Here is a 57,039-nt window from a genome sequence, read left to right on the forward strand (position 1 = left end):
ATCTGGTCGGCGAGCGGCCCGGGGAGGGACGAGAGCCCCCACACCGCGCGGCCTGGCGCGGCCACGGCGATGGGGCCGTGCCGGTACTCCATCACGGAGTACGACTCGGTCCACCAGGCGGCCGCTTCCCTCACCTTGAGCGCCGCCTCCGCGGCGATACCGACGCTCCAGCCCGCGCCGAGGAAGGAGATCTGCTCGGCCCGGAGCAACTCGGGCTCGATTTCGGTGGTGAGGGCCGTTTCGACATCGGCGAGCGCGCGGACGGTGCTGTGGCCCAAGTGGGCACGGAGCAGCAGGAGTTGAGTGGTGGGAAAGCGGGTCTGGACAACGGACCGCTCGTCCGCGTAATCGAGGCAGACCACGTCATGGGCGGCGGCCGCCGCGGGGGAGTCGCCGACGGCGGTGATGACGGTCGTGCGCACGCCGGGCGCGAACCGGTCGAGCGCGGCGAGGACTTCGGTGGTCGTACCGGAACGGGTCAGGGCGAGCACCCGGTCGTAGGCGCGGTGCGGCTTCACCTCCGAGGCCGGGTACGCGTCCGTGAGCCCGAGCCCGGCCTCCTCCCGGAGGTGCGCGTACGCCTGCGCCATGAACAGCGAGGTTCCGCAGCCGATGACCGCCACGCGCTCGCCCGGTGCGGGCAGAGCCGCGGCGTGGTCGGGAAGTTCCTTGAGGACGCGCTCCCAGCAGGCCGGCTGGGAAGCGATCTCTTGGCTGGTGTGGTGCTGGGACATGGTTCTCCGAGGAAGGGTGAGAGTGATGTACGTGGGGTGCGGTGGCGAGGGAGGGGAACGAGGAGTGCTCAGTGGCCGAGCGTCGTACGCAGCGACGGCTGGAGCAGATCCGCGTGCGCGCGCACCAAGTCGTCGCACAGGTCCCAGATACGTTCGACGGGCAGGGCCGCCGCGGTGGCCGGGTCGGCCATGGCCGCCTGCCGGACGGAGCGGGGGTCGTCCTCCAGAGCGGCCCGGACGACCAACTCGTTCATGCTCAGATAGCCGCGGTTGAGCGCGGCGCACTGGGCGGGCAACGAGCCGATACGGGTGGGCTGCACGCCCAGGGCGTCCACCAGACAGGGCACTTCGACGGTACCGGTCGACGGAAGATTGTCGATCAGCCCATGGTTCGGGACGTTGCCGTAGACCGTGCGGGGCGTGCCCGTGGTGATGCTGTGGATGATCTGCGGGGCGTACTCCATGGTGCCCTCGACGGTCAGTGGGGCTCCGCAGGCAAGCGCCTCACGGGTCCGCTCGTACTCGGCGATGTTCTCGTCGACGATGTCGAGATAGGCGCCTACGGGCAGGCGCAGCCGCTCGATCTCGCTGTCGTGGTGCAGATACCACGGGACGTATTCTGAGGAGTGCTCGCTGGTCTCGGTCGGGTAGTAGCCGAGGCGCCGGTACATGTCGACGCGTACCCGGCGCCGTAGCTCGGGGTTCTCGGCGACGAGGGCGTCCAGCCGCGGGTAGAGGTCGCTTCCCCGGTGCTCAAGACGCAGCACCCACGCCTGATGGTTGACCCCGGCGGCCCGGTAGGTGACCTCCTCGTGCGGGACGCCCAGGAGATCCGAGAGATCGCGGATGGTCCAGTACACCGAGTGGCACAGGCCGACGACGCGGGTCAGCCCGGTGGCCCGTGTGAGGTACTGGACGTTCATCGCCATGGGGTTGGTGTAGTTCAGCAGCCAGGCGTCGGGGCAGACCTCGGCGATGTCCTCGCCGAGCGACTTGAGCAGCGGGAAGGTGCGCAGCGCGCGGAAGATCCCGCCCACGCCGAGGGTGTCCGCGATGGTCTGGCGCACGCCGTAGCGGGCGGGGATGTCGAAGTCGGTACGGGTCGACTCGCGCATGCCGACCTGGACGATGTTGATGACGAAGTCGGCGCCTTCGAGGGCCGCGCGCCGCTCGGCGTGGGCGGTGATCCGTGGCGTGGCGCCACTCGGCTCCATCAGCCGGTCCGCGATGTGGCGGGCGGCTCCGTGGGCCGTGGCGAGCCGTTCGGCGTCGATGTCGTGCAGGGCGATATGGGCGCCCTTGAGCTCCGGGAACGCGAAGAGGTCCGCCAGCAGGCCCTGGGTGAATACGACGCTTCCCGCGCCGATGAATGCGATCTTCGGGGTGGTGATGGTCATCAGAGGTTCTTTCCGTTGCGGGCGAGGGCCGTTCTGGCCTCGTCCCAGGTGGGCTGGGCGGCGGTGCCGCCGTGCGCCCGGGTGGACAGAGCGCCGCAGGCGGCGGCGAATTCGAGTGCCTCGGCGGTGGGCAGGCCGCGCAGGAACGCGGCGATGAAGCCCGCGTCGAAACTGTCTCCCGCGCCCACGGTGTCCAGCGGCCGGGCGGGTATGCCGGGGGTGTGCAGCAGGGTGCGGCCGTCGTGTACGAGGGCGCCGTCGGCCCCGTTCTTGACCACCACCCGCGGCCCGCGCGCCGCGAGTGCGCCGGCCGCCGCCTCCAGGGAGCCTGGGGCGGCGAGCGAGACGGTCGCGTCGGTCGAGCCGGTCGCTTTGGTCGCTTCGGTCGAGTCGGGAGGAGCGGTGGCGGCCGCGAGAGCCAGCGCCTCCTGTGCGTTGGGCAGCAGGAAGTCGGTGACCGCGAGCGCCGCGTCGATACGGCCGGGCGCCCATGTGCCGGAGGGGTCGTCATTGGTGTCGAGCGAGGTGGTGGCGGAGTGCGCCCGTGCCATGGCCAGTAGTTCGGGCAGCGCGTCGGCCAGTTTGGGCAGCAGGAAGTAGGAGGCGGCGTGCACATGCCGGCTGCTGGTGAGCAGCGCCTCCGGGATGTCGTCGGCTCCGGTGGCGGAGAGGGTGCCGGGGGAGGTGAGGATCGTACGGTCGCCGTCCCCGCGCGTCACGACCACCGTGAGCGGTGTCGGCAGGACGGGGTCGACGCGCAGCGCGTCGGTGTCCACGCCCCGGTCGTCCAGCGCCGTACGGATGAAACGCCCCGCGTCGTCGTCCCCGACGCGTCCGGCGAAGGCGACCTTCAGTCCGAGCCGGGCGGCTCCGCACGCCATGATCGCGGCGGAGCCGCCGAGCGTGAGCAGACCGGTGTCGACGAGCTGTTCGCGCTGTCCGAAGGCGAGCGGCGCGTCGAGCGGTCCCAGAACGATGTCGGGATTGGCGTCCCCGATGACCAGCAGGTCGAAGGTGTGCGGCATGCGGCTTCCTGTGATTGCGGCCCTGGCCACGCAGGTGTGGTGTGGGCGATGGTGTGGTGAATGGTGTGTGGTGTGTACGTGGGGCGGGACTCAGCCCTTGAGACCGCTGGACGTGATGGACTGGATGAAGGACTTCTGCGCGAAGAGGAAGGCGAGCAGCACCGGGAGCACGGTGATCACATTGCCCGCCATGACCGCGGACCACTGGGTGTGGTGCTGTCCCTGGAAGGTGGTCAAGCCGAGCTGGAGTGTGTACTGGGTGTCGTGGTTGATGGCGATCAACGGCCAGGTCAGGTCGTTCCAGGTGGTCAGGAAGGTCAGGACCGCCACGGTACTCAGGGCCGGTCGTGACAGCGGCAGCACGATCTGGAACAGCACCCGTAGCCGTGAACAGCCGTCGATCCAGGCCGCTTCCTCCAGCTCCCTGGGCAGGGAAAGGAAGAACTGCCGAAGGAGGAACACGGCGAACGGTGTGACCAGCGACGGTACGATCAACGCGCCCAGTGTGTCGATGAGTCCGAGCCGCTTCATGACCAGGAACGTGGGGATCATCGTCAGCTGGAACGGGATCGCCATCGTGGCCAGCATCAGGCCCAGCAGGACACGGGAGCCGGCGAACCGCATCCGGGCGAACGCGTAGCCGCCGAGGGAGCCGAGCAGCAGATTGGACGCCACCGCGACCACGGACACGATCAGCGAGTTGGCGAACCAGCGCGGGAACATCGCGTTGCCGAGCACATACCGGTAGCCGCCCAGGTCGATCCCCGACGGCCACAGGGCCGGCGGGAAGCGGTTGATCTCCGCGTTGCTCATCACGGAGCTGAGCAGCAGCCAGATCAACGGGATCGCGAAGACCAGCGTGAGAGGAGCGAGCAGCAGATGCCAGGGGCTGAACGGCAGCCACCGACGGCCTCGCGGAGGTCCGGCGGCCGGCCGGGTGGAAACGGAAGAGGAGGGGGAGGCGGAAGCGGAAGCGGATGTGGCCGTCATCGTGCGGCTCCTTCGGGGCGGTGGTTCTCGCGTCGGCTCCGTACGGCCCGGGTCACCCGCGGGACCGCGGCGATCAGGAGCAGCGCGAGCGCCAGCGCGTAGGCGGCCGCCGCGCCGTAACCGGCGGTGAAGTTCTTGAACGCCTGCTCCCAGATGAAGTAGACGATCACGGTGGTGGAGCCGAGCGGTCCGCCCTTGGTCGTCACATACACCAGGTCGAAGACCTGAAGCGCGTTGATGGTCTGCCACAGCAGCAGGAACACCATGACCGGTGTGAGCGCGGGAAGGATGACATGCCGCAGCAGGTGCCGGCGCCCGGCGCCGTCCAGCCGCGCAGCCTCGATGAGGGACGGCGATACGTCCTGCAGCGCGGCGAGAGTGACCACCACGCAGAAGCCGGTGCCGCTCCACAGCGAGATCGCCACCAGAATGAGCAGGGCCTGTCCGGGGTCGCTGAGGAAGCCCTGGGCGGAGATGCCGAGCTTGTGCAGTACGGAGTTGGCCGCCCCGAACTCCGGATCGAGGATGAAGGAGAACAGCACCCCCTGCGCCGTCGCCGAGATGACGAACGGCACGAACATCAGCGTGCGGTACACACTCACCAGCCGGATCCGCTGGTTCAGTACGAGGGCGAGCAGCAGCCCCAGGCCGATGCTCAGCGGCACGTACAGCGCCGTGTACAGCAGTGTGTTGCGCACCGCCTGGCCGAAGTGCGGGTCCTGCACCAGCGCGCGGTAGTTGCCGAGGCCGACCCAGCGGCTGGGCGTGACCAGATCGTCTGCCTGGAAGGACAGCAGCAGCGACCAGGCCACGGGGATGACGCTCAGACCGAGAATGATCAGGACCGAGGGCGAGACGAACGCCCAGGCCGTCGCGGTCTCGCCGCGCAGCCGGCCCCGTGGAGCGCCCGGTCGTGGTCGCTTCCCAGGGGCGCTCGACGCCGCGCCGCGGGTGTTGTCAACGCCGCGGGCGCCGTTGTCATTGGCTGTGTGTTCGTTGGGTTCGTTGTGTTCGGGGCCGTGGTCCGGAAGCGTGAGCGGAGTGGGCAGGCGCGGCATCGTATTCCTCTCAACGCGGGATGAGCAGAGCGGCGTTGGCCTCGTCAGCGCACGCGCGCAGGGCCTTGACGGGGGTACTCCTGCCGAGGAGTACGGCGGCGATGGCCTGTCCGAGCGCCTGCGAGATCTGTGGATACGCCGGGTGCACGGGACGTACGCGCGCCGTGTCCAGCGCCTGGGTGAACACCGGCAGCCCTTCGGTTCTGGCCTCCTGCGCCTGCCACGCGGGCAGGGCTTCGGTACTCCTGCTCAGCGGGAGGCTGCCGGCCATGACGTCCCAGCGCACGTCCTGCGCGGGCTGCGACAGCCAGGTGACGAAGGTACGTGCCGCCTGTACGCGCGCCGGACCGTTGTCGAACACGGTCCAGGTGTCGGGTCCCGATATGGTTATCGGCTTGCCGCTGTAGCTGGGCAGCGGCACCACGTGATAGTCGATCTTCGCCTGTTCGATGTCGGGCAGCTGCCACGGTCCGGTGACGGCCATGCCCATCCGGCCGGAGAGAAAGACCTGGTACATCTGCTCGCTGCCGGGCTTGGGGTCGATGTAGACGCTCTTGTCCTTCGCGAGCGCCGCCACCGTCTCCAGGGCCTGCACGCCGACGTCCGCGAATCCGATCCGCTTCCCGTCCTTGCTGACGACATCGCCTCCCAGGTCCCACACCATCGGCCACAGCCGCCAGACCGTGTCCTCGTCGCCCACGCCGGGCCAGCCGGTGCCGAAGGTGCCACGTCCTCCGTCGGTCAGCTTCCTGGCCGTCGCCACGAACTCCGCCCAGGTCCAGCCCGGTTCGGGAAGGGGCAGGCCGGCGTCGTGGAAGAGCTTCTTGTTGCAGACCACGGCGAGTGAGTCGAGCAGGGCGGGGGCCGCCCGTACCTGCCCGTTGAGCGTGACGGCCTCACGGGCGGGGGCCCAGAAGTCGTTCCATGGGAGGGGGCCGGAACGGACCGTGTCGGTCAGATCCACCACGGACGGGCTGCGCGCGACGCTGGCCAGGTCGGAGCCGAAGACATAGGCGACGTCAGGGAAGGAGCCCGACGCGATCGCCGCGGTGATCTTCTGCAGCATCGCGTCGGCCAGCACGCCCCCGCCGGGATCGACGCGGATGCCGGGATGGGTGCGGTTGAACTCCGTGATCAGCTTCTCGATCGCCTCGCGGCCGGTGTCCGTCTGCCCGTGCCAGAGTTCGACCGTGACCCGTCCGTCGGCTCCGACGCCGTCGCTCGTGTCCGTACCGCATCCGGGCAGGGCCGCGGTGGCGACGGCGCCGAGCGCCAGACCGGTGCCACGGCGCAGGACCGTACGGCGCGAGAGCCCGGCGGGAGCGCCGGGAAGACGGTGTGCTGCGGCCATGTGAACCCCCAGGGGAAGCGCGGCACGGGACGTCGTGTGGGGAGCGTCCCGGCATGGTGGGTGGTGTGCTGTGCGGTGGTGTCGAAGAGTGCGCCGCGTGCGGGCGGGGAGCGGTGGATTGGTGCACCCCATCTGAAGCCGGGGTGTACCAAGCCGGTCAGGACCTCTCGGCGGGCTGATCGGATGGGCGGTTCAGCAGGTTCAGCAGGTTCAGCAGGTCTTGCGGACGTACGCGTTGTTGCCGGGGGCGGTGACATCGACGTCGCGCAGCACGACACTCAATCCCTCGGTGTGGTCACCGCACTCGTCCCACACACCGCACTCCTCCGCGACGGCGAAGTCAAGGCCCGTCTCCGCGTGAGCGGTGGAGAAGTTCGCGGTGTTCTGCCGGTCACGGCCGGGGCCGCCGAGCTCGCGGTGGAAGAGGTGAGTAACGGGGTGATCACCGTCGTCGCCACGGCCACGACGGCGGCAACGCGACGACGAGACCGGACACGGTGGATGAGGGGCATCTTGAGCTCCAGAAGATGGGGGGTACGTCCCCGCCTCGGACTCCGCGATCTCCACGGGGATCCTGGCGACTCAGTCCGGGCTGGCGGCGCGTGGACCGCGTTACCGGCTGGGCGTACCTCTGGCGCCGGGTGCTCAATTCTGGCGTTGCATGGAGTAAAGCGAGCAAGTTTCGGCATGTCAACAGATCGAAGCTGCGCACCTTGCGCAAATGGGCAGCGATTTAGGCCGTCGACGGGCCCTGGGTGATCTCCGAGCTGCGCATTCCCGTGCGGGGCTATGCTCATTGCATGCTGAAAACTGAGCGCCATGCGCGGATACTTGAGCATGTCTCCGCGCGAGGCGGCTCCGATGTCAACGAGCTCTCCCGTCTGCTGAACGTCTCGGGAGCCACGGTCCGGCGCGATCTGCAACATCTGAGCCGGCTGAATCTGCTGCGCCGTACGCACGGCGGAGCGGTGGTCGGCAGCGTCGTGGCCGAGCTTCCGGTCCAGCACCGCACGGAGCGCTTCCGGCCCGAGAAGCAGGCCATCGCCCGTGCCGCGGCCGAGCTGGTGCCGGAGGGCGCGGTCGTCGGCCTGACCGGTGGGACGACCGCCACCGAGATCGCGCGCGTGCTCGCGACGCGCGGACCCGTCACCATCGTGACCAACGCGGTGAACATCGCCGCCGAACTGGTGCTGCACAGGGATGTCACACTGGTCGTCGTCGGCGGTTACGCCCGTACCGCGAGCTATGAGCTCGTCGGTCCCATCGCCGAGAAGACACTGGCCGACCATCACACCGACATGACATTCCTGGGGGTGGACGGGATCAGCGCGGCCCATGGGTGTACGACCCACGACCAGCTCGAAGCGGCGACGGACCGCGCCTTCGCCGACAACAGCGGCAGGACCGTCGTCGTGGCGGACCATTCGAAGATCGGGAAGGTCACCTTCGCGAAGATCTGCCCGCTGACGGACATCGACCACCTCGTCACCGACAGGGCAGCCCCGGCCGACCCTCTGGCGCGCATCGCCGACGCGGGCGTCGCGGTGACGGCAGTCTGAGCCGCCGGACCGTATCCGAGGATCGCGCGTCCATGCGTATCGTGTGACCCGGTGCGATTATGAGGATTATAGGTGCATAGGGGATGATGAGGTGCATGTCATCGGCGCGCAGGCAGTCGAGCCCGAGGCCCGGCGCTTCGTCGCCCGCGCGTTCGGAGGTTCCTTTGGACGCATCCAATGACGCCACCGTGGTGGTGGACGCGGCGGGAAAGGTCGTCGCCTGGACCCGGGGGGCCGAAGAGGTCCTCGGCTACCCCTCCGCGGAGGTGGTGGGCCGGTCCGGCGCGCTGTTTCTGGTCGATCAGGACGATCGCGTGCGTGCGGCGGCGATCGCCGAGCGCTGTCGCGCGGGGGCCGGGTGGAGCGGGGTCGTTCCGGCGCGGCACCGCGACGGCCGACGCCTCGAACTGAACCTGCGCGTCTCCACCTCGTTCCGCATCGGTGGCGATGAGTGCTTTCTGATCTCGGCATGGGAGCAGAGGCCCCAGTGGGCGATGGGCCAGTCCGTACTGGACGGGTTCCTGACCCGGTCGCCCGTCGGTATGGCGGTCATGGATGTGGACCTGCGCTACAGCTGGATAAACGACACCCTGGAACGTTTCGGCGGTGTGCCGCGTGAGCAGCGCGTGGGCCGTCGGCTGAGCGAACTGCTCCCGGGCCTCGAGGCCGACATCCTCGAAGACCTGATGCGCAAGGTGCTGCAGAGCGGCGTGTCGGTCACCGACTACGAGTACCTGGGCTGGAGCTGGGCGGATCCCCATCGGCAGCACGCCTACTCCACCTCGTTCTTTCCCCTGGTCGACGCCGAGGGAACCGTCACGGGCGTCTGCTACGTAGTTCTCGATGTGACCGACCGGTGGAAGGCCCGCGAGTTGCTGGCCATGGTCAACGACGCGGGAGCCAAGGTCGGCAGCACCCTGGACGTGACACGGACGGCGCAGGAACTCGCCGATTTCGCCGTGCCCCGCTTCGCCGACTTCGTCACCGTCGACCTGCTGGAACCGATCCTCAGCAACGACGGGCAGGGGACCTGGCTGACCGACGCGGGACCGGCGGTCCCACGGGTGACGCTGCGCAGGGCGGGTCTGGGCTCCGTACGGGTGGGGTGCCCGGAGGCCATTGCCGGGATCGGTGACCGGGTGGACTCCATCCCCCCACCGTACGGCCCCGACCTCCTGGTCAACGGTGAGCCGGTCTTCATACAAGTCCTCGACGCCACCGATCCCCAGTGGGTGAAGCGTCAGCCCGCCAGGGCCGCGAACATTCGTGAATACGGACTGCACTCGATCATCGCCGTGCCGATGCGGGCGCGGGACACCGTGCTGGGCATCGCCACGTTCTTCCGCTCACTGAACCCGGTGTCCTTCAGGCCGGACGATGTGCTGCTGGCCAGGGAAGTCGTCGCGCGCGCGGCGGTGTGTGTGGACAACGCGCGCCGCTATACCCGTGAACACAACGCGACCGTGACGCTCCAGCGCAGCCTGCTGCCGCACACACTGGCGGGCGGAGCCGCCGTGGACGTGGCCTCCGTCTATCTGCCGGCGGGCGCGGGGGACGGTGTGGGCGGGGACTGGTTCGATGTGATTCCCCTGTCCGGTGCCCGCGTGGGCCTGGTCGTCGGCGATGTGGTCGGGCACGGCATCAGCGCCGCCGCCACCATGGGGCGCCTGCGCACCGCGGTGCAGACGCTCGCCGACATGGACGTGCCCCCGGACGAACTGCTGGCCCACCTCGACGATCTGGTGCTGCGCCTCAGCGACGAGGAGCCGCCCGACGGAGCGGCCGACCCGTTCCGTACGACCGTGGTCGGTGCCACCTGTCTCTACGCCGTCTACGACCCGGTCACCCGGCGTTGCACACTGGCCCGCGCGGGGCATCCGCCGCCCGTCGTCGTCACTCCGGACGGGCAGGTCAGATTCCTGGAGCTGCCGGCCGGACCGCCGCTGGGGCTGGGCGGGCTGCCCTTCGAGGCCACCGAGATCGAGCTCGCCGAGGGCAGCCTGCTCGGCCTCTACACCGACGGTCTCATCGAGGCCGCCGAGCAGGACATCGACCTCGGTATGTCCCGCCTCGCACGCGCACTGGCGCAGCCCGGCCTCTCCCTCACGGCGCTGTGCGCCGCGGCCGTGGAGCGGCTGACCGCCGTGGCTCAACCCGACGACGTGGCGCTGCTGCTGGCGCGTACCCGTGCGATGAGCGCCGACCACGTCGTCTCCTGGAATGTGGCGTCCGAACCCGCCGCCGTCGCCGGCATCCGAGGTCTGGTAACCCGCCAACTGGAGGAATGGGGCCTGGACGAGCTGATCATGACGACAGAACTCATCGTCAGCGAGCTGGTCACCAACGCGATCCGGTACGGCACAGGACCGATCCGGCTCCGGCTGATGCGCCAGTCCCGTCTGATCGTCGAGGTCGCCGACGCCAACAGCACCTCTCCCCGGCTGCGGCACGCCCGCACCACCGACGAAGGCGGTCGCGGGCTCTTCCTCGTCGCCCAGCTCGCCCATCGCTGGGGCACCCGGCACACACCGGAAGGCAAGATCATCTGGGCGGAACAAGAACTGATGTGACTCCGCCGTGACGGCGGGTCCTCTCTCACTTCCAGTGCCGGACGCTCCAGGTGTACTGGTCGCCGCCCACCCACCGGACCACCTCGGGGTCGTCCAGCTCGGCGCCTCTCAGGCCCAGCGCGAAGGCGTACTCGAAAACGTCCTCGATCGAGAACGCCTTGCCGGCCAGTTCGCCGTGGATTTCCACCAGCCGGAAGGGCGGTTCCCCGTTCTGAACAGGCAGGACCACCACCGGAGCGTATCGGAACCGCGGGCTTTCACTCTCTGTCATGACAACGACCCCTGCCTCAAAGATTCGCGCCGTGCCCGCTCAGACAGGCTCCGCCGTGCCCGCTCTGACAGGCTCCGGTGCCTCGGCGCGCACGGCAACCCGGGGGAGTGGTCGCGGCGCGCGCGGTGTCAGACGAACGCCTCGTGCATGTAGCACCAGCGCCAGTCCTCCCCGGGCTCCAGGGGCGCCACGAGGGGGTGGCCGAGGGACGTGGCGTGGGCACGGGCGTGCCGGAGCGGAGAGGAGTCGCTGCATCCGACATGGCCGCAGGTCAGGCAGAGTCTCAGCTGTTCCCAGGGCGCGCCGAGCCGCAGGCACTCCTCGCAGCCGTCGGGGGTACGGGGGGTGACGGGGCGCACCATGGAGAGGTGCCAGTCGGCGTCCGTGGTCACGGCCCTCACCTCCCTCGCCACGGGCCTCTCGCCTTCCCGGTCACGGCGGGTCCTGGTATGTCACGACCAGCTCGCCGTTCTGGGCGTCCACCTTGATGAGCGACCCGTCCTCCGCCTCACCGCGCAGCAGCGCGCGTCCGACCAGCGTCTCGACCTCGTGCGAGATGTAGCGACGCAGCGGCCGGGCCCCGTACACCGGGTCGAAGCCCTGGTGGGCGATGAGTTCCCGGGCCGGCTCGGTGAGTTCCACCGTGATCCTGCGCTCCGCGAGACGCTGTCGCAGTTCGTCGAACTGAAGGTCGACGATCCGCTCGATCTGGGTCAGGCCGAGCGGCTTGAAGAGCACGATGTCGTCCACGCGGTTGAGGAACTCCGGCCGGAAGTGCGCGCGGAGTTCGGCCATCACCTGCGCGCGGGCGTCGGGCTTGATCTCGCCGTCCGCGCTCGCGTCCAGCAGATAGGGGGAGCCGATGTTGGAGGTCATGATGACGACGGTGTTGCGGAAGTCGACCGTCCGGCCCTGGGCGTCGGTGATCCGGCCGTCGTCCAGGATCTGCAGCAGGGTGTTGAAGACATCGGCGTGGGCCTTCTCGACCTCGTCGAACAGGACGACCGAGTACGGCTTGCGGCGGACGGCCTCGGTGAGCTGGCCGCCCTCCTCGTACCCCACGTATCCGGGCGGGGCGCCGACGAGCCGGCTCACGGTGTGCCGCTCCTGGTACTCGCTCATGTCGAGGCGGACCATGCTCTCCTCGGAGTCGAAGAGCGCCGCCGCGAGGGTCTTGGCCAGCTCCGTCTTGCCCACGCCGGTCGGGCCGAGGAAGATGAACGACCCGATCGGGCGGCGCGGGTCACGGATCCCGGACCGGGCCCGGATGATCGCGTCGGCCACCAGCTGTACGGCCTCGTCCTGCCCGATCACCCGCTCCTGAAGGATCTCGTCCAGCCGCAGCAGCTTCTCGCGCTCGGCCTCCTGGAGACGGCTCACCGGAATGCCGGTCCACGCGGCGACGATCTCGGCGATCTCGTCCTCGGTGACCACCTCGCGCAGCAGCCGGGTCTCGCCCTGTTTGGTGTGCAGCTGTTCCTCCTCGGCGGTGAGACGGCGTTCCAGATCGGTGAGTGTCCCGTAGCGCAGTTCCGCGGCGCGGTGGAGGTCGTAGGCCCGTTCGGCCTCGTCGGCTTCCTGACGGACCCGTTCCAGCTCCTGGCGCAGCTCCTGGACCTTACGGATGGCCTGGCGCTCGGACTCCCACTGGGCGCGCCGGGCGTCGGCCTCGGCCCGTATGTCGGCCAGCTCCCCGCGCAGCTCCTCCAGCCTGGTCACGCTGGCCGGGTCGGTCTCCTTGGCGAGGGCCGCCTCCTCGATCTCCAGCCGGGTCACCCGCCGCGTCAGCTGGTCCAGTTCGGCGGGCATCGAGTCGATCTCGGTACGCATCCGCGCGCAGGCCTCGTCCACCAGATCGATGGCCTTGTCGGGCAGGAACCGGTCCGAGATGTAGCGGTGGCTGAGAGTCGCCGCGGCGACCAGCGCCGTGTCCTGGATCCGCACACCGTGGAAGACCTCCAGGCGCTCGCGCAGTCCGCGCAGGATGGAGACGGTGTCCTCCACGCTCGGCTCGTCCACCAGGACCTGCTGGAAGCGGCGCTCCAGCGCGGCGTCGGACTCGATGCGCTTGCGGTACTCGTCCAGGGTGGTGGCGCCGATCATGTGCAGCTCACCGCGGGCGAGCATCGGCTTGAGCATGTTCCCGGCGTCCACGGCCCCTTCGGCGCCGCCCGCGCCGACCACGGTGTGCAGTTCGTCGAGGAAGAGCAGAATTCGTCCGCCGGCCGCCTTGACCTCGCCGAGCACCGCCTTGAGCCGTTCCTCGAACTCGCCGCGGTACTTGGCACCGGCCACCAGCGCGGCCATGTCGAGCGCGAAGACCGTACGGTCCCGCAGCCCCTCGGGCACATCGCCGCGGACGATCCGCTGGGCGAGGCCCTCCACGATCGCGGTCTTCCCGACCCCCGGGTCGCCGATCAGTACCGGGTTGTTCTTGGTCTTGCGGCTGAGGATCTGGGTCACCCGCCGTATCTCGGCGTCCCGGCCGATCACCGGGTCCAGCGTGCCGCTACGGGCCTCGGCGACCAGGTCGCGGCCGTACTTCTCCAGGGCCTCGTAGGCGGCCTCCGGGGTCGCGGAGGTGACCCGCTGGTTGCCCCGGATCCGGGTGAGCGCGGAGAGGAACGCCTCCTTGGTGAGCCCATGGTCCTTGAGCAGCCGCCCCGCGGCGGTGGCGGAGCCCTCGTCGGCCAGCGCCATCATCAGATGCTCGACGGAGACGTACTCGTCCTTGAGCCGCCCGGCCTCCCGCTCGGCGGTCTCCAGCAGCCGCGACAGCCGCTGGGTGACGAACACCTGGCCGGGCGCGGCTCCGGGGCCGGTCGACTTGGGCCTGCGTGACAGCTCGCCCTCCACGGCCGTGCGCAGCGCGGACGGATCGACGCCGGCCCGGTCGAGCAGCCGGGGTACGAGCCCGTCCCGCTGGTCGAGCAGCGCGAGCAGCAGATGCTCCCCGTCGACTTCGGTGTGCCCGAGGCGTACGGCCGCGCTCTGGGCGTCCTGCAGCGCTTCCTGGGACTTCTGGGTGAGGCGGTTCATGTCCATGGCAGGTCGTCACTCCTCGCGCCGGTACGGCGCAGCGCCGCCTCCAGCAGACTGATCCGGTCCAGCAGGTCCAGTACCAGCCCGATGGAGGCGTAGTTGAGGGGGAGTCCGGCCCGCAGCCGCTGGATACGGGCCAGCGTGCGCGGGGCGGACAGGTCGAACCGGAGCCGGCCCGCGGGGTCACGGGTGGCGTCCACCAGTCCCAGCGTCACCAGGCGCCGCACCATCTCGGGGTGCAGGCCAGAACTGCGGGCCACGCTCTCCAGGCTGAGTCCGTGGACGGGCACCAGCTCGTAGACCCGTACGGTCGGCGCGTCCGGCTGTCGCTGCCGTTGATCGGGTGTCATCCCGGCCTCCTCGGGTCGAAGTCGGACGCGGCCGACAACTCCTCGAACAGCTCGCGTTCGCGATCGGTGGGGCGCGGCGGGACCATCACCCGGACCTCGGCGTACAGGTCGCCGTCGGTGCCGCGCGGGTGGGGCATTCCCTCGCCGCGCAGCCGCAGCCGGCGCCCGCTGGAGGAGCCGGGCGGGACAGTGACCTTGGCGGTACCGCCCGGGGTGGGCAGGGGCACGGTCGCGCCGAGCGCCGCCTCCCAGGGCGTCACGGGCAGCCGGACATGGATGTCGCGGCCGTCCAGCCGGTACCGCTCGTGGGGCTTGACGCGCACCCGCAGATAGAGGTCACCGGCGGGTGCGTCACGGCTGCCCCGGCCGCCCTCGCCGGCCAGCCGGATCCGCTGCCCGTCCCGCACCCCCCGGGGAATGGTGACCTGGTAGTCGCGCCGGCCGTCCGGCCCGGCGAGGCCGACCGCGCGCCGCCCGCCCCGGTACGCCTCCTCCACGGACAGCTCCACTTCGGCCTCCTGGTCGGCGCCGGGAACGGTCCGGCGGGGTCCGCCGCGTACCCCGGCCCCGAACAGGTCGCCGAAGAGATCCTCGAAGTCCACGTCCTGGAAGGAGCCGCCCGGCCCCTGGGCGAACCGCACCCCGCCGGTGGAGGCCCAGCCCCCGCCGCCGCGGCCGGCCCCCGCGGCCACCCGCTCGTCGTAGTCCTCGGGGATCTGCCGGAAGTCCGGGCCGAACCGGTCGTAGCGCGCCCGGGTGTCCGGGTCGGCCAGGACGCTGTACGCCTCGTTGACGTCCTTGAAGCGCTCCTCGGCCTCCGGGTCCTTGTTGACGTCCGGATGGTGGCGGCGGGCCAGCTTCCGGTAGGCCTGCTGGATCTCCTCCTGACTCGCCGTGCGGGGGACGCCGAGCACCTCGTAGTAGTCCTCTGCCATGCGCCGTCACTCCCGCCGTCGACTGACCGCCACGGCCATCGGGCGCAACTGGCGGCCGTCATGTCCGTATCCGGGACGCAGGACCTCCACGACGGTGCCCGGCTCGGTGTCCGGGTCGTCGACGACCCGGACCACCTCGTGCCGGCTCGGGTCGAACGGCACACCGCTCTCCTCCTCGCGCGGGTAGCCGAGCCGCGCCAGTACGTCCACGGCCTGGTCCCGTACCGCCTCGACACCCTTCAGGACCGAGGAGGGATCGGCGCGGGCGTGCGCGAGAGCCAGTTCGAGATGGTCGAGTACGGGAAGCCATTCGGCGGCGGTACGGGCGCGCTCGGCCTCCCGTACCCCCTCCAGCTCCCGGGCATGGCGCTTGCGCAGATTGTCGAGATCGGCGAGCGCGTGCCGCCAGGCGTCCTGCGCCTCGGCCAAGTCCTTCTGTATCTCGTCCGTCTCCTTCTGGATGTCGTCGGGTTGACCGTCCGTCCGGTCCTCCCGCGGAGGCGCGGTATTGGTTTCGTCCGGCGGCGGTACCGGTTCCGGCTCTGGCTCGGTGGCCATGGCGTGACCTCAGCTCCGGTCGAAGTCGGCGTCCACGACGTCGTCGTCGCCTCCGGTGCCGCCCGCCGGGGGCGGGCCACCGGGCTCCGACGAGCCGGCGGGACCGGCCGGCCGGGCGGCCAGTGCCTGGTAGACCTGCTGGAGCTCGGAGGTCAGCGACCTGACCCGGTCCAGCGTCTCCTCGCCCTTCACGGCCTGGCGCGCGTCGGAGACCAGCAGTTGGGCACGGGCCCGTTCGTGCTCGGGCGCGTTCTCGCCCAGCTCGCCCAGCCTGCGTTCCACCTGGTAGGCGATGGCGTCCAGCTCGTTGCGGGCGTCCACGGCCTGCCGCAGCGCCTGATCCTCGCCGCGGTTGCGCTCCGCCTCGGAGATCATGCGATCCACCTCGGACCGTTCGAGGTTGGAGCCCTCGCTGAGCGTGATGCCCTGTTCCTTGCCGGTGTCCTTGTCGCGCGCGGTGACATGGAGGATGCCGTTGGCGTCGATGTCGAAGGTGACCTCGACCTGCGGTTCGCCGCGCGGCGCCTGGCGGATGTCGGTGAGCTGGAAGCGGCCCAGGACCCGGTTGTCGGCCGCGCGCTCGCGCTCGCCCTGGAGGACGACGACATCCACGGCGGGCTGGTTGTCCTCGGCCGTGGAGAAGGTCTCGGTGCGGCGCACCGGGATCGTGGTGTTCCGCTCGATGATCCTCGTCATCACCCCGCCGCGTGTCTCCACACCCAGCGAGAGCGGCGTGACGTCCAGCAGCAGGACGTCCTTGACCTCGCCCTTGAGCACCCCGGCCTGGACGGCGGCGCCCAGCGCCACCACCTCGTCCGGGTTGACGCTCATATTCGGGTCCTTGCCACCGGTCAGCCGCCGGACCAGCGCCTGCACGGCGGGCATCCGGGTCGAGCCGCCGACCAGGATGACCTCGTCGATATCGCTGTCCGTCACCTTCGCGTCGGACAGCGCCTGCTGGACGGGGCCCAGGCAGCGGTCCACCAGGTCGGCGGTGATCTGCTCGAAGGTGGAGCGCATGACGGATTCCGTCAGATGCTTGGGGCCGGTGGCGTCGGCGGTGATGAACGGCAGGCTTACCTGGGTCCGGGTCACCGAGCTCAGCTCGGTCTTGGCCTTCTCCGCCGCCTCGAAGAGCCGTTGCAGCGCCTGGGTGTCATCGCGCAGATCGATCCCGTTCTCCCGCTGGAACGTGTCCGCGAGATAGTCCACCAGCCGGCGGTCGAAGTCGTCGCCGCCGAGGTGCGTGTCTCCCGCGGTGGAACGTACCTCCACCACGCCGTCACCGACGTCCAGGATGGACACGTCGAAGGTGCCGCCCCCGAGGTCGAAGACGAGCACCGTCTCGTGCTCCTTCTTGTCCATGCCGTACGCCAGGGCGGCCGCGGTCGGCTCGTTGATGATGCGCAGCACTTCGAGGCCCGCGATCCGCCCCGCGTCCTTGGTCGCGGTGCGCTGGGCGTCGTTGAAGTACGCCGGTACGGTGATGACGGCCTCCGTCACCCGCTCGCCCAGCGATTTCGACGCGTCCTCGGCGAGCTTGCGTATCACCAGCGCGCTGATCTCCTCCGGCGCGTACTGCTTGCCGCGGATGTCGAACCGCGCGACGCCGTTCTCGCCCGGTACGACGTCGTACGTCACCGCCTTGATCTCGTCCGCGACCTCGTCGAAGTGCCGGCCGATGAACCGCTTGGCGGAGTAGATGGTGCCCTTGGGATTGAGGATCGCCTGCCGCCGGGCGAGCTGGCCCACGAGCCGTTCGCCGGAGTCGGTGAAGGCGACGACGGAGGGGGTGGTGCGGGAGCCCTCGGCGTTGGGGAGGACCGTCGCTTCACCTCCCTCCCACGCGGCGATCACCGAATTGGTGGTGCCCAGGTCGATGCCGACTGCCTTGGCCATGAGGTGCTCCCTTGCGTTCACTGCCTTCGCTGGCTGCCCTCGGGGCAGGGTCCCGTACCTCCCAGCCTGACGCCGGTGCCGCGCCGGTTCCTGCTCCTGCGAGGTCGAAATCCGGGCGGTGATTGGACCTGCCGGTACAGGCGGGCCACCGGGCGGACCGGATGCGCGGCCCCGGTCGCTCGGTAAAGTTGTGTGGGGGGGCGAACTCTCTTCGGGAAGGTGCCGGACCAGGGAGATGAGCACGGCCGCCGGAAGAACCGGAGCACCGGACCCCCCGGGCAGCCGGTCCTCCCGCCTCCACCGTCTGATGGCGCTGTCGGGCGCCCTGTCGGACGGCCGTGACGAGCGTGATGTGCTGCGGCTGGCCGCCTCCTGCGTCGCGCGGCTCGGTCCGTGGCGTACCGAGGCCGGCTATCTGCCCGCCGACGGACGGCTGGTCCGCTGTCCGTGGGACTTCTGCTTCTCCGCCGCCGCCATGAGCCGGGCGCTGGACAGCCAGGTCAACGGACTCGGCGGCCGGGACGGCGCCGTCCGGCTCCCCGGCCGGGAGTGGTCATGGGCGTTCGCACTCCGGGGGCCCGTCGGCCGGGCCGGAAGCCCCCCGGCCGGATATCTGGTCGTGAGCGCCGGGCAGCGGCCGGGCGACGACGACATCGCGCTGCTCGGGCTGCTGGCGCGGCAGACCGGGGCGGCCCTGGCGGGCGCCGCTGCCCACCGCCGGGAGCGGACGTACGCCGCGGAGCTGAGCCGGGCCTGGCAGGACGGGAACGCCGCACGTGCGCGGCTCGCCGACGTGGAGTCCGAGCTGATGTACCGGCGCTCGGTTCACGACGCGCTGAGCGGTGCCACGGCCACCGGGGACACCGAGGCGGGGATCGCGTGGACGGTCCACCGGCTGACCGGTTTCTCCACCGTGGTGGAGGACCAGTTCGGCAATCTACGGGCCTGGGCCGGACCCGGTTGCCCCCACCCGTACCCGAAGCCCGACCCGGGGCGCCAGGAACAGCTGATCCTCGACGCGATCCGGGACCCGCACCCGGTGTATGTCGGGCACCGGCTCATCGCCGTCGCCCGCCATCGTGGAGAGATCCTCGGCACCGTCTCCCTGGTCGACCCCGAGGGGGCCGCGGGGGAGCGGGAGGAGTTCGCGCTCGATCACGCCTGCGACGCGCTGGCCCTGGAGATGGCGCATCTGCGCAGCCTGGCCGAGATGGAGCTGCGGCTGCGCCGCGAGCTGGTCGACGATCTGATCACCGGTACGGACGACGAGAGCGCCTTCGCGCGTTCCGCGGCCGTCGGCCACGATCTGCACGGCGCGCAGCATCTGGTCGCGGTGGAGTGGACGGGGCTGACCGCCGACGACACGTTCGTCCAGGCGGCGGCCGGCGCGGCGGCCGGCCTGGGCCTTCGGTCGCTGGTGGCCAGGCGCTCGGGCCGGGCGGTCCTGGTGGTCCAGGGACGCCCCAAGGGGGAGGAGCTGTATCTGGCGGTCTCCCGGGAACTGGGCTCGCGCGCGGGAGCGATCGGGCTCGGCAGCCGCTGCGACGCCCCGGCCGAGATCCCGCGTTCCTACCAGGAGGCGCTGCGCGCACTGGAGGTACGGCAGCGCTCGCGCGTACCCCATGGCGCGACCTCGTTCGACGATCTCGGCCTGTACCGGATCATCGGTACGGGTGACGACTACCGGGAGATCGAGGGGTACGTCCGTGAGTGGCTCGGCCCGCTTCTCGACTACGACGCGGCCCACCGGGGCGATCTGGTCCGTACCCTCTCGCAGTACTTCGAGGCGGGCGGGAACTACGACGCCGCGGCCTCGGCGCTCGGCATCCACCGCAGCACGCTGCGCTATCGGCTCCAGCGCCTGCGCGAGATCGGGGGGCATGACCTGAGCGATGTCGAGACCCGCCTCAATCTGCATGTGGCGACCCGGGTCTGGAAGGTCCTGGGCGGCGAGGCCTGACCCCGCCCGACCCGCTCACCGTCCCGCGGCGAGTTCCCGTCCGGCCCGCGCGGCGTGTGCCGCGATGTCGTCGAGGCTGTACCGGGCCCGGGGGAAGAAGCCGTCGCGGTACAGCGTGGCGTATCCGTGGGCCAGCGCCACGAGATCTCCCACGAGCCGCAGTGCGTCCTCCTTCGGCCGGACACCGGTGTCCTCGGCGAGGGTGGTCAGCAGGTCCATCAGCTCACGTCCGGCGGCGGCGAGCGCGGCGTCGCCCAGCCCCCGCGGTCCGGCGGCGTAGATGACATCGAATCCCGCGCCGTGGCTGACGGCGAAGCGCACATAGGCGGCTCCGGCCGCGCCGAAACGGTCGGCCGGGTCCGGTCCCGCGCCCTCGGCGGCGGCACGTACGGCGGCGGCGAGTTGGCGCGCGGCGGCGGCGGCGACGGCGGCGAGGAGGTGGTCGCGGTCGCTGTAGTGCCGGTAGGGCGCCGCCGTGCTGATACCGAGGCGGCGCGCGACCTTGGCGACGGAGAAGTCCGCCAGGCCGTTGTCGGCGAGCAGTTCGAAGCTGGTGCGGATCAGGGCGGCGGGCAGGTCGCCGTGGTGGTACCGGCGCCCGGCGTCCTCATTGTCCTCCGTGGCCACCAGGGCCCCCTCGCCTCGACTCTTGACCGAATGTGATAGCCCTCATATATTAGCAAGTGATAGGGCACTTACATTGACGCTGAGATGGAGCGGGGCAAGACTCATGACGGGAATCGAAGGCATCGAAGGCAAGGTCGTCGCCATCACGGGCGCGAGCAGCGGGATCGGCGAGGCGACCGCGCTCCTTCTCGCCGAACGCGGTGCGAAAGTCGTCCTCGGGGCGCGCCGGCCGGATCGTCTGGAGGAACTGGCGGCCCATATCGCGGAGAAGGACGGTGACGTCGCGTATGTACGCACGGATGTGCGGCGGCGCGAGGATCCGGCCGGTCTCGTCGGGCTGGCGTGCGAGCGGTACGGGAGGCTCGACGTTCTCGTCAACAACGCCGGGATCATGCCGGTCTCCCCTCTCGACGACCTGCGCGTCGAGGACTGGGAGGACATGATCGACATCAATGTCAAGGGCGTGCTGTACGGCATCGCGGCGGCGTTGCCGGTCTTCCGCGAGCAGGGATTCGGGCATGTCGTCAACACCGCGTCCACCGCGGGGCACCGTGTTGTACCGAACCAATCGGTCTACGCCGGTACGAAGTTCGCCGTACGCGCCATCTCCGAGGGGCTGCGCCAGGAAGCCGGTGACAAGCTGCGGGTGACGATCATTTCACCCGGCTACACCCGGACGAACTTCGCGGACGGTGTGACGCATCCGGAGCTGAGGGCCCAGCTCGCCGAAGGCCGCGACGCGTTCGCGATGCCGCCGGAAGCGGTCGCGCGGGCGATCGCGTTCGCGATCGAGCAGCCGGCCGGCGTCGATGTGGGCGAGGTGGTCATCCGTCCCACGGCGCAGGGCTGAGGCAGTGGCCCCCGGGGTCCGCGTAAGGCGGCGCGTCGCGGGCGTGGAGGCCACTGTACGTAGTCCGTACGGAGGAGTCTTCCGCTCAGGACTGGGGGCGTCGGCCGTGGTTGGCCCCGTTCTTACGACGCGTCTTCTTCTTGCGGCGCCGCTTCGATGACATGGCGTCTCCTCTCGTGAGTGCTGGTCGGTACCGGATACCCACCGTTCTACCGTGTTTTCATCCGGTGGTGACGGAGCGTTTACCCCACGCTCGCGATGCTCATGCGCCGCGCCGTTTGTACGGCATCCTCTGCTGGACGGTAGAACGTGTCCGGGACGGAGGTCTTCCTCTCCCGCGCCGTGACGGTAAAGGACCGAGAGCTGATGACTGACGACAACGCGGACCTGCTGGCATTCGTGCGGGCGCGCCTCGACGAGGAGGCCGGGCGCGCCGAGGAGGCGGGCGGGGAGCGCTGGCGGTGTCCGCCCGAGATGCCCGGCGAGATCCACGACCGTACCGGCGGGATCGCGTTCACGGTGCGGACGCGCGGCTACGATGAGCACATCGCCCGCCAGAACCCGGAGTACACCCTGCGGCGCATCGAGACGAGCAGGGTCCTCCTCGACGAGTACGCGGAGGTGTGCCGACTGGACACCGACCGTCCGGCGGACGACTTCCCGTCCGGCCGCGCCGTCGGACTGGGGTTCGTCGTCCGGCAGATGGCGGCGGAGCACGCGGGCCATCCCGGCTACCGGGCGAAGTGGCTGCCCCGGTTCGTCCGTTAGCGCGTGTCGTGTGAGAGGCAGCACGCTTGCCCCGAGATGTACTCGGGTGGCGCCTCGGGTGCCTATGGTGTGGATCATGAGTACACACTTTGATGTCGTGGTCCTCGGTGCGGGACCGGGTGGATACACCGCAGCGGTCCGCGCGACGCAACTCGGGCTGCGGACGGCAGTCGTCGAGGCGAAGTACTGGGGCGGTGTCTGTCTGAACGTGGGGTGCATCCCCTCGAAGGCGCTGTTGCGCAACGCCGAACTCGCGCACATCTTCACGCAGGAGGCGGAGACCTTCGGGATCCGGGTGGAGGGCCGGGTCAGCTTCGACTACACGGAGGCGTTCAAGCGCAGCCGCAAGGTCGCCGACGGCCGGGTGGCCGGTGTGCACTATCTGATGAAGAAGAACGACATCGCCGAGTACGACGGCCGTGGCATGTTCCTCGACGACCGCACCCTCCAGGTGGCGCTGTCGGAGGGCGGTACGGAGACCCTGTCGTTCGACCACTGCATCGTCGCGACGGGGACCACGACCCGGCTGTTGCCGGGGACCTCCCTGAGCGAGCGGGTCGTCACCTACGAGGAGCAGATCCTCTCCGACACGCTGCCGGAGAGCATCGTCATCGCCGGTGCGGGAGCCGTCGGCGTCGAGTTCGCGTACGTGCTGCACAACTACGGGGTGAAGGTCACGGTCGTCGAATTCCTCGACCGGCTGGTGCCGTTGGAGGACGCCGAGATCTCCAAGGAACTCGCCAAGCGCTACCGACGTCTGGGCATCGAGATGCTGACCTCCACCCGGGTCGAGGCGATCGACGACAGTGATCCGTCGGCGAAGGTACGGGTCACCGTCTCGCGCGACGGGCAGCAGCAGGTGCTGGAGACCGACAAGGTCCTCCAGGCGATCGGTTTCGCGCCGCGCATCACCGGCTACGGCCTGGAGAACGCCGGCGTCCGGCTGACCGAGCGCGGAGCGATCGACGTGGACGGACGCGGTCGTACCAGCGTGCCGCACATCTTCGCGATCGGGGATGTCACGGCGAAGCTGATGCTGGCCCACGCCGCGGAGTCGATGGGGGTGATCGCGGCCGAGACGATCGCCGGTGCGGAGACCATGGAGCTGGACTTCGTGATGATCCCGCGCGCCACCTACTGCCAGCCGCAGATCGCCAGCTTCGGCTGGACCGAGGAGCAGGCGCGCGAGCGGGGTTATGACGTCAAGGTGGTGAAGTTCCCCTTCACCGCGAACGGCAAGGCCCATGGTCTGGGCGACCCGGTCGGTTTCGTGAAGCTGATCAGTGACGGCCGGCACGGCGAACTGCTCGGCGGGCATCTCATCGGCCCCGAGGTCACCGAACTGCTGCCGGAGCTGACGCTGGCCCAGCAGTGGGATCTGACGGTCCATGAGGTCGCACGCAATGTGCACGCCCATCCGACGCTGGGCGAGGCGGTCAAGGAGGCTGTCCACGGTCTGGCCGGCCACATGATCAATTTCTGACGCCCGCCGACGGGTGCCGGGGATCAGCGGCGGCGATCGGGCGGATACGTTCCGCATCGCCAACAGGCTCCCCTCGGAGGACTCTTGACGGGTGGTTGGTCCAGTCCTATCTTCCACTCAACCATTCAAAATCAGAGCCAGCGTTCATGTATATGGAATGCAGGCTCTGATGGCGTCCTCCCCCCAGAGAGGGAAGTGAGACATGTTCACACGCCTTCGGACGTTCACGGTTCTCGCCGCAGTGGGTGCTTCCTCATTCCTCGCCGTCCCGCAGGCCTCCGCCGAGGTCGAGCCCGGCCCGTGGACCTCCGTCTCGCCCACCTTCACGGTCCAGGAGCGGGGGTGCGGTCAGGTCGACGGTCTGACGTTCACGCTCACCTGCTCCACCGCGAGCGGCGACCAGCGCGCCGAACGCCGGTACGCCACCTACACCGGGGGCACCCGGCAGTTCGAGGGCTACTTCCGCATCAGCAGTCTGAGCGGTACACGCATCAGCCTCAAGCAGACGTTCAACGAGTCCGCGTCCGGCCCCTACTTCATGCTGGCCGCCGAACGCGGCGGGCGGCTGTACGCGGTCCACGGCGGCGACACGCTGTCGAACGCCGGCACCGTGGGCGCGACGGTCCGCGTCAACACCGTTCACCAGGTCGGCACCTCGCACCGTACGTACATCAACGGGTCGCTCAAGCACACCTACGACAGCCCGAGCGGCAGCTTCTACGACAAGTTCGGCGCCTACCGCACCAACAGCGGCAACGGTCCGGCCACGGTGGTCTGGAGCGACGTCCGCTTCTGGCGCAAGTAGCGGACTCGTCCGTGCGCCCAGCGATCCGAGCCGCTGTGCCGGCCGTCGCGCTCGTGCTGGCGGTGGCGGCGTGTTCCACGCAGCCGCCGGCCGAGCGCCCCGCCCGGGGACCCGCCGCCTCCCCGGGCGGGGCCGCCACCCCGGGAAAACCGTGGACCGGCGACGGAGCGGCCGCCACGCTCCGCGCGGTCCTCACCACGCCCACCGATATCGATCTCAGCTGGCGGGGCGGCGACTCCGGCGCCTCCGGCCATGTCCTTGAGTTCGCCACGGAGGAGGCGGGGCCGTACACCGTCCTCCAGTACCTGCCACCCGGCGTGACGACGTACCGTCACCCCGATCTGATGCCGCGTACGACCTTCTTCTACCGCCTGCGGACCTTTGACGGCCCGGCGTCGGCGCCGGTCGACGTCTCCTTGCCACCGGGCGAACTGACCACGGAGGACCAGGAGTCCAACCACGACTGGCTGCCTCCGCGCAGGGATCCCGGACGGTCCGCGACCGGTCGTCCGGTCCGGGACGGGGGAGCCGCCGCGCCCTCCGGGCTCAAGGCCGTGGTCAAGCATGCGAACGGCATTCTCTTCACCTGGACCGATCGGGCCTCGGACGAGGAGGGGTTCCTGCTGGAGGCGCGCACCCGGGGCAGTTCCGCTTACGCGCCGGTCGCCGTCCTCGACCCCGACATCAACTCCTGCGGTCTGATCACTCTCCCCACCGAGAAACGGGCCGCGTACCGGGTCCGCGCCTTCGCCTACGGCGCGCGGTCGAACGTCCCCCGGCTGACCACCGGAGAGCAGGCGGCCGATCAGCGTGAGGGCGAAGCGCCGTCCGGGCCCTGATCCGCCCGCCCGTTCAGGCGGACGCCCTGACCACGAGCACGGGGGCGAACAGCTCCGACCGTACGGCCTGGCCCGGCCGGGCGATGCGGCGCAGCAGGAGCTGGGCCGTCGCGGAGGCCATCTCCTCGACCGGCTGCCGTACGGTGGTCAGCGGCGGGTCGCAGGACTGGGCGGCATGGCTGTCGTCGAAGCCCACCACCGCCACGTCCCGCGGCACCTCTCTGCCCGCGCGTTGCAGGACCGGCAGCGCGCCCAGGGCCATGAGGTCGGAGGCCACGAACAGTCCGTCCAGATCCGGCCGCCGCGCGAGCAGCTCCCGTACGGCCGAGGCGCCCCCGGTGTGGGTGAAGTCGCCCTCCGCCCAAGGGACATCGTGGATACCGCGCTCCGCCAGGGCCGTGCGGAAACCCTCCAGGCGTTCCCGTGCCGCGGGCATGTCCTGAGGTCCGGCCACCGACCCGATCCGGGTCCGGCCCAGGGACACCAGATGGCAGGCGGCCAGCCGGGCTCCCTCCCGCTGGTCGGCCTCCACGAACGCGAGCGAGGAGTCGCGCCGCGGACGCCCCGACAGGACCGCGGGCAGCCGGGTGTCGGCGAGCAGCCGCGGCAGCGGGTCGTCCACATGCGAGGAGATCAACACAACTCCGTCCACATGTCCTTGACGCAGATACGAGAGGGTCTGGAGGCGCGAGGCCTCGTCGTCCACCAGCATCAGAACGAGATGGACGCCCGCCGGCCGCAGCACATCGACGAGCCCGCTGACGACGCGCCCGAAGTGCGGGTCCGTGAACACCCGGCCGAGGAAGGGTGCCGCGGCGTGGCGCTTCTCCTGCTCGGAGACCACGAGCGCCACCGACCCCGTCCGCCGGGTCACGAGTGAGCGGGCCGCGCGGTTGGGCACGTACCCCGTGGCGGCCACCGCGTTCTCCACGGCGTGCCGGAGCGCCAGGTCCACCGTGGGTGTCTCGTTGATGACCCGGGACACCGTGGCACGGGACACACCGGCGACGCGGGCCACGTCCTCCAGGGTCACCGGGCGGGAGGGGGGCGGGGAGTCGGCATCCATGAAGTCTTTTATATCCGCGCGCTCCCCGTCGGCACACGGGCGGCCTCGCCGTACGGTGCGCCCTCGCCGTACCGTACGGTCACCGGCCCAGCGAGGACAGCTTCTTCAGTTGCACGGCGCGCGAGTCGGCGATGTCTGCGGCGAGCCGCTTCGCCTCCTGGCCACCGCCCGCGTGGGACTCGGAGCGGGAGACGCGCTGTGACTGTTCGAGGTGCGCGCGGATCTCCTGGCGTACGAAGCCGTCGAATTCGGCACCCGTGAGCCGGCGGGCCCGGTCGAGATCCGCGTCCGTGACCATGCCCGGCATGTCGTGGCCCGCGTGCACATTGGTGTCGGGCAGGCCCATACGGCCGAGCAACTGCCGGAGTTGGGCCAGCTCCGTACGGTGTTCCTTCGCGAGGGCGGCGGCCCACGTTGCCACCGGCGGTGCGGACTCGTGGGTGGAGGCCATCGCGAGAAGCCGCCCGGCCTGCTCGCTCATCGGAGTCATCAGCTGGATCCAGCCGGAGTCGGTCGCGGTGAACGGCGCTCCGGACGAGGCGGCGGGAGCGGAGGTCCTGTCGGCGGCGGCCGGCCGATCGGGCGGTGTGGAGCAGCCGCTCGGAGACAGCAACAGAAGAGGGAGCAGAAGCAGGGCCGGCAGGGGCATGACGAGGCGTCGCTTCATGGTGGCGTTTCCCGTGGAGGGCCCGCCCGGGGAGACTCGGGCGGGCATATGGGGGTAGATGACGGGCGATCGATCAGGTGCCGAGAGATCAGGGACGGCCGTCCGCACCGCACTTGATGATGGGGTTGATGCAGTCGCGGACGCGGCGCTCCATCTCGGCGGCGGGCCAGACGTTGAAGAAGTCGCCGTGCATGGTGTACCCGGGCCCCGACGCCAGCCGGAACCGCGCGGGATCTCCGTTGACGGGATAGCGGAGCACCTGCCGGAGTTTGGGCACGGGGACCGGGTGCGTGGAGGGGCATGCCCCCGCCACCGGATAGGACATATGGCTCTTGTGGTCCGCGGAGTCGAGGTCCTTGCCGTTCCAGCACTGCGGGAAGTCGAGATAGGACTCCAGCATCGAACCGGCCGGGCAGTTCACGAAGTCGGTGGAGGACCCGACCTCGCCATGGTGCAGACACGACCAGCGGGAGATGGTGTTGTCGTTGGGGCCGGTGGCCTTGGCGTTGCCGGCCACGATGCGCAGGCCCCGGGGCATCGGCTGGATCTTCGCGATGATGTCGTCGCGTACGCCTTCACCGAGGTAGTAGAAGGTCGTTCCGGTCGGCTCCACCGCGGTGTCGCGGTCGTACAGGGTCGGCACCCAGTAGGACGAGAGGTCGGTGGCGGGGCTGCAGTTGCTGGGCGACCGTTCCAGACTGGTCAGGTCCGAGTGGGCGTTCGTGGAGGTGTTCCCGAAGAAGCTGTGCATGTGGGACGCGCCGGGAAGGCCCGGGAACACGATGGGGTCGTCGGTGGCCCGGTGGCTGTAGGGGCAGTCCGCCAGGAACTCGGCGACGCGCACCACCTCTTCCGCCTGGGCGGGCGAGGCCTGCGCACGCTCTCCCGGGTAGCTGAAGCCGGCGATGAGCAGGGCGGCCACGGACGCCGCGACGAGTCCTGACAGACGGCGCCAACGGGGCGGGGAGGGCGCGGTGGGGGGAGCGAGGATCCTTCTCACAGGGGGTCCAATCCATGGGTCGGTGGTGATGTGTTGGGCAGGACAGAGGTGACGGGCCGACGTCGCGCGGTGGGGGATGGGGCGGGCAGCGGCCGTCCGTATCAGCCCTTCTGCTCGACCCTCACCCAGTCGATCTCGGCCTGGATGCCGCCCAGGGCTATGCGGTCGACGCTGGACTGCGGCAGACCCCAGTAGGGCGTGGTGACCTTGTTCCAGCCGGCCGGATAGGCGCCGCCGAGAGCGAGGTTGAGAATCACGTACTGGTTGTGGTCGAAGACCCACTGGCCGCGGGTGGACTCCAGCTTGTTGCGGGTCGTCTCCTGGACGATCCGGTCGTCCACGGTGAACCGCATGGTGGTGGGCGTCCACTCGACCGCGTAGGTGTGCCACTGGTCCGCGCTTCCCCCGGCGGGGTAGTACTGCTGCGCGCCGATGTTGCCGTCGGCGGAGTAACCCGGCCCGTGCAGGGCGGTGCTGGTCCAGTTGCCGTAGCCGATGTTCTCCATGATGTCCGTCTCGCCCGAGGCGGGCCAGGACACGGCCGGATCGTCGACATTGCTGCCGAGCAGCCAGAAGGCGGGCCAGTAGCCGTCGCCCACCGGAAGCCTCAGCCGGGCGCTGACCTTGCCGTACGTGAAGTCGAACTTGGTGTTGGTGTCGATACGCCCCGAGGTGAAGTCGTACGTACCGCCGCCCGCCTGGGTGCAGCCCTTGCAGTACTTCGGGGTCAGGATCAGACTGCCGTTCGCGGTACGGATGTTGTCGGGGGAGTCCACATACGCCTGGGCCTCACCGTTGACCGATCCCATCTCCTGGCCCGTTCTGACGACCCGCCACTTGGAGCGGTCGAGCGAGGCTCCCGTGAAGTCGTCGAAGAACGTCGTGCGGTACGTGCCCCCCTGCTCGCCGGGGAGCGCGGGATAGGCGGCCGCCGCGCTGCCGCCGGTGCCCCACACCTGGAACTCGTAGAGTGAGTAGCCGAATTGGGCCGTGGCGGGCGCGGGGTTGTAGAAGGAGCGCCGCTCCTTGCCGAGCATGCGCACATAGCGCCCGGTGGCGGGTGCGGAGAGGGTGACGGTGTCATGGCGTCCGGTCGCCTCGGCAGGGGACTTGATGTCGGCGCGGCGCGCGGCGACCTCGGCGGCGGACGGGCGATGGACGGTGCGCCAGGTCCTGTTGTCGTCGGAGACCTGGATCTCGAAGTCGACGGCGTACGCGGCTTCCCAGTACAGGTCCACACTGTTGATGGTGGAGGACGCGCCGAGGTCGACGGAGACCCAGCGGTCGGCGTTCCAGTCGCTCGCCCACCGTGTCTGGTCGCCCTTGAGGGCGGCGGGCCAGCCGCCGTCGGTGACGAACGCCGGCGAGTTCCCCGCGTGCTGGTAGAGGTTGCTGTAGGCCGGGTGGTGGAGCGCGAGATTGGTGCGGGTGGTGGAGGCGGGGGCCGGGGTGCCGCCGTAGATCTTGAAGGAGTAGAGCGAGTAGCCGTAGGGCGTGCCGCGTTCGACACCGCGCAGACGTACGTACCGGCCCCTGATCTCCTGCGGGTAGGTGTGCGCGGTGACGGTCCCGCCGGTGCCCGCGTCCTCGGTGTAGAAGGGCCGCCAGCTGGTGCCGTCGCCCGACACCTCCAGCACGTACTTCTTGCCGTAGGCGGCCTCCCAGTCGAGGGTGACCCGGTCGATACGGAGGGTCTGGCCCAGATCGACCCGGAGCCAGGCGTCGTCGGCAGCGTTGCTCGACCAGCGGGTGGCGCCGTTGCCGTCGAAGGCGGCGCCGGGCCCCAGCTCGGCGCTCTGGCTGCCGGACGCGGTGGCGGCGGCCGGGTTCGCGCTCTGGGCCGCGGCCGCGAGGTCACTGTCCCAGGCCGCGGCCGCGGCTCGGGGGGCGCCGGTCGCGCTCGGAGCCGCTGCCGCCGTCAACGCGGCGACGACGGCGGCGGCGGAGGCGAAGAGAAGACGTGGGCGCATGGCGGCTCTCCTTCGAGAGGGGTGGGGGAGCTCGGACACAGCCCGTACGGAGGAGCGAGGCTGAGGAGACCACGGCGAGAGAGCGCTCTCATGGAACGTAGAAGCAGTCCCAGAGGGTGTCAAGACACGTGTGGCGCACAGATTGCCGTCCGGCGGAATCGACACTTCGTGAATGCAACCTCGCACGCCGGGAAGCGCGCTCGATCAGCCCGGATAACTCCACATATCCCTTTATCTCAGGGGTGGTTGGGCGGCCGATCGGGCATCGGCGGATTGCGGAACCGGTCATCTCCCTTGACGCGCTGTTCACATGCCGTGAACATGCCTGAGTGAGAGAGCGCTCCCTGCCACCCCCACCGTTCACATTCTGAACAAGGAGAGCCGCCATGCCTACTCCCCCCACACGCCGTACCGTTCTCGGTGTCATGGCAGCCGCCGCGTCCGCTCCGAGCGTGCTCGCCCTGTCCTCACCCGCGTCCGCGCGTACCGGCGCCGCGGCCCTGCCCGGCGGTGGTGATCTCGGGCCGAACGTGGTGGTCTTCGATCCGTCGACGCCCAATATCCAGGGCAGGCTGGACGAGATCTTCCGCCAGCAGGAGACGGCGCAGTTCGGGTCGGGCCGCTACCAGCTGTTGTTCAAGCCCGGCACCTACAACAACATCAACGCCCAGCTCGGCTTCTACACCTCGATCTCCGGCCTCGGACTCTCGCCCGACGACACCACTTTCAACGGTGATGTGACGGTGGACGCGGGCTGGTTCAACGGCAACGCCACCCAGAACTTCTGGCGCTCCGCCGAGAACCTCGCCCTCAACCCCGTCAACGGCACCAACCGCTGGGCCGTCGCCCAGGCCGCGCCCTTCCGCCGTATGCACGTCAAAGGCGGCCTCAACCTCGCCCCCAACGGCTACGGCTGGGCCAGCGGCGGCTACATCGCCGACAGCCGCGTCGACGGCACCGTCGGCCCCTACTCCCAGCAGCAGTGGTACACCCGCGACAGCAGCGTCGGAGGCTGGACCAACGCCGTCTGGAACATGACCTTCTCCGGCGTCGAAGGCGCCCCCGCCCAGAGCTTCCCCAACCCGCCCTACACCACCCTCGACAACACCCCCGTCTCGCGCGAGAAGCCCTTCCTCTATCTCGACGGCGCCGACTACAAGGTCTTCCTGCCGGAGCTGCGCACCAACGCGCGCGGCACCACGTGGGGAAGCGGCACGCCCCGGGGTACGTCCCAGCCGCTCACCCAGTTCTACGTCGCCAAGCCCGGCGTCTCCGCGGCCACCCTCAACGAGGCGCTCACGCAGGGGCTCAACCTGCTGTTCACACCCGGCATCTACCACCTCGACCAGACCGTACGCGTCGAGCGCGCGAACGCGGTGGTCCTCGGCCTCGGCTACGCCACACTTGTGCCGGACAACGGGGTGACGGCGATGAGGGTCGCCGATGTCGACGGGGTACGGCTCGCGGGCTTCCTGATCGACGCCGGTCCGGTGAACTCACCGACGCTGCTGGAGGTCGGCCCCCAGGGCGCGGCCGCGAATCACTCCGCCAACCCCACCACCGTGCAGGACGTCTTCATCAGGATCGGCGGCGCCGGCCCCGGCAAGGCCACCACCAGCATAGTCGTCAACAGCCGGCACACCATCATCGACCACACCTGGGTCTGGCGCGCCGACCACGGGGAGGGCGTGGGCTGGGAGACCAACCGGGCCGACTACGGCGTGATCGTCAACGGTGACGACGTGCTGGCGACCGGGCTGTTCGTCGAGCACTTCAACAAGTACGACGTCCAGTGGAACGGCCAGCGGGGCCGCACCATCTTCTTCCAGAACGAGAAGGCGTACGACGCCCCCAACCAGGCCGCCATCCAGAACGGCGCCACCCGGGGCTACGCCGCCTACAAGGTCGCCGACACCGTCACCACGCACGAGGGCTGGGGCCTGGGCAGCTACTGCTACTACAACGTCGACCCGACCATCCGTCAGGCCCACGGCTTCGCCGCGCCCGCGGTCCCGGGCGTGAAGTTCCACGGCCTGCTCGTCGTCTCGCTCAGCGGCAACGGGCAGTACGACCACGTCATCAACGCCATCGGCGCCGCCACCTCGGGCACGACGACGGTCCCCTCGACGGTGGTGTCCTTCCCCTGACGCCGATCAGCGCGCGCCGCGAGCGGTGTGGACCGCACGCGGCGCGCGCTGCCGCGCGTCCGCGCGACCCCGAGCGCGTGCCGGGCCCGGCGACTCTCCCGCGCGGCGCGCCCGGCGGGTCCGCCATCCGTACGGTCCATCACCGCGCGCGGCCGGCCGGACGCGGGCGTGCAATGGACAGGTGACCGCGCCTCCGGACGACTGCCTCGCGCGCAACGAATGGATCTGCGGCGACTACCTCTCCAGCCGCCGCACGATCCTGTGGGACGCGGTGCTCCAGCATCTCCACCTGACCTTCCTCGCCATCCTGCTCGCGCTGGTCATCGCCGTCCCCCTGGCCCTGGCGGCCCGCCGCTGGAACTGGGCGGTCGGGCCCGTGCTCGGGATCACGACGGTCCTCTACACCATTCCCTCGCTCGCGATGTTCTCCCTGCTGCTGCCGGTGTACGGACTGGCGGCCTCGCTCGTCGTCGCCGGGCTGGTCCTCTACTCGCTGACCCTGCTCGTACGGAACATCCTGGCCGGACTGCACGCCGTACCCGAGGAGACCAGGCAGGCCGCCCGCGGGATGGGGTACAGGCCGGTCCGGCTGCTGCTCACCGTCGAGCTGCCGCTCGCCCTCCCCGCCGCCATGGCCGGGCTGCGGATCGCGACCGTCTCCGCCGTCTCCCTCGTCACCATCGGCGCGATCGTCGGCTATGGAGGGCTCGGAAATCTCATCTACGCCGGGATGAACACCTTCTTCAAGGCGCAGGTGCTCACCGCCTCCGTCCTCTGCGTGGTCATCGCCGTCGCCGCCGATCTCCTGCTGCTCGGACTCCAGCGGCTGCTCACCCCCTGGGCGAGGGAGCGCCGCGCGTGAACACCCTCCCTGCGGCCTGGTCCTGGCTCACCACCGCCTCGAACTGGTCGGGGTCCGGCGGGGTCCGGAACCGGCTCGGCGAGCATCTCTTCCTCACCGCCGTCTGTCTGGTCATCAGCTGCGCGATCGCGCTGCCCGTCGCGCTGGTGCTCGGTCATCTGGGCAGGGGAGGCGCGCTGGCCGTCAATATCTCCAATGTCGGCCGGGCCGTGCCGACCTTCGCCGTTCTCGTCCTGCTGCTGCTCACCCCGATCGGCACGTACGGTCAGTGGCCGACGATCACCGCGCTGGTGCTGTTCGCGATCCCACCGCTGCTCACCAACGCCTATGTGGGGATGCGCGGGGTGGACCGTGATGTCGTCCAGGCCGCCCGCGGGATGGGGATGACGGGCAGCCAGCTGCTGCGGCGGGTCGAGGTGCCGCTCGCCCTGCCGCTGATCCTCACCGGCGTACGGATCGCCGCCGTCCAGCTGGTGGCGACCGCGACCATCGCGGCCCTGGTGGGCGGCGGCGGTCTCGGCCGGATCATCACCGCCGGCTTCAATCTCGCCGACACCCCCCAGGTGGTCGCGGGCGCGGTGCTCGTCGCCGTGTTCGCGCTGCTGGTGGAGGGGGCGTTCGAGCTGGTGCGGCGGCTGGGGCCGCGGTGGGTGAGGGGCGGGGGATGAGAGCGGCGCGTACCGCCGCGGCCCTGGGCACCTCGTTCCTCCTGGCCACCGGCTGTGCCATCGGACCGTCCCTGGAGAACCGGGGTGCTGTCACCGCACCGCCCGGCGACAGCAGGCATCTGACCATCGGCTCGGCCGGTTTCACCGAGAGCGATCTGCTCGCCCAGATGTACGCGCTCCTGCTGAACCGCGCGGGATACCACACCCGGATCCTCTCCGTCACCAACCGGGAGATCTACGAACCGGCCCTGGAGAGCGGCCAGATCGATGTCGTACCGGAGTACGCGGCGACCTTCGCCGACTGGCTGAACGCCAGGGCCCACGGCCCCGACGCGAAACCCGTCGGCTCACCCGACCTGGCCGCGACGATGAAGGCGCTGCGCGCGCTCGCCGCGCCGCGCGGGCTGACCGTCCTCGATCCGGGCCGCGCCGTCGACCAGAACGCCTTCGCCGTCGCCGCCTCCTACGCCCGCGAACACCGGCTCAGGACACTGAGCGACCTGGGCAGATCCCGGCTGCCCGTCAGGCTCGCCGCGGGTGACGAGTGCGTACGGCGCCCGTACTGCGAACCCGGGCTGAAGAAGACGTACGGCATCGATATCACCGGCATCGACCCCAAAGGCGTGGGGACGACACCGGCGAAGCGGGCCGTGCAGAACGGTCAGGACCAGATGGTTCTGACCACGACCACCGACGCGACGCTCGACCAGTTCGGACTGGTGCTCCTCGCCGACGACAGACATCTTCAGAACGCCGACTACATCGTGCCCGTCGTCAACCGCGCGCGGGCCGGGAGCAAGGGTGTCACCACGGCGCTGGACAAGCTGAACACCGTGCTCACCACCAAGGACCTGGCCTCGCTGAACCAGCAGGTGGACAGCTGGCGCCGGCTCGCCGAGGACGTCGCACGGACCTATCTGGAATCGAAGAGGCTGATCACGGCGTCGCACTGAATCACCGGCGCGGGGACTGCCCCCCTCACGCGTCCGAGACCGAGTCGAAGTCGACCTCGTCGCGCCCGATGCCCTGGGCGTCCGCGTCGACCGAGCGGCGCAGCGCCTCGTGCAGCTTCGCAGGGGTCAGCACCCCGGCGAAGCGCGCTCCTTCCAGTACGGCCACCCATCCCGCGTCATGCTGGAGCATCTCGCTGAACGCCTGTTTCAGCGGGGACCCGAGCGGTACCCACGCCTCCATCCGGCGGGCGAGGTCACCGACCGAGCCTCGCTCCCCGGCGTGCGCCAGCGCGTCGGCGGAGACCCAGCCGTGCAGTTCGCCGTCCCCGTTCAGCACCACCGCCCAGCGGGCCCGCTGGGCGCGCATCCGCGCCGCCGCGTCCCGGGCCGGCTCGTCGGTCCTCGCGACCGGCGGCTCTTCCAGGTCGGCCGGCTCGACGGCGGTCACCGAGAGCCGTTTCAACCCCCTGTCCGCGCCCACGAACCGGGCCACATACGGCGTGGCGGGGGTGCCGAGGACCGCCCCCGGGGTGTCGTACTGCTCGATACGGCCCTCTCCGTACACCCCGATTCGGTCCCCCATCCGGACCGCCTCCTCGATGTCGTGCGTCACCATCAGCACCGTCTTGCGCACCGTCGCCTGGAGCTTCAGGAACTCGTTCTGCAGCCGTTCGCGCACCACCGGGTCCACCGCGCCGAACGGCTCGTCCATCAGCAGCACCGGGGGATCGGCGGCCAGAGCGCGCGCCACGCCCACCCGCTGGCGCTGCCCGCCCGACAACTGCGCCGGATAGCGCGGACCGTACGTCGCCGGGTCGAGCCCCACCAGATCGAGCAGCTCCGCCGCCCGTTCGCGCGCCTTCGCCTTCTTCCAGCCGACCAGGGCGGGCACGGTCGCGGTGTTGTCGAGGACCGTCCGGTGCGGGAAAAGCCCCACCTGCTGGATGACATAGCCGATCCGGCGGCGCAACTGGACCGGGTCGACCCCCGAGATGTCCCGGCCCTCGACGAAGACGCGCCCCGAAGTGGGCTCGATCAGCCGGTTCACCATCATCATCGTGGTCGTCTTGCCACAGCCGGAAGGCCCCACCAGCGTCACCAGTTCGCCCTCGTCGACGTCGAAGGACAGCCCGTCGACGGCGGCCGTTCCATCCGGGTAGACCTTGCTGACCTGCTCGAACCGGATCATGGCCTCACGCTAGGAGCGGGCGGGCCGCCGCGCGCGCGGGCCGGGACTGTCCGGGGAACCGCGTACGCCCTGAACGCGGACCGTCCCGTGGCCGTACCGGCCGTCACACATCGTCGCGGAGCGGGGCCGTCCTGAGCGGCGCGGCCCCCAGCGGGGCGGTCCCGAGTAGGGCGGCCTCCGCCGGGCCGCGGCCCGTGTGCTGAACTGTCCGGCGTGACTGCCCCGGAAGGGGCGCGTGACCGGCCCCCGGAAGGGGCCAGCGAGAACAGGAGCACCCTTGACCAGCTACCGCCAGCCCGGCGTCGTCCTCACCGACCACCGCTTCACGGTCCCGCTGGACCACGGCGATCCGTCGGGGGAGCAGATCGAGCTGTTCGCCCGTGAAGTCGTCGCGAGCGCACGGGCGGAGGCGGATCTGCCCTGGCTGGTGTACCTGGAGGGCGGCCCCGGTTTCGGCGCGCGCCGGTTCATCGGCCGGCAGGCGTGGCTCGGCCGCGCCCTGAAGGAGTTCCGGGTGCTCCTCCTCGACCAGCGCGGCACCGGCCTCTCCACCCCCGTCAACCGGCAGACCCTGCCCCAGCACGGCGATCCGCGGCAGCAGGCCGATTATCTCGCTCACTTCCGCGCCGACTCGATCGTGCGGGACTGCGAGACGATACGTCCACTGCTGACCGGCGGCGCCCCGTGGACCGTGCTCGGCCAGAGCTTCGGCGGTTTCTGCGCCACCCACTATCTCTCCACCGCCCCCGAGGGCCTGGAGACCGTGCTGATCACCGGCGGACTGCCCGCGCTGGACGCTACGGCCGACGAGGTCTACCGCGCCGCGTACCCGCGCATCGCGCGCAAGGTGGAGGCGTTCTACGCCCGCTATCCGCAGGACATCGGCGCGGCCCGCCGGATCGCGAAGTACCTCGCCGAGCACCGGCCCGTACTGCCCACCGGCTACCTCCTCACGCCCGAGGCGTTCCAGTCCCTGGGAATCATGCTCGGCGGCGGGGACGGCAGCCATCAGCTTCACTATCTGCTGGAGAACGCCTTCGTCCGTACGCCGAAGGGCCCGGTGCTCTCCGACGCGTTCCAGGAGAGCGTCGCCACCGCCCTCTCGTACGCGGCTCATCCGCTGTACGCCGTGCTGCACGAGGCGATCTACGGCCAGGACAGCCGGCCGCCCCAGTGGGCCGCCGAGCGGGTGCGCGGCGAGTTCGCGCGGTTCGACGCGGCCAAGACCCTCGCGGGGGAAGGGCCGTTGTACTTCACGGGTGAGTCCATCCACCCCTGGCACTTCGACTCCGACCCCGCGCTGCGCCCACTGCGCGAGGTCGCCGAACTGATCGCGGCCCGTACCGACTGGAGCCCGCTCTACGACCCCGCCCGGCTGGCCGCCAACGAGGTTCCGGTCGCCGCCGCCATCTACCACGACGACATGTATGTCGACACGGAACACTCCCTGCGCACCGCGCGCGTGATCCGCGGGCTGCGGACCTGGGTGACCGACGAGTACGAGCACGACGGAGTACGGGCGGGCGGTCCGCACGTCCTGGACCGGCTGCTCGCGCTCGTACGGGACGAGGACTGAGGCCGGGGCCCGCCGCCGGCGCCCGTCGTACCAGGTCACGGCGGGTCCCACCGGACTCACCGAGCGGATGACGGGCGCCAGGTGGAGAATATCCCGTAGGGGTCCGGTGCCCTGGCGTGTGCGAAGCCGGAGCGAGCGGGTGGATCCCGAACGCGGGAGGTGGTTGGCATGCTGCTGCCGGACAGACATCTGGTGGCCGATCTGCTGGCCCGGTACCGGGCCTGGGAACGGCTGGTGCTCGCCGATCCGCTCGACGAGGACACACGCGGACGGTTCGAGGATGTGGCGTACACCCTCTGTGTGCTGATGGGACAGCGCACCGCACGTGAGGCGATATGGCAGGCGGAGGCATATCTGCGCCGGATCAGGCCGGTTCCGCTCTTCCCGGACGGAACGAAGCCCATCGCGCCGGGGGTCAAGCCGTAGGACCTGTCGTCACCCCGATCTCCGCCCGGCCCGCCCGGCACATCGCGTTGCCGACCCGGCAACCGATGATGCAATGGGTCCATGGATGACGACGACGCCCGGCTCGAAGAAGTACTGAACGAAGTAGGGCCCCGGCTGCGCAGGATCCGGCAGGGTCGCGGCGCCACACTGAGCGCGCTCTCCGAGGCCACCGGTATCTCCGTGAGCACCCTCTCGCGGCTGGAGGCGGGCCGCCGCCGCCCCAGCCTCGAACTTCTGCTGCCCATCGCCCGCGCCCATCAGGTCCCGCTCGACGAGCTGGTCGGCGCGCCCCATGTCGGTGATCCCCGGGTACGCGCCAAGCCGATCGTGCAGGGCAACCGGACGATGCTGCCGCTCACCCGCCAGCCGGGCGGGCTGCACGCCTTCAAGATCATCATCCAGCCCTCGCCGGACGACGACCGCGAACAGCGGACCCATGAGGGGTACGAGTGGCTCTATGTGCTGGCGGGCCGGCTGCGGCTGCGGCTCGGTGAGCACGATGTGGTGCTCGGCGCGGGGGAGGCGGCCGAGTTCGACACGCACGTACCGCACTGGTTCGGGCCGGCCGTGGACGGGCCGGTGGAGGTCCTGAGCCTGTTCGGTCCGCAGGGCGAGCGGATACACGTGAGGGCACGGCCGAAGGCGTCCTGAGGGGCGGATTCCGAGCGGGTCGCTCCCGGGCGGGATATTCCCAGCGAGGCAAGCGACCGCTTAGTATCCGGACGAGTGCGGTACTGCCCATCGTGTGTGGAGGCCCCGAATGCAGGCATGGCGAGTGCACCGGAACGGCGAGCCGGGCGAGGTGATGCGGCTCGAAGAGGTGGCGCGTCCCGTGCCCGGCGAGGGACAGATCCCGCTGCGGGTCCTGGCGGCGAACATCAACTTCCCGGATGCCCTGCTCTGCCGGGGTCAGTACCAGGTCCGGCCGTCGCTGCCCTTCACCCCGGGTGTGGAGATCTGCGGCGAGACGGAGGACGGACGCAGGGTCATCGCCACGCCCGCGCTGCCGCACGGCGGACTGGCGGAGTATGTGGTCGCCGACGCCGCCGCGCTGCTGCCCGCGCCCGAGGCGCTGGACGACGCCGAGGCGGCGGCCCTGCACGTCGGCTACCAGAGCGGCTGGTTCGGACTGCACCGGCGGGCGCGGCTCCAGCCGGAGGAGACCCTGCTCGTCCACGCGGCGGCCGGCGGCGTAGGCAGCGCGGCCGTACAGCTCGGGAAGGCGGCCGGGGCCACCGTCATCGGTGTCGTCGGAGGCCAGGACAAGGCGCGGGTGGCCCGGGAGCTGGGCTGCGACCTGGTGATCGACCGCCGTGCGGACGACCTCGTCGGCGCGGTCAAGGAAGCCACCGGCGGCAAGGGCGCGGATGTCGTCTACGACCCGGTGGGCGGCGACGCCTTCGCCAAGTCCACCAAATGCGTGGCCTTCGAGGGCCGGATCGTGGTCGTGGGCTTCGCGAGCGGCGCGATCTCCACCGCGGCCCTCAACCACGCGCTGGTGAAGAACTACTCGATCATGGGGCTGCACTGGGGTCTCTACAACACCAAGGACCCGGCGGCGGTGGCCCGTTGCCACCAGGAGCTGACCACGCTCGCCGCCCGGGGCGCGATCAAGCCGCTCATCAGCGAGCGGGTCCCCATGAAGGACGCCGCCGACGCGGTCCAGCGGGTCGCCGACGGCATCACCACCGGACGCGTGGTCGTCCTCCCGGAGGGCGGTGCCCGATGACTCACGCCGCCGAACTGCGCTCCCTCACCAGGCAGTTGCTGGCCGGCCATCCACCGGCCACCACCGACCGCACCGACTTCCTCACGGCCCGCTTCGACGCGGGACTCGCCTGGGTGCACTACCCGGTCGGCCTCGGCGGGCTCGACGCACCACGCTCCCTCCAGGCCGTCGTGGACGCCGAGTTGGCCGCGGCGGGCGCACCCGACAACGACCCGCGCCGGATCGGCATCGGCCTCGGCATGGCCGCGCCGACCATCCTCCGCTACGGCACCCAGGAGCAGAAGGAACGCTTCCTGCGGCCCCTGTGGGTCGGTGAGGAGGTGTGGTGCCAGCTGTTCAGCGAGCCCGGCGCCGGCTCCGACCTGGCCGCGCTCGGCACCCGCGCGGTACGCGACGGCGACTCCGTCTCCGGCGACTGGATCGTCAACGGGCAGAAGGTGTGGACCTCCAGCGCCCATGTCGCCCGCTGGGCCATTCTCATCGCCCGTACCGATCCGGACCTGCCCAAGCACCAGGGCATCAGCTACTTCCTCTGCGACATGACCGCCCCCGGTGTCGAGGTACGGCCGCTGCGCCAGATCACCGGCGAGGCCGAGTTCAACGAGGTCTTCCTGACCGACGTACGCATCCCCGACGCGCACCGCCTCGGCGGGATCGGCGAGGGCTGGAAGGTCGCCCAGACCACCCTGATGAACGAGCGCGTCTCCATCGGCGGTGCCCGCCTGCCCCGCGAGGGCGGCATGATCGGTACGGTCGCCCGCACCTGGCGCGAACGGCCCGAGCTGCGCACCCATGAGCTGCACCGGCGGCTGCTCACCCTCTGGGTGGAAGCGGAGGTCGCGCGGCTGACCGCGGAGCGGCTGCGTCAGCAGCTCGTCGCCGGACAACCGGGCCCCGAGGGCAGCGGGATGAAGCTCTCCTTCGCCCGGCTCAACCAGGAGATCAGCGGCCTGGAGGTCGAACTCCTCGGGGAGGAGGGCCTGTTGTACTCCGACTGGACCATGCGCAGGCCGGAGCTGGTCGACTTCACCGGACGGGACGCCGGCTACCGGTATCTGCGGGCCAAGGGCAACTCCATCGAGGGCGGTACCAGCGAGGTGCTGCTGAACATCGTCGCGGAACGTGTGCTCGGCCTGCCCTCGGAGCCGCGCAACGACAAGGACGTCGCCTGGAAGGACCTGGCCCGATGACCGACGCTTCCCCCGATCTGCTCTACTCGGACATCGAGGACGATCTGCGCGCGGCCGTACGGTCGTTGCTCACCGACCGCGCCGATGTACCGGCGGCGCTCGTCCGCGCCGAGGCGGGAGATCCGTACGATCCGGAGCTGTGGACCTCGCTCGCCGCCGGAATCGGCTCGTCGGGGCTGCTCGTTCCGGAGAAGCTCGGCGGCCAGGGCGCGAGTCATCGCGAGGCCGCGGTCGTACTGGAAGAGCTGGGCCGCGGTGTCACCGCCGCGCCGTATCTCACCAGTTCCGTGGTGGCGACCGAGACGCTGCTCGCCTGCGACGGGGAGAGCACCGAGAGCACGGACGTCGCGGGCCTGCTCACCGCGCTCGCCCACGGCCACCGGGTGGCGGTGCTCGCGGTGCCGCTGTCCACCGCCCCGGACGGACCGCTCCCCGGCGGTGCGGGAACGGTGAGCGGGGTCGCCGACGCCGTACGCGCCGATGTCCTGCTCGTGGTGCGGCACGACGGGCTGTACGCGGTCGAGACGGCCTCGCCCGGGGTCACCGTCGAACCGCTCACCCCGCTCGATCTGACCCGGCCACTCGCCGCGGTCACCGTCGACCCCGCCGCCGGGATCCGGATCGCGGGGGCGCCCGCGGCGCAGGCCGCCGTACGCCGTGGTCTTTTGGCCGGGGCGGGGCTGCTCGCCTCCGAGCAGCTCGGAATCGCCGAGTGGTGTCTGGAGGAGACCGTCCGGCACACCCGGGAGCGCAAGCAGTTCAACCGGCCGATCGGGTCCTTCCAGGCGCTCAAGCACCGTATGGCGCAGCTGTGGCTGGAGGTGGTCTCGGCTCGCGCGGCGGCCCGCAACGCCGCCGACGCGCTGGCCACCGGCAGCCCGGAGGCTCCGCTCGCCGTGGCTCTCGCGCAGGCGTACTGCGGACGGGTCGCGGTTCACGCGGCCGAGGAGTGCGTCCAGCTGCACGGCGGGATCGGGATGACCTGGGAACACCCCGCGCATCTGTATCTCAAGCGTGCCAAGTCGGATGAGATCGCCTTCGGTTCGCGGGGTGCGCACCAGGAGACGCTGGCCGCGCTCGTCGATCTGCCCGAACCCCGGTAGTCGATCCGCCCGGACCCGTGGCGGGCCGCGGCCACAGCCGTCTGGACAAGCACCCCTTTGCGTGCTGTTTAATTGCGAACTGCTCGCAATAACAGACGATCTTCAATAGGGGGGACGCATGGCGGCCCGATCGATACGCGGCACGGCCGCCGCGGTGCTGGCCGGAGCACTGGCCCTCACCGCGGCGGCCTGCTCGAACCCGGGCGGCTCGGGCACGGGTGGCGGGGCGAAGGACTCGGTGGTCGTTGGTATCGCCTACGAACCCGACAGCCTCAGCCCGCTCCTCGGCTACGGCAAGGACGGCAACTCCAAGATCTTCGACGGACTGCTCGCCTACGACGGCGAGATGCGGCTCAGGCCCGCGCTCGCCACCGCGCTGCCGACGGTGAGCGACGACGGGCTGACCTACACCTACCGGCTGCGCGAGGGCGTGAAGTTCAGCGACGGCAAGCCCTTCGGGGCCAAGGACGTCGTCTTCACGTACCGCACCGTCCTGGACGAGAAGACCAACAACGCGTCCAGGACCGAACTGGACGCCGTCAAGGACATCACCGCCCGGGGCGAGCACACCGTCGTCTTCACCCTGAAGTACCCCTACGCGCCGTTCGACCGGCGGACCGTGCTGCCCATCGTGCCCGCGCACATCGCGGGCGAACAGGACGTCAACACCGGCCCGTTCACCACAAAGCCCGTCGGCACCGGCCCCTATCTCCTCACCGGCTGGTCCAAGGGCGAGAAGATCAGCTTCAAGGCCAACCCGGACTACTGGGGCGGCGCGCCCGAGGTGAAGAAGTTCACCATGGCGATCATCAAGGACGACGATGTCCGCGCCACCCGGCTGCGCGCCGGCGAACTCGACGGCGCGATCCTGCCGCCCAACCTCGCCAAGGGCTTCGCCGAGGACAGCGGCCGCACGACCTACGACGCCACGAGCTACGACTACCGCACCGTCACCCTGCCGACCCACCACAAGGTCACCGGCGACACCGCCGTCCGCAGGGCCCTCGACATCGCCATCGACCGCGAGACCATGGTCGACCGGATCCTCGAAGGCGCGGGCAAGCCGGCCTACGGGCCGGTCCCCACCGGCAGCGAATGGTTCGCCCAAGGCACCGAGCGCCGCCACGACCTCGAAGGGGCGCGGCGCATCCTCGACGACGCGGGCTGGAAGCCCGGCGAGGACGGCGTCCGCGTCAAGGACGGCGTGCGCGCCGCCTTCCCGCTCTGGTACCTCACCGGCGACAAGCTCCGCCAGGAACACGCCCTCGCCTACGCCTCCGACGCCAAGAAGGCGGGCATCGACATCACGACCCAGGCGGGCACCTGGGAGGTCATCGAACCGCGGATGAGGTAGGACGCGGTCCTGGCCGGCGGCGGCTCGCCGGGCGACCCGGACTTCGACCAGTACTCCCTGCTCATGTCCTCCCTCGCGGGTAACGGCTTCAACAACATGGCGTGGTACGACAACCCGGCCGTCGACCGGGCCCTCGACGCGGGCCGCGAGAGCGGTGAACCGGCCGCGCGCAAGGCCGCGTACGACACGGTCCAGCGGGAACTGGTGAAGATCCCCGGGTACACCTTCCTCACCCATATCGACCACCTCTATGTGGTGAACGACCGCTGGGACGGGCTCTCCACACAGACCGAGCCGCACGACCACGGTCTGGCGTCCGGCCCCTGGTGGAACGTCGAGGACTGGACGCCCAAGAAATGAGCCGCCGCCTCCCCTGGGGGGCGATGGGGCGGATGGCGGGTCGGCGGCTGCTGTTCGCCGCCCCGGTCCTCCTCATGGTGACCTTCGGTGTGTTCGCCGTCGCCGCGGCCTCGCCCTTCGACCCCGTGAAGGCGTACGCGGGCACCACCGGTCTCACCGCCACGCAGGAGAACCTCGACCATCTCCGGGTCAACCTCGGAGTGGATCAGCCACTGGTCCACCGCTGGTGGAACTGGCTGACCCACGCGCTCGGCGGCGACCTCGGGGACTCCTCCGTACTGCGCGCGCCCGTCTCCGCCGTGATCGGCGAACGGATCGGCTGGTCCGCGCTGCTCGCCGTCACCGCCTTCGCCGTCGCCGTCCTGCTCGGCACCTCGCTCGGTGTACTCGCCGCGCGCAGGCCCGGTGGACCGCTCGACCGCTGCGCCGGCTCGGCCGCGTACATCCTGGAGGCCGCGCCCTCCTTCTGGCTCGGGCTCCTCGCGATCTGGTTCTTCGCGGTCACGCTCGGCGTGCTCCCGGCGGGCGGGCTCACCGACGCGGCGAGCGACACCGTCACCTTCGGACAGGTCACCTCGCATCTGGTGCTGCCCGCCACCGTGCTGGGCATCTCCCAACTGCCCTGGTTCTTCCTCTACGTACGCCAGGGGGTCACCGACGCGCTCGCCGAGGACCCCGTACGCGGCGCCCGCGCCCGCGGCCTGAGCGAACGCAGCGTACTGCTCGGCCACGCGCTGCGCTCCGGCATGCTGCCGATGCTCACCCTCATCGGCTCCCGGGTGCCCGAACTCATCACCGGCGCGCTGCTCGTCGAGACGGTCTTCAGCTGGCCCGGAATCGCCGCCGCCACCGTGCAGGCGGCCACCTCCGTGGACTTCGCGCTGCTCGCCGCCCTCACGGTGCTCGCCACCGCAGCCGTGCTGATCGGAAACCTTCTCTCCGATCTGCTCTACGGACTCGCCGACCCGAGAGTGGGCTTCGATGGCTGACAGCACCACCGGGCCGGACACCGGCGCGCCCGTCACCACCGGCCCGGTCGCGACGGAGCCGGTCGCCACCAAACCGGTCGCCACCAAACCGGTCGCCACCAAAACGCTCGCCACCAAGCCGGTCTGGCGCTCGCACGGGCGCACCCGCCGCTCGACCCGCACGGTCCGCGTCCGCACCTCCGCCGGCATCGTGGCGGCCGTGGCGCTCGCCGTACTCGTCGTCCCGCTGCTGGTCCCCCTCGACCAGCAGGCCGTGGACCTGGCCGGAAAGCTCCAGGCGCCCTCTCTGGCGCACCCGTTCGGCACGGACGACGTCGGCCGCGATCTGCTGCTGCGCTGCGTCTACGGACTGCGCGTCTCGCTGCTCGTCGGACTCGTCGCGGCGCTCGTCGCCACCGTGATCGGTACGGCGGTCGGTGCGGCGGCCGCGGCCTTCGGCGGCTGGACGGACCGGATCGTCATGCGGCTCGTGGACACCTTCTCGTCTGTACCCCATCTGCTGCTCGGCATCTTCATCGTCGCCATGTTCCGGCCCGGCGTCTGGCCGGTGATCGTGTCCGTGGCGCTCACCCACTGGCTCTCCACCGCCCGTATCGTCCGCTCGGAAGTGCTCTCGCTGCGCGCGCGTCCGTATATCGACGCGGCCATCTCGGGCGGCGCGTCACGCCGGCGCGTCATCGGCCGGCATCTCCTGCCGGGCGTCATGCCGCAGGCCGGACTGGCCGCCGTACTGATGGTGCCGCACGCGATGTGGCACGAATCCGCGCTCTCGTTCCTCGGGCTCGGCCTGCCCAGCCATCAGGCGAGCCTCGGCAATCTGGTGCAGACGGCGCGTGGTTCGCTCCTGGCGGGTGACTGGTGGCCGACCCTCTTTCCCGGGCTGTTCCTGATCGTCCCGACTCTCGCCCTCGCGGGTCTCGCGGGCGCCTGGCGGGAACGGATCAATCCGCGCCGCCGATCGGAGCTGATGCTGTGAACACGCCGTCCCCGGCGGTCCCGCCGACCGCTCCTGCCGGGCCCGCAACTGCCGCCGGGGCCGTCGCTCAGGCCGGGCCCGCCGAGGCCGCGCCGCCCGTGCTCTCCGTACGGGGGCTCGGCGTCCGCTTCCGGATGCGCGGAGGCCGGCACATCGCCGCCGTCACCGACGCCGGATTCGATCTCGCGGCGGGGGAGTGCCTCGCCCTCGTCGGTGAGAGCGGCTGCGGAAAGTCCGTCCTCGCCTCCGCCCTGCTCGGACTCCTGCCCGGCAACGCGCAGACCACCGGCTCCGCCGTGCTCGACGGCATCGATCTGCTCGCCGCCGACGAGCCCACGCTCGCGCGGACGGTACGGGGACGGCGTGTCGGCCTCGTACCGCAGAGCCCGGCCGCCCATCTCACCCCCGTGCGTACGGTACGGGCCCAACTGGAGGAAACCGTCAGGGAACTGACCGGCACACGCGGCCGGGAACTCCACCGGGCAGCCGAGGCCGCCGCCGACCGAGCGGCCTTCCCCGCCGGCCATCTCGACCGCTATCCGCACGAACTCTCCGGCGGTCTCGCCCAGCGCGCCGCGACCGCGCTCGCCCTGATCGGTGACGCCCCGCTGCTGCTGGCCGACGAGCCGACCACCGGACTCGACCGGGATCTCGTGGACCGTACGGCCGACGAACTGCGGCGGCACGCCGACGAGGGCCGCGCCCTGCTGATGATCACCCACGATCTGGCCGCGGCCGAGCGGATCGCCGACCGTGTCGCCGTGATGTACGCCGGCCGGATCGTCGAACTCACCGACGCGCGAAGCTTCTTCGGGGAACGGGGGCCGCGTCACCCCTATGCGCGCGGACTGCTGAACGCCCTGCCCGAACGCGCCTTCATCCCCATCCCCGGGCTCCCGCCGGAACTGGGCGAGCTGCCCCCGGGCTGCGCCTTCGCGCCCCGCTGCGAACGCGCCACCGATCTCTGCGCCACACCACCGCATTTCACGGGCGGACTCGCCTGCCACCACGCCCGGGAAGGCGCCGACGAGAGACCCGACGAGAGCGCCGAGGAGACCGTCCGTGCTTGAACTCCGCTCCATCACCGCCGGATACGAGCGGCGCGCCCCCCTCGTACGGGACGCCTCCCTCACCCTCACGCCCGGCGCGTCGCTCGGGCTGCTCGGACCCAGCGGCTGCGGCAAGTCCACCCTCGCCAGGGTCGCGGCGCTGCTGCACCATCCCGACGCGGGGATGGTCATGGTCGACGGCCAACGCGTGGCCGGCTGGCGCCACCGGGCACCGCGGGCACAGCGGACCGCGATCGGCGTGGTCTTCCAGCAGCCCCGGCTGTCGGCGGATCCCCGGCTGCGGCTCAGCGAATTGATCGCCGAGCCGTTGCGCGCCACCGGCCGTAGGACGGACCTCGCCGCGCGCGTCGGCGAGTTGGCCCGCACGGTCGGGCTCACCGGTGAGCTGCTGGGCCGCCGTCCGCACGAGGTCAGCGACGGTCAGCTGCAACGCGCCTGCCTGGCCCGCGCGTTGGTGCTGCGCCCGCGCTGGCTGGTCTGTGATGAGATGACCGCGATGCTCGACGCCTCCACCACGGCCGCGCTGGTCGCCGTCGTCGAGGAGTACCGGCGCGAGCACGGCGCCGGCCTGCTCGCCGTCGGCCACGACCGTGTCCTGCTGGAGCGCTGGTGCGACCGTACGGTCCGCTGGGCGGAGATCACCGGGACCGGCTGAAGCGCGGATGGCGGGTGGGCGAACTCTGCGTACGACGATATCGGCCGGGCCATGACAGGGCGGATACTCGCCAGGGCCGAGCCCACCCGAGCCCACCCGAGCACCCTCGCGCACCACCGCACCACCGCACCTTCGCGCCCCAACGCGTCCCCCCGGAGGCATCATGGCCCTCACCACCCGCCGCGGAGCTGTCAGTACGCTCGCCGCCGCGCTCGCGGGAGCCATCGCGGCACCCGCGTACGCACAGGCGGCCTCGCGGACGGAGCGCGGCGACGACGGCCCCCGGCCGCTGCGCCAGGCTCACGCCCACAACGACTATCTGCACCCCCGTCCCCTGCTCGACGCCCTGTCGCACGGCTTCACCAGCGTGGAAGCCGATGTCTTCCTGGTCGACGGCGAGCTGCTGGTCGCCCACGAGGCCACCGAACTCGACCCGGCCCGGACTCTCCGCGGGCTCTACCTCGATCCCCTCCTGGCACGGGTGCGGGCCAACCACGGCTCCGTATACCGGGGTTACCACCGGCCGGTGCAGCTGCTCATCGACATCAAGGCGGACGGCGCAGCCGCCTACGAGGAGCTGCACCGCCAACTGACCCGCTACCGCTCGATGCTGAGCCGCTACACCGAGGGGAAGGTGCGCGCGGGCGCGGTCACCCCCGTCATCTCCGGCGACCGCGCGGCCCGTGCTCCTATGGAGGCGCAGCGCGTACGGTACGCCTTCTACGACGGCCGGCTCGATGATCTCGGGACGGCGGCCCCAGCCTCCTTCGTCCCGCTCATCAGCGGGAATTGGACCCAGAGCTTCAGCTGGCAGGGCGTGGGCGCGTTCCCCGCCGCCGAGAGCGCGGAGCTGCGACGCATCGTCGACGCCGCCCACTCCCACGGCCAGCGGGTGCGCTTCTGGAGCACGCCCGATCTCCCGGGGCCCGCACGGGACGCCGTCTGGACCGAGTTGCTGGCCGCCGGGGTCGATCACCTCAATACGGATGACCTCGCGGGCCTCGAACGCTTCCTCCGTCAGCACCGTCCGTAGCGCGTAGCGGAGGGCCCCGAGGTCAACCACCCGTACGGCGGACACGCCAGTCGGCATACCCGGCCTCCTCCTCCGCCACACTGGCGGCCGAAAGCCGCGATCCGGTGCGGCGGAGGAGGTTCTCGATGGCTGTTTCGATCTCAGTGATTCTGCTTCTGGCGATTCTCGCGGTGGTCTTCCTGCGCAACGGGGGACTGAAGTTCTCACATGCGACGGTCTGCGTCCTGCTCGGGTTCTTTCTCGCGGGCACGAGCGTGGCGCCGACCATCGCGAACGGGATCTCCACCACGGCCGGCGTGGTCAGCGGCCTCCGCCCCTGACCGACCGCCCGCGTTCCCGGGGACTATGTCCCCACCAGCCGGGACCTGATGAGGAAACGCACCCCCTCGGGTGCCTCCAGGGAGAAGCCGCTGCCGCGTCCCTTCACCACATCGACGATGAGCCGGGTGTGTCGCCACGCCTCGTACTGGCTCACCGACATCCAGAAGGGCACCGGCTCGGCGACCCCCTCGACCTCCAGGGACTGGAGCAGTACGTCGGAGTTGCCGGTACGGAACTCACCGTCCGGATAACACATCGGGGCGCTGCCGTCGCAGCAGCCGCCCGACTGGTGGAACATCAGCGGCCCGTGGTCCGCCCGCAGCCGCCGGATCAGTTCGGCGGCCGCGGGGGTCACCTCGACGCGCGGCTCCGGCGGCTCGGTGGGCTCAAGCGGCTCGGGGGGCTCCAGCGGTTTGGTGGGCTCAGGTGGTTCCACGGACTTCCGTGTCTCCCGGGGGGAAGTCTGCTCATCCATCGTCTCTCGCCCGCCGTCGGTCATCGGTCCGCACCTCCGGCATCGGTCCGCACCTTCAGGGACTCAGTCAACCCCCCGCGACGTTGCGAGACGGTTGCACGCGGACCGGATCCCGGTCCCGAGTATCGGACAGGCACTCGCCCGCCACCGCCGCCGCCACCCGCCCGCCGCCACCCGGGCGCGTCGCCCGTCAGCCGGTGGCGCCGCAGAACTCGGCGTCCAGCACGGGCCCCATACCGGCGGAGGTCCAGTCCCCGTTCAGGTTGAGGGCGAACGAGTGGCCGCCGTCCTCGGTCGTCACCGCGTAGGAGAGCGAGCCGATCCAGCCGCCGGTGTGGCCCCATACCCGAGCCCCGCAGCTCGCCGTGAGCCGTTCGATGCCGAGACCGTAATCGGAGTCGAAGACCGTCGTCTTCATCGCCTTCAACTGCTCCGGCGCCAGTAGCTCACCGCGCATCAGGGCGCTGAAGAACCGGTTGAGATCGCCCGCGCTGGAGATCATGTCGCCCTCGGCCCAGGTCTGGGAGGCGTTCTGGTGGGTGATGTCATAGATCCTGGCCCCGGCGGAGTCCTCGCCCAGTTTCGAGTACGCCCTGCCGCTCGGCCTCGGCATCAGCGAGCTGTTGCCCGGCATGACGGTGGCGCGCAGCCGGAGCGGCTCGATGATCCGCGTGCGCACCTCATGTTCGTAGGCGTTGCCGGTGACCCTCTCCATGATCAGCGCGGCCAGCACATAGTTGGTGTTGGAGTACGCGTACCGGCTCCCGGGGACGAAGGTCGGCGCATGGGCCATGGCGGCGTCCACCGCCTCCTGCGGAGTCCTGGTCTTGTAGCGGTTCTTGAGGAAGCCGGGGACGAGGTACTTCTCCTCGTACGCCGGGTCGTTGATGAAGTCGAAGACGCCGCTGGTGTGGTTGAGCAGCTGCCGTACGGTGATCTTCCGGCCGTCGTGGCCATGGCCCCGTACCACCCCGGGGAGCCAGGTCTCCACCGTGTCGTCGAGGTCGAGCCGTCTCTCCGACTCCAGTTGGAGCATGACGGTCGCCACGAACGTCTTGGTGATGCTGGCGATACGGAACCGGTCGTCGGCTCCGCGCGGCGCGCCGGTTCTGAGGTCGCCGACGCCCGCCGCCCCCTTCCAGACGGTGTTGCCGGTCCGCGCCTGGCTCGCGACGCCGGGGATGCCGTCCCGCACGACGGCGTCCAGCGCCCGTCGGGTCTCCTCGTGCCCCGTACGGTCCGCCGCGTATCCGGTACCGCTCGATGACGCCTGGGCGGGGACCGTGAACGCGGTGGCGGCCAGCGCCGCCACCGCGAGGCCCACCACACTCGTACGCGCCCTGTGCCGTCGTGCCGCCATGTCAGCTCTCCTCATCGCCGGGGACCGCCGTCCCGGGAAAAGACCCACATGAGGAGGTAAGGGTTGAGAGCGGGACGACGGCCTCGCGGCTCTCGCTGTCACTTTCGATCCGTACGCGCACCGACAGCGCTGTCGGAACGTCGAGTTGGGATCGCGAGTTGGGGATCACGACTCGGGATCACGAGTCGGTGGAGGCATGGAGTCCACCTCGCCGAGCAGACGTAACAGTCGGAAGTTTGTTCAGATTCACCGAGGTGGCGGTGAATAAACGGATACTGAACAATCGTGGGTGATCGACAGGGGGTGACCACGGTGCCACGGGGAGAAATGCCGCTCGCGGCGGGGGACGGGGCACTTCTGCGGTTCGCGGCGGACCTTCGCCGGTTGCGCGACGAGGCCGGGAAGCCGGCCTACCGGATTCTGTCGGCCCGCGCGCACTACTCCATCGCCACGCTCTCCGGCGCCGCGGCGGGCCGGCGGCTGCCGACTCTCGCGGTGACCCTGGCCTACGCGCGCGCCTGCGGTGGGGACGAGACGCAGTGGGCGCGGCGCTGGCACGACGTCGCCGCCGAACTCGCGGCCGAGAGCGCCGCGGACGCGGACGAGGCCGCGGCCGCGGAGCGTACGGAAGCGCCCTACGTGGGGCTGGCGGCCTTCCGGCCCGACGACTCCAAGTGGTTCTTCGGCCGCGAGGCCCTGGTCGGCGAGGTGATGACGCGACTGGCCGCCCAGCGGTTCCTGGCGGTCTTCGGCGCCTCCGGGTCGGGGAAGTCCTCCCTGCTGGGCGCGGGCCTGCTCGCGCGTTTACGGGCCGAGAACGACCGCTGCTGGGTGATCACGCTCACTCCGGGGCCGCACCCCCTGGAGGAGACGGCCATCCGGCTCGCCTATCCCGCGCGATCCACCGCCGCCCGGCTCTACGCGGAATTCACCGCGGACCCCGGCAATCTGCACCGGACAGTGCGTCAGATCGCCCTTCAGCGCGGCGGCGACGGCGAAGTCGTGCTGGTGGTGGACCAGTTCGAAGAGGTCTTCACCGTCTGCCGCGGCCAGGAGGAGCGGACCGGGTTCATCGCGGCGCTCATCGCGGCGGCGCGTGCGCCCAGCAGCCGCTGCCGGGTGGTGATCGCGGTACGCACCGACTTCTACCCGCACTGCGCGGAGTACGCGGACCTGGTGGCGGTACTGCGCGACGCGCAGATCACCGTCGGACCCATGAGCGCCGACGAGTTGCACCGTGCCATCGTGCGGCCGGCCGGTCAGGCGGGATGCCGGGTGGAGGGTCCGCTGCTCACCGCCCTGACGGCGCAGGCCCAGGGGCAGGTGGCCGTCCTGCCCCTGCTGTCGCACGCACTGCTGGAGACCTGGCGCCGCCGTCGGGGCAATGTGCTGACACTGACCGGGTTCCAGGCGGCCGGTGGCATCGAGGGCTCGCTCGCGCAGACGGCCGAGGCGTTCTACGCCGCACTCGACCCCGGCAGGCAGGCGGTCGCCCGCCATCTCTTCCTGCGCCTGACCGCCCTCGGTGAGGGCACCGAAGACACCAAGCGCCGCATCACACGCGGGGAACTGGACCCTGACGAGGACACCGCGGCGGTGCTGGAACGGGCCGTGGCCGTACGTCTGATCACCCTCGACGCCGGGCGTCTGGAGGTCACGCACGAGGCGCTGATCCGCGGCTGGCCCCGGCTGCGCCGCTGGCTGGCCCAGGACCGGGAACGCCTGCGCGCCCACCGCCAGCTCACCGATGCCGCCGGGACGTGGGAGTCGCTCAACCGCGATCCCGGCGCTCTCTATCGCGGCACGCGGCTCGCCATGGCGGGGCAACTGGCTCGCGGCGGCGACAGCGGGCTCACCGTACGGGAGCGCGCGTTCCTGGACGCCAGCCTGGCCGCGGAGGCCGCCGAAACCACCACCGCCCTGCGCAGGGCCCGGCGGCTGCGGCTCCTGGTCACCCTGCTCGCGGTCCTGCTGACCCTGACGACCGCGATGTCCGTCTACGCCGTCCGCGCGAACGAGGAGGTCACCCGGCAGCGCAACAGCGCCATCGCCTCGAACGCGGCGGAGAGAGCCACCGAACTCCTGCACAGGGATCCCGCCCTGGCCGCGCAGATCGGTCTGGCCGCACACCGGCTGGCCCCCACCGGACACACGCGCGACAGCCTGGTCAGCACGCTCATGCCCTCATGGGTGGGCCACGACGGCGAGCTGGTCTCGGTGGCGATCGGCCCGGACGGGACATTCCTGGCCACGGCAGGAGGTGACCGTACGGTACGGCTCTGGGACATCGGCGATCCCCGGAGCCCCGTCCAGCTGTCCACCCTCGGCGGCCACGGCGCCTTCGTCCGCTCCGTCGCGATGCGGTGGGACGGGAAGATCCTGGCGACCGCCGGGGACGACCGGAAGGTACGGCTCTGGGATGTGGCCGACCGGAGGCGTCCGGCGCTGCTGGCCACTCTCGACGGCCACACCGGTGCGGTACGCTCCCTGGCCTTCAGCTCCGACGGCCGTACCCTCGCCAGCTCCGGCGGCGACCGGACCGTACGACTGTGGAACACCGGCGACCCGGAACACCCCACGAGCCGGGCGACGCTCGGCGGACATCTGGACACGATCCGCTCCGTGGCCTTCAGCCCCGACGGCCGTACGCTGGCCACGGCCGACGACGACGAGACGGTGCAGTTGTGGGACACCCGCGATCTCGGGCGGCCCACGAGACTGTCGCGATGGCGCGCGCACCGCATCACCGCGCTCTCGGTGGCGTTCAGCCCGCGCCGCGACATCCTGGCCACCGCCGGGGGCGGGGACTCCTCGGTACGGCTGTGGGACATCGCGGACCGCCGGCATCCCCGGGAGCTGTCCGCTCTCACCGGCCACAGCGATGTCGTGGGCGAGGTCGCGTTCAGTCCGGACGGCCGCGCGCTCGCCACCGGCAGCGACGACCGGACCCTCCGGCTGTGGGACGTCACCGATCCGCTCCGGCCCGCAGCCCGAGCCACCCTCACGGGATACACCACGGCCCTCGGCGCGCTGCGCTTCGATCCGAACGGCCGGGCCGTGGTGTCCGGCGCGTACGACGGTGTGATTCGCGTTCTGCCGGTCGACTTCCGTCCTCTCCTCGCGCGCGCGTGTGCCGCCGCGCACCCCACGATCAGCCGGGCGGCGTGGGACCGCTACCTGCCGGGCGTCTCCTACCGGCCACCCTGTCCCTGAGGTCCCCGGCCCGGGGACGTTCTCACCAACGGCATGCCCTGGGATCTGGCCGCCGCCCTTCACTTCCAGGTCAACCAGCGCGCCGCGGGCAAGGGCTCCCTGATGCGGGCGGCCACGTCCGCCGTCCACTTCGCACGCGGCGGACCGCGGGCCACCATGGACGCCGCGCGGCGCATCGCGGCGCTGACCCACCCTGTCCGCTGGACCGAGCCCCTGCACGTTCCCCTGCCGGGATCCGCTGGGCGCGTGCTGCGTCTGCCTCAGCTGACCGATCTCGCGCACCGCCTCGCGGGCTGACCGCGGGCGCCTCCTTCGCCTTCTTCGTCGACCGGTGGCGGGGGGAGATCAGCCCAGCGTCTCCTCGATGAGATCGGCGGCCCGTGAGGTGCCCCCCTCGGCTCGCGCCTCGGCACGGAGCAGCGCCGAACGGCGGGTGACCTCCGGGTCGGCGACGAGTTCGCGCAGAGCGGTCAACAGGATCTCGGCGGTGGCTTCCGCGGTGTCGACGCGGCGGGCCACGCCCAGTTCCACGAGCCGGTCGGCGTTGATGAACTGCTCGGCGCCCTGGGGGACGGCGATCATCGGAACGCCGGTGAGCAGCCCCTCCCCGCTGCCGCCCATCCCCGCATGGGTGACAAACGCGTCGGCCTGTTCCAGGACCGTCAATTGAGGCACCCAGGAGTGCACTTCGACGTTGGGCGGGATGTCGCCGAGGTCCCGCGGGTCGGTGTACTTCCCGATCTGGAGGACGACGTGCCAGCCGGGCAGGTTGCCGAACGCCGCCAGGCACTGGCGGTAGAACTCCGGCCGACGGGTGTACGCCGAGCCCAGCGAGATCAGCAGCACGTTCTCCGCGTCGGCCGGACGCGTCCAGACGCCCTCGCCCGTCCGCGCGCCGGGGCAGAGGCCGACGAACGTCACCGTGTCGGTGTCGACCTGGTCCGCGTGCGGTTGCATCGCCCGGGGGATCAGAGCCAGTGCCCGCGCGGGACGGCCGGAGAAGACGTCCACGTCGGTGGTGGACGCCCCGCACCCGTCGAGCCACCGCGCGAACCTCGCCCGGTACACGTCGGCGCCCGGCAGTTGCCATACGTGCGCCGCGACCTCCTGGTCGTAGCCCTGCCACGCCACGAAGGTCGGCGACAGCTGCATCATGGGCCGGTTCTGGGCCTCGGCGAGGGCGCGCGCGGCGTAGGCGCCGATGTCGTACAGGTAGAGGTCCGCACGGTCGTGGTCGTAGACGGCGCGCAACCGCGGCAGGGCCCGGATCGCGTCGTCGAGGAACAGAGTCATCGCGGCGATGGGGTCGTCGGGCCAGTTGTTGTCGGCCACCGGCAGCACGGAACCACAGGGGACGAACTCGGCGCCGGTGGCCGCGATCAAGTCGGCGACCGCGGGATCGTTGGCGTACGTCACCCGATGGCCACGGGCCACCAGTTCACGGATGATCTCAAGGCTCGGCAGGACATGGCTGACGGCGGGGATGCCGACCATCGCGATATGGGCACCGCGACGGGACTGGGCACGGCGACGGGACATGGACGATCACTCTCATATTCAGGTCTACGGCGGAAGGACACGGCGAACCGGTGCGCCAACCCCTCGCCGCACGATGACGGTTGTGGTGACGCACACGGGTGTGCGCGACGGGAGCGGGGGCCCGGCCCCGCCCGGTGTCAGCCGTAGATCTGATGGAGGAAGTACATGCCCGGGACCCTAACCCGCCACCGGATCCCCGGCCAGAGGATTTTCGTACCCGGGACTGACCGCGTCGGCCGTGATGTCCGGGCAGGCGTCGGCCGTGACATGGCCGACCGGCAGGGTGCGATCATGGGGCCGGATACGAACATACGATCCCCGCTGATACCGATACGCACCCCACGAGGAAACGTTCGCCATGCCTGTGCCCGCCGACGCGACAGTCCTGCATCCGATGCCCGATCAGCCGCGAGTGGTGCTGCTCAGACCGCTGGTGAAATCGCCTCTGATCGAGGTCGGGGAGTACTCCTACTACGACGACCCGGGAGACCCGACGGCGTTCGAGACCCGCAACGTGCTCTACCACTACGGCCCCGAGAAACTGGTCATCGGGAAGTTCTGCGCGCTGGGCACGGGCGTCCGGTTCATCATGAACGGTGCCAACCACCGCATGGACGGCCCGTCGACCTTCCCCTTCCCCACCATGGGCGGCTCGTGGGCCGAACATTTCGACCTGCTCACCGGCCTGCCGGGGCGCGGTGACACCGTCGTCGGCAACGACGTCTGGTTCGGTTACCGCACGACGGTGATGCCCGGCGTACGGATCGGTCATGGCGCGATCATCGGCTCCGGCGCCGTGGTCACCACGGACGTGGCCGACTACGGGATCGTCGGCGGAAACCCGGCCCGGCTCATCCGTACCCGCTACAGCGCCGAGGACGTGACCCGGCTGCTGTCAGTGGCCTGGTGGGACTGGCCGGCGGGGCACATCACCGAGCATGTACGAACGATCATGTCGGGCAGCGTCGCCGATCTCGAAGCCGCCGCCCCGGGGGCCCCTCGTATGTGACACGGCGACTGCCGAGACCGGATTCGGGATCTGAGCCCGGGAGCACGCCGACTTTCCGGTGGCCCTTGGACCGCGTCCTATGTGGTGAGTCGGAGGGGTCGTTCGCAGCAGCGGAGGGCCCGTTGGCGTACGAGGCGGTGGACGCCCCGTACGCCGACGGGCGCGCCCGCGGCCTCAGCCGAGGCCGGCGCGGGCGATGCGTGCCGCCGCGCGTTCGGCGATCATGATGGTGGGGGCCTGGGTGTTGCCCCGGGTGATGGTGGGCATCACGGAGGCGTCGGCGACGAACAGCCCCTGTGTGCCGTGCACCGCCATGGTGCGGGGGTCGGTCACGGCGGTGGTGTCGGTGCCCATCCGGCAGGTGCCGACCGGATGCCATTCGCTGCCCACGTTGCCGTCGATCCACGTGTCGAGGTCCGCGTCGGACCAGTCCTGCGGGGTGAGGGCCTCGCCCCCGGTGGCTTTCGCCAGGGTCGGGGTCCTGAAGAGTTCGCGTGCCCGGCGGAGGCCGGACCGCAGCCGGGCGCGGTCGCCCTCGTCCCGGAGGTAGCCGGGATCGACGAGCGGCGCCTGCGCGGGATCCGCGCCGGCCAGTCGTACGGTGCCGTGGCTGTCCGGGTCCAGCACACTGATCGCGCAGGTGACGACCGGCTCCTCGATGAGGGTCATCTCGGCGGTCATGCCCAGCAGTGTCAGGGTGAACTGGAGGTCGGCCACCGGGCGTTCGGCGCCGCTGCGCAGTGTGGCCGCGGCCTGGGTGAGCGAGGCGAGCGGCCCGCGGCGCAGCAGCTGGTAGTCGCGGACGTCGTTCGCGGTCAGGGAGTTCCAGAGCGGGCTGCCGTCGAGGACCGGCCACACCGGTGTGACCATCGGGTGGTCCTGCAGATGTGCGCCCACCCCGGGCAGGTCGCGCACCACGGGCACGCCGAGGTCGCTCAGGTGGTCGGCCGGGCCGACGCCGGAGAGCATCAGCAGCTGCGGGCTGCGCAGGGCGCCGGCGCACAGCACCACGCCCCGCCGGGCGCGGACCTCCGTGTCGCCCACCCG

General features: G+C 70.7%; 50 protein-coding genes and 2 pseudogenes (2 of these 52 running past the window's edge). 28 read left to right on the forward strand and 24 right to left on the reverse strand.

Annotation, left to right across the window (positions count from 1 at the left end; translation table 11 throughout):
* From ACIRQP_RS30355 to ACIRQP_RS30380, 6 genes are all read right to left on the reverse strand, one after another.
* On the reverse strand, positions 1-734 hold the 5' portion of the coding sequence (locus ACIRQP_RS30355; RefSeq protein WP_403895425.1) for an SIS domain-containing protein. Its footprint begins 160 nt before the window's first position; only the first 734 of its 894 coding nucleotides appear in the window; the start codon lies at positions 732-734; its stop codon lies off the left edge, out of view.
* 68 nt (positions 735-802) lie between these two features.
* Positions 803-2,131 carry an alpha-glucosidase/alpha-galactosidase gene (locus ACIRQP_RS30360; RefSeq protein ID WP_403895428.1) on the reverse strand — a complete coding sequence of 443 codons (1,329 nt, stop codon included), beginning with the start codon at positions 2,129-2,131 and terminating at the stop codon, positions 803-805.
* The gene (locus ACIRQP_RS30365; protein ID WP_403895431.1) at positions 2,131-3,156 is read right to left on the reverse strand and encodes a carbohydrate kinase family protein; all 1,026 of its coding nucleotides are present in this window, start codon (positions 3,154-3,156) and stop codon (positions 2,131-2,133) included. Before ACIRQP_RS30365 ends, ACIRQP_RS30360 begins: the two co-directional genes overlap by 1 nt.
* A gap of 90 nt (positions 3,157-3,246) precedes the next feature.
* Complete coding sequence (locus ACIRQP_RS30370; protein WP_403895434.1) at positions 3,247-4,146, reverse strand: carbohydrate ABC transporter permease; 900 nt, start codon at positions 4,144-4,146, stop codon at positions 3,247-3,249.
* Entirely contained in the window at positions 4,143-5,204 is a 1,062-nt protein-coding gene (locus ACIRQP_RS30375) for a carbohydrate ABC transporter permease (protein ID WP_403895437.1), read from the reverse strand. The genes ACIRQP_RS30370 and ACIRQP_RS30375 overlap by 4 nt, the downstream gene beginning before the upstream one ends.
* Positions 5,205-5,214: 10 nt before the next feature.
* Positions 5,215-6,555, reverse strand: coding sequence for an ABC transporter substrate-binding protein (locus tag ACIRQP_RS30380; protein WP_403895440.1), 1,341 nt, complete (start codon positions 6,553-6,555; stop codon positions 5,215-5,217).
* An 800-nt stretch (positions 6,556-7,355) separates the two neighbouring features.
* Here ACIRQP_RS30380 and ACIRQP_RS30385 point away from each other — a divergent pair.
* The gene (locus ACIRQP_RS30385; RefSeq protein ID WP_403895443.1) at positions 7,356-8,114 is read left to right on the forward strand and encodes a DeoR/GlpR family DNA-binding transcription regulator; all 759 of its coding nucleotides are present in this window, start codon (positions 7,356-7,358) and stop codon (positions 8,112-8,114) included.
* A gap of 95 nt (positions 8,115-8,209) precedes the next feature.
* Positions 8,210-10,684: a SpoIIE family protein phosphatase gene (locus ACIRQP_RS30390; RefSeq protein WP_403895446.1), complete on the forward strand. Its 2,475-nt coding sequence runs from the start codon at positions 8,210-8,212 to the stop codon at positions 10,682-10,684.
* Between the two features lie 25 nt (positions 10,685-10,709).
* On the opposite strand, the gene ACIRQP_RS30395 is transcribed toward ACIRQP_RS30390, so the two are convergent.
* The 7 genes from ACIRQP_RS30395 to dnaK all read right to left on the reverse strand — a co-directional run bounded on the left by ACIRQP_RS30395 (position 10,710) and on the right by dnaK (position 17,739).
* Complete coding sequence (locus tag ACIRQP_RS30395; protein ID WP_403895449.1) at positions 10,710-10,913, reverse strand: hypothetical protein; 204 nt, start codon at positions 10,911-10,913, stop codon at positions 10,710-10,712.
* A gap of 170 nt (positions 10,914-11,083) precedes the next feature.
* Positions 11,084-11,317, reverse strand: coding sequence for a UBP-type zinc finger domain-containing protein (locus ACIRQP_RS30400; protein WP_403895579.1), 234 nt, complete (start codon positions 11,315-11,317; stop codon positions 11,084-11,086).
* Between the two features lie 70 nt (positions 11,318-11,387).
* A complete protein-coding gene (gene clpB, locus ACIRQP_RS30405; protein WP_403895452.1) occupies positions 11,388-14,000 on the reverse strand; it encodes an ATP-dependent chaperone ClpB in 2,613 nt (870 codons plus the stop codon).
* Positions 13,991-14,347 carry a chaperone modulator CbpM gene (locus ACIRQP_RS30410; protein WP_403895454.1) on the reverse strand — a complete coding sequence of 119 codons (357 nt, stop codon included), beginning with the start codon at positions 14,345-14,347 and terminating at the stop codon, positions 13,991-13,993. Before ACIRQP_RS30410 ends, clpB begins: the two co-directional genes overlap by 10 nt.
* Positions 14,344-15,282 (reverse strand): DnaJ C-terminal domain-containing protein, encoded by a 939-nt coding sequence (locus ACIRQP_RS30415; RefSeq protein ID WP_403895457.1) that lies wholly within the window; start codon positions 15,280-15,282, stop codon positions 14,344-14,346. The genes ACIRQP_RS30410 and ACIRQP_RS30415 overlap by 4 nt, the downstream gene beginning before the upstream one ends.
* A 6-nt stretch (positions 15,283-15,288) precedes the next feature.
* Positions 15,289-15,840: a nucleotide exchange factor GrpE gene (locus ACIRQP_RS30420; protein ID WP_403895460.1), complete on the reverse strand. Its 552-nt coding sequence runs from the start codon at positions 15,838-15,840 to the stop codon at positions 15,289-15,291.
* Positions 15,841-15,849: 9 nt separating this feature from the next.
* Positions 15,850-17,739, reverse strand: coding sequence for a molecular chaperone DnaK (gene dnaK / locus ACIRQP_RS30425; RefSeq protein ID WP_403895463.1), 1,890 nt, complete (start codon positions 17,737-17,739; stop codon positions 15,850-15,852).
* A gap of 235 nt (positions 17,740-17,974) precedes the next feature.
* Between dnaK and ACIRQP_RS30430 the strand changes: the two genes are divergently transcribed.
* Positions 17,975-19,699, forward strand: coding sequence for a PucR family transcriptional regulator (locus ACIRQP_RS30430; protein WP_403895466.1), 1,725 nt, complete (start codon positions 17,975-17,977; stop codon positions 19,697-19,699).
* Between the two features lie 15 nt (positions 19,700-19,714).
* On the opposite strand, the gene ACIRQP_RS30435 is transcribed toward ACIRQP_RS30430, so the two are convergent.
* Positions 19,715-20,326: a TetR/AcrR family transcriptional regulator gene (locus tag ACIRQP_RS30435; RefSeq protein WP_403895469.1), complete on the reverse strand. Its 612-nt coding sequence runs from the start codon at positions 20,324-20,326 to the stop codon at positions 19,715-19,717.
* A 112-nt stretch (positions 20,327-20,438) separates the two neighbouring features.
* Between ACIRQP_RS30435 and ACIRQP_RS30440 the strand changes: the two genes are divergently transcribed.
* Complete coding sequence (locus tag ACIRQP_RS30440) at positions 20,439-21,176, forward strand: SDR family oxidoreductase (RefSeq protein WP_403895581.1); 738 nt, start codon at positions 20,439-20,441, stop codon at positions 21,174-21,176.
* 85 nt (positions 21,177-21,261) lie between these two features.
* Here ACIRQP_RS30440 and ACIRQP_RS30445 read toward each other — a convergent pair whose 3' ends face one another.
* Positions 21,262-21,339 carry a 50S ribosomal protein bL37 gene (locus ACIRQP_RS30445; RefSeq protein WP_403895584.1) on the reverse strand — a complete coding sequence of 26 codons (78 nt, stop codon included), beginning with the start codon at positions 21,337-21,339 and terminating at the stop codon, positions 21,262-21,264.
* Positions 21,340-21,542: 203 nt separating this feature from the next.
* On the opposite strand from ACIRQP_RS30445, the gene ACIRQP_RS30450 reads away from it, so the two are divergent.
* The 4 genes from ACIRQP_RS30450 to ACIRQP_RS30465 all read left to right on the forward strand — a co-directional run bounded on the left by ACIRQP_RS30450 (position 21,543) and on the right by ACIRQP_RS30465 (position 25,071).
* Complete coding sequence (locus ACIRQP_RS30450; protein ID WP_403895472.1) at positions 21,543-21,944, forward strand: DUF6221 family protein; 402 nt, start codon at positions 21,543-21,545, stop codon at positions 21,942-21,944.
* A 76-nt stretch (positions 21,945-22,020) separates the two neighbouring features.
* Positions 22,021-23,427 (forward strand): dihydrolipoyl dehydrogenase, encoded by a 1,407-nt coding sequence (gene lpdA / locus ACIRQP_RS30455; RefSeq protein ID WP_403895475.1) that lies wholly within the window; start codon positions 22,021-22,023, stop codon positions 23,425-23,427.
* A 202-nt stretch (positions 23,428-23,629) separates the two neighbouring features.
* Entirely contained in the window at positions 23,630-24,232 is a 603-nt protein-coding gene (locus tag ACIRQP_RS30460) for a hypothetical protein (protein ID WP_403895478.1), read from the forward strand.
* Between the two features lie 11 nt (positions 24,233-24,243).
* Entirely contained in the window at positions 24,244-25,071 is an 828-nt protein-coding gene (locus ACIRQP_RS30465; RefSeq protein ID WP_403895481.1) for a fibronectin type III domain-containing protein, read from the forward strand.
* A 13-nt stretch (positions 25,072-25,084) separates the two neighbouring features.
* On the opposite strand, the gene ACIRQP_RS30470 is transcribed toward ACIRQP_RS30465, so the two are convergent.
* The 4 genes from ACIRQP_RS30470 to ACIRQP_RS30485 form a co-directional block, all read right to left on the reverse strand.
* The gene (locus tag ACIRQP_RS30470) at positions 25,085-26,137 is read right to left on the reverse strand and encodes a LacI family DNA-binding transcriptional regulator (protein WP_403895484.1); all 1,053 of its coding nucleotides are present in this window, start codon (positions 26,135-26,137) and stop codon (positions 25,085-25,087) included.
* A gap of 79 nt (positions 26,138-26,216) precedes the next feature.
* A complete protein-coding gene (locus ACIRQP_RS30475) occupies positions 26,217-26,804 on the reverse strand; it encodes a DUF305 domain-containing protein (RefSeq protein WP_403895486.1) in 588 nt (195 codons plus the stop codon).
* Between the two features lie 88 nt (positions 26,805-26,892).
* Positions 26,893-27,711 (reverse strand): DUF1996 domain-containing protein, encoded by an 819-nt coding sequence (locus ACIRQP_RS30480; RefSeq protein WP_403895587.1) that lies wholly within the window; start codon positions 27,709-27,711, stop codon positions 26,893-26,895.
* Between the two features lie 194 nt (positions 27,712-27,905).
* The gene (locus ACIRQP_RS30485) at positions 27,906-29,774 is read right to left on the reverse strand and encodes a discoidin domain-containing protein (RefSeq protein WP_403895489.1); all 1,869 of its coding nucleotides are present in this window, start codon (positions 29,772-29,774) and stop codon (positions 27,906-27,908) included.
* Between the two features lie 386 nt (positions 29,775-30,160).
* On the opposite strand from ACIRQP_RS30485, the gene ACIRQP_RS30490 reads away from it, so the two are divergent.
* The 4 genes from ACIRQP_RS30490 (at position 30,161) to ACIRQP_RS30505 (ending at position 34,404) form a co-directional block, all read left to right on the forward strand.
* Positions 30,161-31,921 carry a coagulation factor 5/8 type domain-containing protein gene (locus ACIRQP_RS30490; protein WP_403895491.1) on the forward strand — a complete coding sequence of 587 codons (1,761 nt, stop codon included), beginning with the start codon at positions 30,161-30,163 and terminating at the stop codon, positions 31,919-31,921.
* Positions 31,922-32,102: 181 nt separating this feature from the next.
* A complete protein-coding gene (locus tag ACIRQP_RS30495; RefSeq protein ID WP_403895495.1) occupies positions 32,103-32,783 on the forward strand; it encodes an ABC transporter permease in 681 nt (226 codons plus the stop codon).
* Positions 32,780-33,451 (forward strand): ABC transporter permease, encoded by a 672-nt coding sequence (locus tag ACIRQP_RS30500; protein WP_403895497.1) that lies wholly within the window; start codon positions 32,780-32,782, stop codon positions 33,449-33,451. The genes ACIRQP_RS30495 and ACIRQP_RS30500 overlap by 4 nt, the downstream gene beginning before the upstream one ends.
* Positions 33,448-34,404, forward strand: coding sequence for an ABC transporter substrate-binding protein (locus tag ACIRQP_RS30505; RefSeq protein WP_403895500.1), 957 nt, complete (start codon positions 33,448-33,450; stop codon positions 34,402-34,404). The genes ACIRQP_RS30500 and ACIRQP_RS30505 overlap by 4 nt, the downstream gene beginning before the upstream one ends.
* A gap of 25 nt (positions 34,405-34,429) precedes the next feature.
* Here the strand turns inward: ACIRQP_RS30505 and ACIRQP_RS30510 are convergent, their stop codons facing one another.
* Positions 34,430-35,593, reverse strand: a complete 1,164-nt coding sequence (locus ACIRQP_RS30510; protein ID WP_403895503.1) for an ABC transporter ATP-binding protein — start codon at positions 35,591-35,593, stop codon at positions 34,430-34,432.
* A 277-nt stretch (positions 35,594-35,870) separates the two neighbouring features.
* Between ACIRQP_RS30510 and ACIRQP_RS30515 the strand changes: the two genes are divergently transcribed.
* The 13 genes and pseudogenes from ACIRQP_RS30515 to ACIRQP_RS30575 all read left to right on the forward strand — a co-directional run bounded on the left by ACIRQP_RS30515 (position 35,871) and on the right by ACIRQP_RS30575 (position 48,395).
* Positions 35,871-37,169, forward strand: coding sequence for an alpha/beta fold hydrolase (locus tag ACIRQP_RS30515; protein WP_403895506.1), 1,299 nt, complete (start codon positions 35,871-35,873; stop codon positions 37,167-37,169).
* Between the two features lie 168 nt (positions 37,170-37,337).
* On the forward strand, positions 37,338-37,595 hold the full coding sequence (locus ACIRQP_RS30520) for a DUF5133 domain-containing protein (protein WP_403895509.1): 258 nt from the start codon (positions 37,338-37,340) through the stop codon (positions 37,593-37,595).
* An 81-nt stretch (positions 37,596-37,676) separates the two neighbouring features.
* Positions 37,677-38,267 carry a helix-turn-helix domain-containing protein gene (locus ACIRQP_RS30525; protein WP_403895512.1) on the forward strand — a complete coding sequence of 197 codons (591 nt, stop codon included), beginning with the start codon at positions 37,677-37,679 and terminating at the stop codon, positions 38,265-38,267.
* 109 nt (positions 38,268-38,376) lie between these two features.
* The gene (locus ACIRQP_RS30530) at positions 38,377-39,345 is read left to right on the forward strand and encodes an NADPH:quinone oxidoreductase family protein (RefSeq protein ID WP_403895515.1); all 969 of its coding nucleotides are present in this window, start codon (positions 38,377-38,379) and stop codon (positions 39,343-39,345) included.
* Entirely contained in the window at positions 39,342-40,535 is a 1,194-nt protein-coding gene (locus ACIRQP_RS30535; protein ID WP_403895517.1) for an acyl-CoA dehydrogenase family protein, read from the forward strand. The genes ACIRQP_RS30530 and ACIRQP_RS30535 overlap by 4 nt, the downstream gene beginning before the upstream one ends.
* Complete coding sequence (locus ACIRQP_RS30540; RefSeq protein WP_403895519.1) at positions 40,532-41,638, forward strand: acyl-CoA dehydrogenase family protein; 1,107 nt, start codon at positions 40,532-40,534, stop codon at positions 41,636-41,638. The genes ACIRQP_RS30535 and ACIRQP_RS30540 overlap by 4 nt, the downstream gene beginning before the upstream one ends.
* 118 nt (positions 41,639-41,756) lie before the next feature.
* A pseudogene (locus ACIRQP_RS30545) lies at positions 41,757-43,352 on the forward strand (ABC transporter substrate-binding protein).
* Positions 43,349-44,341 carry an ABC transporter permease gene (locus ACIRQP_RS30550; protein ID WP_403895522.1) on the forward strand — a complete coding sequence of 331 codons (993 nt, stop codon included), beginning with the start codon at positions 43,349-43,351 and terminating at the stop codon, positions 44,339-44,341. The pseudogene ACIRQP_RS30545 and the gene ACIRQP_RS30550 overlap by 4 nt, the downstream one beginning before the upstream one ends.
* Complete coding sequence (locus ACIRQP_RS30555; RefSeq protein ID WP_403895524.1) at positions 44,334-45,317, forward strand: ABC transporter permease; 984 nt, start codon at positions 44,334-44,336, stop codon at positions 45,315-45,317. Before ACIRQP_RS30550 ends, ACIRQP_RS30555 begins: the two co-directional genes overlap by 8 nt.
* Positions 45,318-45,451: 134 nt before the next feature.
* Positions 45,452-46,387 (forward strand): ABC transporter ATP-binding protein, encoded by a 936-nt coding sequence (locus ACIRQP_RS30560; protein ID WP_403895590.1) that lies wholly within the window; start codon positions 45,452-45,454, stop codon positions 46,385-46,387.
* Positions 46,380-47,042, forward strand: a complete 663-nt coding sequence (locus ACIRQP_RS30565; protein WP_403895527.1) for an ABC transporter ATP-binding protein — start codon at positions 46,380-46,382, stop codon at positions 47,040-47,042. The genes ACIRQP_RS30560 and ACIRQP_RS30565 overlap by 8 nt, the downstream gene beginning before the upstream one ends.
* 163 nt (positions 47,043-47,205) lie before the next feature.
* Positions 47,206-48,075 (forward strand): phosphatidylinositol-specific phospholipase C/glycerophosphodiester phosphodiesterase family protein, encoded by an 870-nt coding sequence (locus tag ACIRQP_RS30570; RefSeq protein ID WP_403895530.1) that lies wholly within the window; start codon positions 47,206-47,208, stop codon positions 48,073-48,075.
* A 125-nt stretch (positions 48,076-48,200) separates the two neighbouring features.
* The gene (locus ACIRQP_RS30575) at positions 48,201-48,395 is read left to right on the forward strand and encodes a hypothetical protein (protein WP_403895532.1); all 195 of its coding nucleotides are present in this window, start codon (positions 48,201-48,203) and stop codon (positions 48,393-48,395) included.
* A 23-nt stretch (positions 48,396-48,418) separates the two neighbouring features.
* Here ACIRQP_RS30575 and ACIRQP_RS30580 read toward each other — a convergent pair whose 3' ends face one another.
* Together ACIRQP_RS30580 and ACIRQP_RS30585 are read right to left on the reverse strand one after the other, a co-directional pair.
* A complete protein-coding gene (locus ACIRQP_RS30580; RefSeq protein WP_403895593.1) occupies positions 48,419-48,805 on the reverse strand; it encodes a DUF779 domain-containing protein in 387 nt (128 codons plus the stop codon).
* Positions 48,806-49,061: 256 nt separating this feature from the next.
* On the reverse strand, positions 49,062-50,231 hold the full coding sequence (locus ACIRQP_RS30585; protein ID WP_403895535.1) for a serine hydrolase domain-containing protein: 1,170 nt from the start codon (positions 50,229-50,231) through the stop codon (positions 49,062-49,064).
* A 285-nt stretch (positions 50,232-50,516) separates the two neighbouring features.
* On the opposite strand from ACIRQP_RS30585, the gene ACIRQP_RS30590 reads away from it, so the two are divergent.
* Both ACIRQP_RS30590 and ACIRQP_RS30595 read left to right on the forward strand, forming a co-directional pair.
* A complete protein-coding gene (locus tag ACIRQP_RS30590; protein ID WP_403895538.1) occupies positions 50,517-53,444 on the forward strand; it encodes a WD40 repeat domain-containing protein in 2,928 nt (975 codons plus the stop codon).
* Positions 53,445-53,636 (forward strand): annotated as a pseudogene (locus ACIRQP_RS30595) (ADP-ribosylglycohydrolase family protein); the annotation flags it as partial.
* Positions 53,637-53,789: 153 nt separating this feature from the next.
* On the opposite strand, the gene ACIRQP_RS30600 reads toward ACIRQP_RS30595, so the two are convergent.
* Entirely contained in the window at positions 53,790-54,983 is a 1,194-nt protein-coding gene (locus ACIRQP_RS30600) for a macrolide family glycosyltransferase (protein ID WP_403895542.1), read from the reverse strand.
* A 358-nt stretch (positions 54,984-55,341) separates the two neighbouring features.
* Between ACIRQP_RS30600 and ACIRQP_RS30605 the strand changes: the two genes are divergently transcribed.
* Positions 55,342-55,992, forward strand: coding sequence for a CatB-related O-acetyltransferase (locus tag ACIRQP_RS30605; protein ID WP_403895545.1), 651 nt, complete (start codon positions 55,342-55,344; stop codon positions 55,990-55,992).
* 174 nt (positions 55,993-56,166) lie between these two features.
* Here ACIRQP_RS30605 and ACIRQP_RS30610 read toward each other — a convergent pair whose 3' ends face one another.
* A protein-coding gene (locus ACIRQP_RS30610) for a GMC family oxidoreductase (protein WP_403895548.1) crosses the window boundary here: on the reverse strand, positions 56,167-57,039 show its 3' portion. It continues 717 nt past the right edge of the window; only the last 873 of its 1,590 coding nucleotides appear in the window; its start codon lies beyond the right edge, outside the window; it ends in the stop codon at positions 56,167-56,169.

It is taken from the genome of Streptomyces sp. NPDC102274 (assembly GCF_044766385.1).
Classification (GTDB): Bacteria; Actinomycetota; Actinomycetes; order Streptomycetales; family Streptomycetaceae; genus Streptomyces.

Coding starts and splice junctions, on each gene's coding strand:
- ACIRQP_RS30410 (WP_403895454.1), bottom strand. CDS start 14,347: ATGACACCCGATCAACGGCAGCGACAGCCGGACGCGCCGACCGTACGG.
- clpB (WP_403895452.1), bottom strand. CDS start 14,000: ATGGACATGAACCGCCTCACCCAGAAGTCCCAGGAAGCGCTGCAGGAC.
- ACIRQP_RS30490 (WP_403895491.1), top strand. CDS start 30,161: ATGCCTACTCCCCCCACACGCCGTACCGTTCTCGGTGTCATGGCAGCC.
- dnaK (WP_403895463.1), bottom strand. CDS start 17,739: ATGGCCAAGGCAGTCGGCATCGACCTGGGCACCACCAATTCGGTGATC.
- ACIRQP_RS30510 (WP_403895503.1), bottom strand. CDS start 35,593: ATGATCCGGTTCGAGCAGGTCAGCAAGGTCTACCCGGATGGAACGGCC.
- ACIRQP_RS30585 (WP_403895535.1), bottom strand. CDS start 50,231: ATGGCGGCACGACGGCACAGGGCGCGTACGAGTGTGGTGGGCCTCGCG.
- ACIRQP_RS30430 (WP_403895466.1), top strand. CDS start 17,975: ATGAGCACGGCCGCCGGAAGAACCGGAGCACCGGACCCCCCGGGCAGC.
- ACIRQP_RS30400 (WP_403895579.1), bottom strand. CDS start 11,317: ATGGTGCGCCCCGTCACCCCCCGTACCCCCGACGGCTGCGAGGAGTGC.
- ACIRQP_RS30360 (WP_403895428.1), bottom strand. CDS start 2,131: ATGACCATCACCACCCCGAAGATCGCATTCATCGGCGCGGGAAGCGTC.
- ACIRQP_RS30540 (WP_403895519.1), top strand. CDS start 40,532: ATGACCGACGCTTCCCCCGATCTGCTCTACTCGGACATCGAGGACGAT.
- ACIRQP_RS30420 (WP_403895460.1), bottom strand. CDS start 15,840: ATGGCCACCGAGCCAGAGCCGGAACCGGTACCGCCGCCGGACGAAACC.
- ACIRQP_RS30555 (WP_403895524.1), top strand. CDS start 44,334: ATGGCTGACAGCACCACCGGGCCGGACACCGGCGCGCCCGTCACCACC.
- ACIRQP_RS30530 (WP_403895515.1), top strand. CDS start 38,377: ATGCAGGCATGGCGAGTGCACCGGAACGGCGAGCCGGGCGAGGTGATG.
- ACIRQP_RS30520 (WP_403895509.1), top strand. CDS start 37,338: ATGCTGCTGCCGGACAGACATCTGGTGGCCGATCTGCTGGCCCGGTAC.
- ACIRQP_RS30470 (WP_403895484.1), bottom strand. CDS start 26,137: ATGGATGCCGACTCCCCGCCCCCCTCCCGCCCGGTGACCCTGGAGGAC.
- ACIRQP_RS30505 (WP_403895500.1), top strand. CDS start 33,448: ATGAGAGCGGCGCGTACCGCCGCGGCCCTGGGCACCTCGTTCCTCCTG.
- ACIRQP_RS30450 (WP_403895472.1), top strand. CDS start 21,543: ATGACTGACGACAACGCGGACCTGCTGGCATTCGTGCGGGCGCGCCTC.
- ACIRQP_RS30365 (WP_403895431.1), bottom strand. CDS start 3,156: ATGCCGCACACCTTCGACCTGCTGGTCATCGGGGACGCCAATCCCGAC.
- ACIRQP_RS30570 (WP_403895530.1), top strand. CDS start 47,206: ATGGCCCTCACCACCCGCCGCGGAGCTGTCAGTACGCTCGCCGCCGCG.
- ACIRQP_RS30560 (WP_403895590.1), top strand. CDS start 45,452: ATGCGCGGAGGCCGGCACATCGCCGCCGTCACCGACGCCGGATTCGAT.
- ACIRQP_RS30575 (WP_403895532.1), top strand. CDS start 48,201: ATGGCTGTTTCGATCTCAGTGATTCTGCTTCTGGCGATTCTCGCGGTG.
- ACIRQP_RS30475 (WP_403895486.1), bottom strand. CDS start 26,804: ATGAAGCGACGCCTCGTCATGCCCCTGCCGGCCCTGCTTCTGCTCCCT.
- lpdA (WP_403895475.1), top strand. CDS start 22,021: ATGAGTACACACTTTGATGTCGTGGTCCTCGGTGCGGGACCGGGTGGA.
- ACIRQP_RS30385 (WP_403895443.1), top strand. CDS start 7,356: ATGCTGAAAACTGAGCGCCATGCGCGGATACTTGAGCATGTCTCCGCG.
- ACIRQP_RS30445 (WP_403895584.1), bottom strand. CDS start 21,339: ATGTCATCGAAGCGGCGCCGCAAGAAGAAGACGCGTCGTAAGAACGGG.
- ACIRQP_RS30415 (WP_403895457.1), bottom strand. CDS start 15,282: ATGGCAGAGGACTACTACGAGGTGCTCGGCGTCCCCCGCACGGCGAGT.
- ACIRQP_RS30460 (WP_403895478.1), top strand. CDS start 23,630: ATGTTCACACGCCTTCGGACGTTCACGGTTCTCGCCGCAGTGGGTGCT.
- ACIRQP_RS30605 (WP_403895545.1), top strand. CDS start 55,342: ATGCCTGTGCCCGCCGACGCGACAGTCCTGCATCCGATGCCCGATCAG.
- ACIRQP_RS30535 (WP_403895517.1), top strand. CDS start 39,342: ATGACTCACGCCGCCGAACTGCGCTCCCTCACCAGGCAGTTGCTGGCC.
- ACIRQP_RS30370 (WP_403895434.1), bottom strand. CDS start 4,146: ATGACGGCCACATCCGCTTCCGCTTCCGCCTCCCCCTCCTCTTCCGTT.
- ACIRQP_RS30380 (WP_403895440.1), bottom strand. CDS start 6,555: ATGGCCGCAGCACACCGTCTTCCCGGCGCTCCCGCCGGGCTCTCGCGC.
- ACIRQP_RS30375 (WP_403895437.1), bottom strand. CDS start 5,204: ATGCCGCGCCTGCCCACTCCGCTCACGCTTCCGGACCACGGCCCCGAA.
- ACIRQP_RS30550 (WP_403895522.1), top strand. CDS start 43,349: ATGAGCCGCCGCCTCCCCTGGGGGGCGATGGGGCGGATGGCGGGTCGG.
- ACIRQP_RS30485 (WP_403895489.1), bottom strand. CDS start 29,774: ATGCGCCCACGTCTTCTCTTCGCCTCCGCCGCCGCCGTCGTCGCCGCG.
- ACIRQP_RS30600 (WP_403895542.1), bottom strand. CDS start 54,983: ATGTCCCGTCGCCGTGCCCAGTCCCGTCGCGGTGCCCATATCGCGATG.
- ACIRQP_RS30390 (WP_403895446.1), top strand. CDS start 8,210: ATGTCATCGGCGCGCAGGCAGTCGAGCCCGAGGCCCGGCGCTTCGTCG.
- ACIRQP_RS30525 (WP_403895512.1), top strand. CDS start 37,677: ATGGATGACGACGACGCCCGGCTCGAAGAAGTACTGAACGAAGTAGGG.